The 54,417-nt window shown below is 60.3% G+C and carries 58 protein-coding genes, 2 tRNA genes and 2 pseudogenes (2 of these 62 running past the window's edge); 37 read left to right on the forward strand and 25 right to left on the reverse strand.

Annotated elements, in window-relative coordinates:
- A protein-coding gene (locus ABVK50_RS11475) for a hypothetical protein (RefSeq protein ID WP_353641444.1) crosses the window boundary here: on the reverse strand, nt 1–142 show its 5' portion. It extends 74 nt beyond the left edge of the window; the window shows 142 of its 216 coding nt (coding positions 1–142); the start codon lies at nt 140–142; its stop codon lies beyond the left edge, outside the window.
- Nucleotides 143–208: 66 nt separating this feature from the next.
- Between ABVK50_RS11475 and soxR the strand changes: the two genes are divergently transcribed.
- Complete coding sequence (soxR, locus tag ABVK50_RS11480) at nt 209–640, forward strand: redox-sensitive transcriptional activator SoxR (RefSeq protein WP_353641443.1); 432 nt, start codon at nt 209–211, stop codon at nt 638–640.
- A 358-nt stretch (nt 641–998) separates the two neighbouring features.
- Here soxR and ABVK50_RS11485 read toward each other — a convergent pair.
- Nucleotides 999–2,023: pseudogene (locus tag ABVK50_RS11485) on the reverse strand (IS110 family transposase).
- A gap of 285 nt (nt 2,024–2,308) precedes the next feature.
- Here ABVK50_RS11485 and ABVK50_RS11490 point away from each other — a divergent pair.
- Nucleotides 2,309–2,557 carry a ParB N-terminal domain-containing protein gene (locus ABVK50_RS11490; protein WP_353641442.1) on the forward strand — a complete coding sequence of 83 codons (249 nt, stop codon included), beginning with the start codon at nt 2,309–2,311 and terminating at the stop codon, nt 2,555–2,557.
- 218 nt (nt 2,558–2,775) lie between these two features.
- Complete coding sequence (locus tag ABVK50_RS11495; RefSeq protein ID WP_353641441.1) at nt 2,776–2,952, forward strand: hypothetical protein; 177 nt, start codon at nt 2,776–2,778, stop codon at nt 2,950–2,952.
- Nucleotides 2,953–3,042: 90 nt separating this feature from the next.
- Here ABVK50_RS11495 and ABVK50_RS11500 read toward each other — a convergent pair whose 3' ends face one another.
- The 3 genes from ABVK50_RS11500 to ABVK50_RS11510 form a co-directional block, all read right to left on the reverse strand.
- Entirely contained in the window at nt 3,043–3,477 is a 435-nt protein-coding gene (locus ABVK50_RS11500) for a hypothetical protein (protein WP_353641440.1), read from the reverse strand.
- Nucleotides 3,478–3,597: 120 nt separating this feature from the next.
- The gene (locus tag ABVK50_RS11505) at nt 3,598–5,130 is read right to left on the reverse strand and encodes an acyl-CoA carboxylase subunit beta (protein ID WP_353641439.1); all 1,533 of its coding nucleotides are present in this window, start codon (nt 5,128–5,130) and stop codon (nt 3,598–3,600) included.
- A gap of 81 nt (nt 5,131–5,211) precedes the next feature.
- Entirely contained in the window at nt 5,212–5,652 is a 441-nt protein-coding gene (locus ABVK50_RS11510) for a VOC family protein (protein ID WP_353641438.1), read from the reverse strand.
- Between the two features lie 246 nt (nt 5,653–5,898).
- Between ABVK50_RS11510 and ABVK50_RS11515 the strand changes: the two genes are divergently transcribed.
- From ABVK50_RS11515 to ABVK50_RS11525, 3 genes are all read left to right on the forward strand, one after another.
- Nucleotides 5,899–6,474: a cold-shock protein gene (locus tag ABVK50_RS11515; protein WP_353641437.1), complete on the forward strand. Its 576-nt coding sequence runs from the start codon at nt 5,899–5,901 to the stop codon at nt 6,472–6,474.
- Between the two features lie 21 nt (nt 6,475–6,495).
- The gene (locus ABVK50_RS11520; protein WP_353641436.1) at nt 6,496–6,999 is read left to right on the forward strand and encodes a DUF192 domain-containing protein; all 504 of its coding nucleotides are present in this window, start codon (nt 6,496–6,498) and stop codon (nt 6,997–6,999) included.
- A gap of 106 nt (nt 7,000–7,105) precedes the next feature.
- On the forward strand, nt 7,106–7,873 hold the full coding sequence (locus tag ABVK50_RS11525) for an alpha/beta hydrolase (protein WP_353645957.1): 768 nt from the start codon (nt 7,106–7,108) through the stop codon (nt 7,871–7,873).
- A 153-nt stretch (nt 7,874–8,026) separates the two neighbouring features.
- Here the strand turns inward: ABVK50_RS11525 and ABVK50_RS11530 are convergent, their stop codons facing one another.
- Nucleotides 8,027–8,398: a hypothetical protein gene (locus ABVK50_RS11530; protein WP_353641435.1), complete on the reverse strand. Its 372-nt coding sequence runs from the start codon at nt 8,396–8,398 to the stop codon at nt 8,027–8,029.
- A 338-nt stretch (nt 8,399–8,736) separates the two neighbouring features.
- On the opposite strand from ABVK50_RS11530, the gene cysE reads away from it, so the two are divergent.
- Complete coding sequence (gene cysE / locus ABVK50_RS11535; RefSeq protein WP_353641434.1) at nt 8,737–9,582, forward strand: serine O-acetyltransferase; 846 nt, start codon at nt 8,737–8,739, stop codon at nt 9,580–9,582.
- 154 nt (nt 9,583–9,736) lie between these two features.
- The gene (locus ABVK50_RS11540; protein ID WP_008838023.1) at nt 9,737–9,940 is read left to right on the forward strand and encodes a DUF3126 family protein; all 204 of its coding nucleotides are present in this window, start codon (nt 9,737–9,739) and stop codon (nt 9,938–9,940) included.
- Between the two features lie 12 nt (nt 9,941–9,952).
- Here the strand turns inward: ABVK50_RS11540 and ABVK50_RS11545 are convergent, their stop codons facing one another.
- A complete protein-coding gene (locus tag ABVK50_RS11545) occupies nt 9,953–10,675 on the reverse strand; it encodes a hypothetical protein (protein WP_353641433.1) in 723 nt (240 codons plus the stop codon).
- 134 nt (nt 10,676–10,809) lie between these two features.
- Between ABVK50_RS11545 and ABVK50_RS11550 the strand changes: the two genes are divergently transcribed.
- The gene (locus tag ABVK50_RS11550) at nt 10,810–11,337 is read left to right on the forward strand and encodes a gamma carbonic anhydrase family protein (protein ID WP_353641432.1); all 528 of its coding nucleotides are present in this window, start codon (nt 10,810–10,812) and stop codon (nt 11,335–11,337) included.
- A gap of 95 nt (nt 11,338–11,432) precedes the next feature.
- On the opposite strand, the gene ABVK50_RS11555 is transcribed toward ABVK50_RS11550, so the two are convergent.
- The 3 genes from ABVK50_RS11555 to ABVK50_RS11565 all read right to left on the reverse strand — a co-directional run bounded on the left by ABVK50_RS11555 (nt 11,433) and on the right by ABVK50_RS11565 (nt 13,762).
- A complete protein-coding gene (locus tag ABVK50_RS11555; RefSeq protein WP_353641431.1) occupies nt 11,433–12,038 on the reverse strand; it encodes a transglutaminase-like cysteine peptidase in 606 nt (201 codons plus the stop codon).
- A gap of 347 nt (nt 12,039–12,385) precedes the next feature.
- The gene (locus tag ABVK50_RS11560; protein WP_353641430.1) at nt 12,386–13,006 is read right to left on the reverse strand and encodes a PilZ domain-containing protein; all 621 of its coding nucleotides are present in this window, start codon (nt 13,004–13,006) and stop codon (nt 12,386–12,388) included.
- 117 nt (nt 13,007–13,123) lie between these two features.
- On the reverse strand, nt 13,124–13,762 hold the full coding sequence (locus ABVK50_RS11565; RefSeq protein WP_353641429.1) for a PAS domain-containing protein: 639 nt from the start codon (nt 13,760–13,762) through the stop codon (nt 13,124–13,126).
- Between the two features lie 357 nt (nt 13,763–14,119).
- Between ABVK50_RS11565 and ABVK50_RS11570 the strand changes: the two genes are divergently transcribed.
- Complete coding sequence (locus ABVK50_RS11570) at nt 14,120–14,848, forward strand: rhomboid family intramembrane serine protease (RefSeq protein ID WP_353641428.1); 729 nt, start codon at nt 14,120–14,122, stop codon at nt 14,846–14,848.
- A gap of 114 nt (nt 14,849–14,962) precedes the next feature.
- Nucleotides 14,963–15,394, forward strand: a complete 432-nt coding sequence (locus ABVK50_RS11575) for a CBS domain-containing protein (RefSeq protein ID WP_353641427.1) — start codon at nt 14,963–14,965, stop codon at nt 15,392–15,394.
- A 45-nt stretch (nt 15,395–15,439) separates the two neighbouring features.
- Here the strand turns inward: ABVK50_RS11575 and ABVK50_RS11580 are convergent, their stop codons facing one another.
- Nucleotides 15,440–15,697, reverse strand: a complete 258-nt coding sequence (locus ABVK50_RS11580; RefSeq protein ID WP_353641426.1) for a YjhX family toxin — start codon at nt 15,695–15,697, stop codon at nt 15,440–15,442.
- 282 nt (nt 15,698–15,979) lie between these two features.
- On the opposite strand from ABVK50_RS11580, the gene gatB reads away from it, so the two are divergent.
- From gatB to ABVK50_RS11605, 5 genes are all read left to right on the forward strand, one after another.
- A complete protein-coding gene (gene gatB / locus ABVK50_RS11585; protein WP_353641425.1) occupies nt 15,980–17,482 on the forward strand; it encodes an Asp-tRNA(Asn)/Glu-tRNA(Gln) amidotransferase subunit GatB in 1,503 nt (500 codons plus the stop codon).
- 2 nt (nt 17,483–17,484) lie between these two features.
- Nucleotides 17,485–17,976, forward strand: coding sequence for a GNAT family N-acetyltransferase (locus ABVK50_RS11590; protein ID WP_353641424.1), 492 nt, complete (start codon nt 17,485–17,487; stop codon nt 17,974–17,976).
- A gap of 96 nt (nt 17,977–18,072) precedes the next feature.
- Nucleotides 18,073–18,471: an NADH:ubiquinone oxidoreductase subunit NDUFA12 gene (locus tag ABVK50_RS11595; protein ID WP_353641423.1), complete on the forward strand. Its 399-nt coding sequence runs from the start codon at nt 18,073–18,075 to the stop codon at nt 18,469–18,471.
- A 109-nt stretch (nt 18,472–18,580) separates the two neighbouring features.
- On the forward strand, nt 18,581–19,024 hold the full coding sequence (locus tag ABVK50_RS11600; protein ID WP_353641422.1) for a DUF2155 domain-containing protein: 444 nt from the start codon (nt 18,581–18,583) through the stop codon (nt 19,022–19,024).
- A 72-nt stretch (nt 19,025–19,096) separates the two neighbouring features.
- Nucleotides 19,097–19,453, forward strand: coding sequence for a hypothetical protein (locus tag ABVK50_RS11605; protein WP_353641421.1), 357 nt, complete (start codon nt 19,097–19,099; stop codon nt 19,451–19,453).
- 28 nt (nt 19,454–19,481) lie between these two features.
- On the opposite strand, the gene aat is transcribed toward ABVK50_RS11605, so the two are convergent.
- The 6 genes from aat to ABVK50_RS11635 form a co-directional block, all read right to left on the reverse strand.
- Nucleotides 19,482–20,099, reverse strand: a complete 618-nt coding sequence (gene aat / locus ABVK50_RS11610; protein WP_353641420.1) for a leucyl/phenylalanyl-tRNA--protein transferase — start codon at nt 20,097–20,099, stop codon at nt 19,482–19,484.
- Between the two features lie 9 nt (nt 20,100–20,108).
- Nucleotides 20,109–21,452 carry an acetyl-CoA carboxylase biotin carboxylase subunit gene (gene accC, locus ABVK50_RS11615; RefSeq protein WP_353641419.1) on the reverse strand — a complete coding sequence of 448 codons (1,344 nt, stop codon included), beginning with the start codon at nt 21,450–21,452 and terminating at the stop codon, nt 20,109–20,111.
- Nucleotides 21,453–21,470: 18 nt separating this feature from the next.
- Nucleotides 21,471–21,938, reverse strand: coding sequence for an acetyl-CoA carboxylase biotin carboxyl carrier protein (gene accB / locus ABVK50_RS11620; RefSeq protein WP_353641418.1), 468 nt, complete (start codon nt 21,936–21,938; stop codon nt 21,471–21,473).
- 26 nt (nt 21,939–21,964) lie between these two features.
- A complete protein-coding gene (aroQ, locus tag ABVK50_RS11625; protein WP_353641417.1) occupies nt 21,965–22,399 on the reverse strand; it encodes a type II 3-dehydroquinate dehydratase in 435 nt (144 codons plus the stop codon).
- Between the two features lie 130 nt (nt 22,400–22,529).
- Entirely contained in the window at nt 22,530–23,351 is an 822-nt protein-coding gene (locus ABVK50_RS11630; protein WP_353641416.1) for a DsbA family protein, read from the reverse strand.
- A 50-nt stretch (nt 23,352–23,401) separates the two neighbouring features.
- Complete coding sequence (locus tag ABVK50_RS11635; RefSeq protein WP_353641415.1) at nt 23,402–24,805, reverse strand: M48 family metalloprotease; 1,404 nt, start codon at nt 24,803–24,805, stop codon at nt 23,402–23,404.
- A 136-nt stretch (nt 24,806–24,941) separates the two neighbouring features.
- On the opposite strand from ABVK50_RS11635, the gene ABVK50_RS11640 reads away from it, so the two are divergent.
- Nucleotides 24,942–26,102, forward strand: coding sequence for an aminotransferase class I/II-fold pyridoxal phosphate-dependent enzyme (locus ABVK50_RS11640; RefSeq protein ID WP_353641414.1), 1,161 nt, complete (start codon nt 24,942–24,944; stop codon nt 26,100–26,102).
- 122 nt (nt 26,103–26,224) lie between these two features.
- On the opposite strand, the gene ABVK50_RS11645 is transcribed toward ABVK50_RS11640, so the two are convergent.
- Complete coding sequence (locus ABVK50_RS11645) at nt 26,225–29,068, reverse strand: ribonuclease E/G (protein ID WP_353641413.1); 2,844 nt, start codon at nt 29,066–29,068, stop codon at nt 26,225–26,227.
- A 647-nt stretch (nt 29,069–29,715) separates the two neighbouring features.
- Between ABVK50_RS11645 and ABVK50_RS11650 the strand changes: the two genes are divergently transcribed.
- From ABVK50_RS11650 to ABVK50_RS11675, 6 genes are all read left to right on the forward strand, one after another.
- Complete coding sequence (locus tag ABVK50_RS11650; protein WP_353641412.1) at nt 29,716–30,969, forward strand: N-acetylmuramoyl-L-alanine amidase; 1,254 nt, start codon at nt 29,716–29,718, stop codon at nt 30,967–30,969.
- Nucleotides 30,970–31,186: 217 nt separating this feature from the next.
- A complete protein-coding gene (locus ABVK50_RS11655) occupies nt 31,187–33,628 on the forward strand; it encodes a penicillin-binding protein 1A (protein ID WP_353641411.1) in 2,442 nt (813 codons plus the stop codon).
- A 123-nt stretch (nt 33,629–33,751) separates the two neighbouring features.
- Nucleotides 33,752–34,883, forward strand: a protein-coding gene (gene prfB, locus ABVK50_RS11660) for a peptide chain release factor 2 (protein WP_353641410.1) whose coding sequence is annotated in 2 segments (ribosomal slippage) — nt 33,752–33,817 and nt 33,819–34,883 — 1,131 coding nt in all. Because the reading frame shifts where the segments join, the coding sequence is not laid out codon by codon here.
- Nucleotides 34,884–35,144: 261 nt separating this feature from the next.
- Complete coding sequence (locus tag ABVK50_RS11665) at nt 35,145–35,498, forward strand: hypothetical protein (RefSeq protein ID WP_353641409.1); 354 nt, start codon at nt 35,145–35,147, stop codon at nt 35,496–35,498.
- Between the two features lie 98 nt (nt 35,499–35,596).
- On the forward strand, nt 35,597–35,965 hold the full coding sequence (locus ABVK50_RS11670; RefSeq protein WP_353641408.1) for a GFA family protein: 369 nt from the start codon (nt 35,597–35,599) through the stop codon (nt 35,963–35,965).
- A gap of 129 nt (nt 35,966–36,094) precedes the next feature.
- The gene (locus ABVK50_RS11675; protein ID WP_353641407.1) at nt 36,095–36,751 is read left to right on the forward strand and encodes an OmpA family protein; all 657 of its coding nucleotides are present in this window, start codon (nt 36,095–36,097) and stop codon (nt 36,749–36,751) included.
- Between the two features lie 75 nt (nt 36,752–36,826).
- On the opposite strand, the gene ABVK50_RS11680 is transcribed toward ABVK50_RS11675, so the two are convergent.
- Both ABVK50_RS11680 and ABVK50_RS11685 read right to left on the reverse strand, forming a co-directional pair.
- Nucleotides 36,827–38,401, reverse strand: coding sequence for a DEAD/DEAH box helicase (locus tag ABVK50_RS11680; RefSeq protein WP_353641406.1), 1,575 nt, complete (start codon nt 38,399–38,401; stop codon nt 36,827–36,829).
- A gap of 243 nt (nt 38,402–38,644) precedes the next feature.
- Complete coding sequence (locus ABVK50_RS11685) at nt 38,645–39,418, reverse strand: NAD kinase (protein WP_353641405.1); 774 nt, start codon at nt 39,416–39,418, stop codon at nt 38,645–38,647.
- Between the two features lie 133 nt (nt 39,419–39,551).
- Here ABVK50_RS11685 and ABVK50_RS11690 point away from each other — a divergent pair, with 133 nt between their 5' ends.
- Nucleotides 39,552–39,959, forward strand: a complete 408-nt coding sequence (locus ABVK50_RS11690; protein WP_353641404.1) for a GFA family protein — start codon at nt 39,552–39,554, stop codon at nt 39,957–39,959.
- 86 nt (nt 39,960–40,045) lie between these two features.
- On the opposite strand, the gene ABVK50_RS11695 is transcribed toward ABVK50_RS11690, so the two are convergent.
- A tRNA-OTHER gene (locus ABVK50_RS11695) sits at nt 40,046–40,104 on the reverse strand.
- A 150-nt stretch (nt 40,105–40,254) separates the two neighbouring features.
- Between ABVK50_RS11695 and ABVK50_RS11700 the strand changes: the two genes are divergently transcribed.
- The 3 genes from ABVK50_RS11700 (at nt 40,255) to ABVK50_RS11710 (ending at nt 43,390) form a co-directional block, all read left to right on the forward strand.
- Nucleotides 40,255–41,541, forward strand: coding sequence for a tyrosine-type recombinase/integrase (locus ABVK50_RS11700; RefSeq protein WP_353641403.1), 1,287 nt, complete (start codon nt 40,255–40,257; stop codon nt 41,539–41,541).
- A gap of 207 nt (nt 41,542–41,748) precedes the next feature.
- On the forward strand, nt 41,749–41,979 hold the full coding sequence (locus ABVK50_RS11705) for a hypothetical protein (RefSeq protein ID WP_353641402.1): 231 nt from the start codon (nt 41,749–41,751) through the stop codon (nt 41,977–41,979).
- Nucleotides 41,980–42,142: 163 nt separating this feature from the next.
- A complete protein-coding gene (locus ABVK50_RS11710; RefSeq protein WP_353641401.1) occupies nt 42,143–43,390 on the forward strand; it encodes an AAA family ATPase in 1,248 nt (415 codons plus the stop codon).
- A gap of 358 nt (nt 43,391–43,748) precedes the next feature.
- Here the strand turns inward: ABVK50_RS11710 and ABVK50_RS11715 are convergent, their stop codons facing one another.
- Nucleotides 43,749–43,997 (reverse strand): hypothetical protein, encoded by a 249-nt coding sequence (locus ABVK50_RS11715; RefSeq protein WP_353641400.1) that lies wholly within the window; start codon nt 43,995–43,997, stop codon nt 43,749–43,751.
- Between the two features lie 183 nt (nt 43,998–44,180).
- Here ABVK50_RS11715 and ABVK50_RS11720 point away from each other — a divergent pair, with 183 nt between their 5' ends.
- The 6 genes from ABVK50_RS11720 to ABVK50_RS11745 all read left to right on the forward strand — a co-directional run bounded on the left by ABVK50_RS11720 (nt 44,181) and on the right by ABVK50_RS11745 (nt 49,405).
- Nucleotides 44,181–45,122 (forward strand): hypothetical protein, encoded by a 942-nt coding sequence (locus ABVK50_RS11720; RefSeq protein ID WP_353641399.1) that lies wholly within the window; start codon nt 44,181–44,183, stop codon nt 45,120–45,122.
- Between the two features lie 226 nt (nt 45,123–45,348).
- Nucleotides 45,349–45,774 (forward strand): hypothetical protein, encoded by a 426-nt coding sequence (locus ABVK50_RS11725; protein WP_353641398.1) that lies wholly within the window; start codon nt 45,349–45,351, stop codon nt 45,772–45,774.
- Nucleotides 45,758–46,048, forward strand: a complete 291-nt coding sequence (locus ABVK50_RS11730) for a hypothetical protein (protein WP_353641397.1) — start codon at nt 45,758–45,760, stop codon at nt 46,046–46,048. The genes ABVK50_RS11725 and ABVK50_RS11730 overlap by 17 nt, the downstream gene beginning before the upstream one ends.
- The gene (locus ABVK50_RS11735; protein WP_353641396.1) at nt 46,045–46,269 is read left to right on the forward strand and encodes a hypothetical protein; all 225 of its coding nucleotides are present in this window, start codon (nt 46,045–46,047) and stop codon (nt 46,267–46,269) included. Before ABVK50_RS11730 ends, ABVK50_RS11735 begins: the two co-directional genes overlap by 4 nt.
- A gap of 11 nt (nt 46,270–46,280) precedes the next feature.
- Nucleotides 46,281–46,766, forward strand: coding sequence for a hypothetical protein (locus ABVK50_RS11740; protein ID WP_353641395.1), 486 nt, complete (start codon nt 46,281–46,283; stop codon nt 46,764–46,766).
- A gap of 863 nt (nt 46,767–47,629) precedes the next feature.
- Nucleotides 47,630–49,405 (forward strand): AAA family ATPase, encoded by a 1,776-nt coding sequence (locus ABVK50_RS11745; protein ID WP_353641394.1) that lies wholly within the window; start codon nt 47,630–47,632, stop codon nt 49,403–49,405.
- 83 nt (nt 49,406–49,488) lie between these two features.
- On the opposite strand, the gene ABVK50_RS11750 is transcribed toward ABVK50_RS11745, so the two are convergent.
- A complete protein-coding gene (locus ABVK50_RS11750) occupies nt 49,489–51,135 on the reverse strand; it encodes a hypothetical protein (protein ID WP_353641393.1) in 1,647 nt (548 codons plus the stop codon).
- Between the two features lie 26 nt (nt 51,136–51,161).
- Nucleotides 51,162–51,237, reverse strand: a tRNA-Thr gene (locus ABVK50_RS11755).
- Between the two features lie 290 nt (nt 51,238–51,527).
- On the opposite strand from ABVK50_RS11755, the gene ABVK50_RS11760 reads away from it, so the two are divergent.
- The 3 genes and pseudogenes from ABVK50_RS11760 to ABVK50_RS11770 form a co-directional block, all read left to right on the forward strand.
- A complete protein-coding gene (locus tag ABVK50_RS11760) occupies nt 51,528–51,689 on the forward strand; it encodes a hypothetical protein (RefSeq protein WP_353641392.1) in 162 nt (53 codons plus the stop codon).
- A 173-nt stretch (nt 51,690–51,862) separates the two neighbouring features.
- Complete coding sequence (locus ABVK50_RS11765; RefSeq protein WP_353641391.1) at nt 51,863–52,081, forward strand: hypothetical protein; 219 nt, start codon at nt 51,863–51,865, stop codon at nt 52,079–52,081.
- Between the two features lie 18 nt (nt 52,082–52,099).
- Nucleotides 52,100–52,183: pseudogene (locus ABVK50_RS11770) on the forward strand (BA14K family protein); the annotation flags it as partial.
- Nucleotides 52,184–52,247: 64 nt separating this feature from the next.
- Here ABVK50_RS11770 and bhcR read toward each other — a convergent pair.
- A complete protein-coding gene (gene bhcR / locus ABVK50_RS11775) occupies nt 52,248–53,078 on the reverse strand; it encodes an HTH-type transcriptional regulator BhcR (protein WP_353641390.1) in 831 nt (276 codons plus the stop codon).
- A gap of 184 nt (nt 53,079–53,262) precedes the next feature.
- Between bhcR and gcl the strand changes: the two genes are divergently transcribed.
- Nucleotides 53,263–54,417, forward strand: partial view of a glyoxylate carboligase gene (gene gcl / locus ABVK50_RS11780; RefSeq protein WP_353641389.1) — the 5' portion only. The gene runs 627 nt beyond the window's last position; 1,155 of the gene's 1,782 nt are visible here — the first part of the coding sequence; the start codon lies at nt 53,263–53,265; its stop codon lies off the right edge, out of view.

A 54,417-nucleotide genomic window follows, 5' to 3' on the forward strand; every position in this document is an offset into this window, starting at 1 on the left:
CGACGATCAGGCTGTCGGCCGCGTGCAGCCAGACGGCTAGGCAAACCAGGGCCAACGATGCCGCATAGGGGCTTCCGAGAAACTCCCTCCATGACACGAATGTCTCCGTGTCCTTCCCTGCCTCGGCACCCATGTCCGCCATGCCCGTCTCCTCTTGACGGACATGCTGCTACCGCCTCAACATTGGTTGAGGTCAAGGAGATTCCGAATGGCGAAGAAGGAATTGTTCGTTGGCGAGCTCTCGCGCCGCAGCGGGTTGCCCGTTTCCACGCTTCATTTCTATGAGCGCAGGGGGCTGATCGCATCCGAAAGGACTTCGGCCAATCATCGGGTCTATCGGCGTGAAATCCTGAGGCGCGTGACGGTCATCAAGATAGCACAGAGCGCGGGCATCCCGCTCGCGCAGATTTCCGCAGCACTCTCTCAATTGCCACGCGACGCGCCGCCCGATACACAGGATTGGGAGGGTATCGCCGAAAACTGGCATGACGATCTGACGCGGAGGATCGAGCTTCTCACGGCGCTTCGCGACAAGATGGCGATATGCATTGGATTCGGATGTCTAAGCGTGAAACGTTGCCCTCTGGTCAACGCGGACGATCATCTGGCGAAAGACGGCGCCGATGCCCGACTGCTTTAAGAATGTGTGGACGGCCACCGTCAAGGTCTGCTTTCAGTAGCCGTCAAATCCTACCACGAACGTCCACAATGGGGTCGACTCTGGCCGTAGAGGAACGGCATCTGTGGACGCCCCTTCGAACGCAAGCGTTTTTTGGCGGTAGGCACGAGGTCGGGTGCTGCCATCTGTCCGGCCTCCTGATGCAGCCATTTGCTGCGGGCCCGTATGGGAGTTCGCGGACTGGATCCACATCAGCTTTGCGCGCTTGGGTAGCGCTCTGCCGTTCCCTGGTTCTCCCAGCCCCGTCTCGCCGACTGTTGTGCCATACCCTCCTTCGACCGACCTCGCGTCCCCGACAGCCTCTGACGCCGATCCCGGCTTACGCCGCGACCGCCGCCGAAGCTCGGTAAGTTCCGCCCTTCGCTAGAAGGGCCCAGACAATGCGCGCCATTTTGTTGGCGAGCGCCACAGTCACCAGCATGCGCGGCTTGCGCGCCAGCATTCGTTCCAGCCACGATCCCTTGGGAGCTCCGCGAGGCGACGCCTGTTTGACGACGGCGCTGGCGCCGATAATCAGCAGGCGACGCAGCGTTCGCTCGCCCATCTTCGACGTTGCGCCGAGCTTCTGTTTGCCTCCGGTCGCTGCAACGGTGTCAGACCCAGCCAGGCGGCGAAGTCGCGACCCTTGGCAAAGGTCTCGGCAGCGGGAGCAAGCGCGGTCAACGCCGTCGCGGTGATCGGTCCGATGCCGGGAATGGTCATCAGCCGGCGCCGTCTCGTCCTCGCGGGCACGGCGAGCGATCTCCCGGTCCAGATACGCGACCCGCTCGTCCAACTCGGCCAGGAGATCCAGCATGACGCGGAACATCGCGACCGCCGCCGCCGGTAAGGAGGCGGCCATCTCCTCCTCGAGCATATCGCCGAGCATCGAGACGTAGGACACTCCCTTCGGCGCCACCCAACCGTACTCGGTGAGGTGTCCGCGGATGGCGTTGACGAGCTGGGTTCGCTGACGCACCAGGAGATCGCGGGTTCGGAACACGAGGGCGGACGCCTGTTGCTCCTCGCTCTTCATGGCCACGAAGCGCATGGTTGGGCGCTGCGCTGCCTCGCAGATCGCTTCGGCATCCACCGCATCGTTCTTCTGCCGCTTCACGAACGGCTTGACGTAGGCGGGTGGGATCAGCCGCACGTCATAGCCCAGCACCATCAGTTCACGGCCCCAATGATGCGCACCGCCGCAGGCTTCCATAGCCACGTGCAGGGCGGTTGCGCGGCGAAGAAGTCGAGCACCTTCGCCCGGCTCAGCCGCTTCGAGAAAACGCCTCGACCGCGTGAATCCGAACCATGCGCATGGAACACATTCTTCGCGATATCCAGACCGATCGTGGTAACCTCAGGCACGGACGCCTTCCTTGAATGGTTGGAACACTCCATTCTGGCACAGCGATGCCGTCGGGGGCGTCCACCCCATCAGCTATAGAGAAGCGGCGGTAATGACGGGTTCTGGCGCGTGCGAGGCGGCCGGATCCAATTTGACGGAGTCCGGGTCCGGATGGGGCATACGGCTCGATCAAGTTGTGAGCCGAAATTCAGAACCGACGCATTATCCAGCGCACCCGCCCATGGACATCCAGGCGGTGGCCACCCATCATATGACAAGCGAATACGGGTGCTAGCGGATCGGTCATGCTGAGAGTCCAGAAATTCAAGATCGACGAAATCTACGTGCCGACGGCGCGAAGGAAGACGCTTCATCCCGAAACGGTGCGGCTCTTGGCCGAGGATATCCTGGAGCACGGCCAGAAGACGCCGATACAGGTGCGCTTCGACGGCAAGCGCCACATTCTGGTCGAAGGATTGCACCGGCTCGAGGCGAGCAAATGGCTGGGCGAAACTTTTATCGACGGTTACCTGGTTCAGGCCAGGAGGCATTAGAGCGCCGCACGTCTTTCAGCCGACCCTCCGGTTGCGCATATTACGCGTATTGCGTGCTATCCTGTCTGGACCTAAGGTGAGTCCGGTGGGTTCCAGGGCGTAAATCAAAGCTTCTGCGGAGTTATTTCAGCCGGCATGGCAAGGCCGGCGCAAGCAACGACAATCATCTTGTGGGCGAGTTTGTTCGTTGAGTTTGACATTCGGGCGAGGGGAAACCGATGTTGCATGCCATTGACGACTGCGCCAAACGGCGGCTGACCGAGCGTGTGGATATTCTGACCGCGATCAACATACTGAAATCGCGGGGCTATGACGAAGAGCAGCTCGTGTCGGAGATCACGAAGATATTCTATGTCGATCTCGACGAATACAACGAGATCATACGCCGCTCTTGAGCGTCGGCGGAGGCCGCCAGAAGATCGACAACAAGATCTGCGACCCGCCCCTGCGGCGGGCCGTCTGTAAAAAAAGTCCCCGCGGCCGCGCTAGCCGACGATCAGGTCGCGCAGCCTTGCGAATATCCCCGTCCGCGGTCTTATGGCGGCCCGGACGTGCCGGGCAGCGGTAGCCGCAGTTACGGTTTCCCCGAAATGGCAATAGCAGACGATTCCGTGCAACTGCCAATCCGACAGTTCAAAGAACCGCTTGGCCTCGCCATAGCTGTCGTCTTCCAGGCCTTCGGCGCGAAGGACTGGATCGTCAAACGCCACCGACAGCGGCGAGCCGGAACCGCGCATCGTCGCGCGGGCCCCGCCGGCTTGGTATTCCGTGCCGTGGAGTGTTGCAAGCCGCCGCTCGGGCCTCTGTTCGAGAAGTCCGGCCCAGCGTTCGAGGCGTTCCCTCCTCGTCAACACGGGGCGAGCGAGGTCCGGGTGGATCTCGGCGACGGCTTTGAGGTTTTCTAAAGTCTGGTGCTTCATGACGGCCTCCTTGTTCAAGGATCGCGGCCCCCTCCTGCGCCATCTACAGCTTGACTCCACTCCGGCTTCGAGTCCAGTCACGTTCTACGAATTTGTAAAGCTTCACGAATCGTGGCCGCTTCACAGCGGAATGTTGTCGTGCTTTTTCCAGGGGTTCTCCAGATCCTTGTTCCTGAGCATGCGCAACGCCCGCGCCACCCGGCGCCGGGTAGAGTGCGGCATGATCACCTCGTCGACATAGCCGCGTTCGGCCGCGACGAAGGGTGACAGGAAGCGGTCCTCATAGGCTTTCGTGTGGGCGGCGATCTTTTCCGGGTCGGCGATGTCCTTGCGGTAGATGATCTCGACCGCACCCTTGGCGCCCATCACCGCGATCTGCGCCGTCGGCCAGGCATAGTTCATGTCGCCGCGCAGGTGTTTTGAAGCCATGACGTCATAGGCGCCGCCATAAGCCTTGCGCGTGATCACCGTGATTTTTGGAACCGTCGCTTCGGCATAGGCAAACAGCAGCTTTGCCCCATGCTTGATCAGACCGCCATATTCCTGAGCGGTGCCTGGCAGGAAGCCAGGCACATCGACGAAGGTGACGATCGGGATGTTGAAGCAGTCGCAGAAGCGGACGAAGCGCGCAGCCTTGCGGCTGGCGTCCGAGTCGAGCACACCGGCCAGCACCATGGGCTGGTTCGCGACGAAGCCGACCGTGCGGCCTTCCATGCGGCCGAAGCCGGTGACGATGTTCTTGGCGAAGCTCGGCTGAATCTCGAAGAAATCGCCTTCGTCCGCGGTCTTCAGGATCAGTTCCTTGATGTCGTAAGGCTTGTTGGCGTTATCGGGGACCAGCCGGTCCAGAGACAGGTCGTGATCGGTCACCGACTGGTGGCATTCGATCTCCGGGATTTCGGCGGTGTTGGAGGCCGGCAGGAAGTCTATCAGCCGCCGCATCTGCAAAAGCGTCTCGACATCGTTGTCGTAGGCGCCGTCGGCGATGGAGGACTTTGTCGTGTGGATCGATGCGCCGCCGAGGCTTTCGGCGGTCACCGTTTCATTGGTCACCGTCTTCACCACGTCGGGACCGGTCACGAACATGTAGGAGGTGTCGCGGACCATGAAGATGAAATCGGTCATGGCCGGCGAATAGACGTCACCGCCGGCGCAGGGGCCCATGATGACGGAGATCTGCGGGATGACCCCGGAGGCCAGAACGTTGCGTTGAAAGATCTCGGCATAGCCGCCGAGCGCGGCGACGCCCTCCTGGATGCGTGCGCCGCCGGCGTCGTAGAGCCCGATGATCGGCGCGCGGTTGCGCAGCGCCATATCCTGGACCTTCATCACCTTCTCGGCATGGGCCTCCGAAAGCGAGCCGCCGAATACGGTGAAATCCTTGGCGAACAGGAAGACCGGCCGGCCGTTGACGGTGCCCCAGCCGGTGACCACGCCATCGCCGGCGATCTTCTGCCGTTCCATGCCGAAATCGGTCGAACGGTGCTCGACGAACATGTCGAATTCCTCGAACGAGCCCTCGTCCAAAAATATGTCGATGCGCTCACGAGCCGTCAGCTTGCCGCGTTTGTGCTGGGCGTCGATGCGGGCCTGGCCGCCGCCGGCCCGCGCGATCTCGCGCCGGCGTTCGAGTTCAACCAGTACGTCTTTCATGGAAGACCCCCGCGGCTTCAGGCTTTCCAGCCTGTTACCACGTGGGTTTCCAAGCGCAAGCTTGAGAGTACTTGGCGAGGCTTACCAGGTTCCGGTATTGCCCATCGAAGCCCATGGCTCGGCCTTTTCCAGCGCCGGCCCTTTTTGCAGGAGCTCGATCGAAATGCCGTCGGGCGATTTGATGAAGGCCATGTTGCCGTCGCGCGGCGGGCGGTTGATCGTCACACCCATATCCATCAGGCGCTGGCAGGCGGCGTAGATATCATCGACTTCGTAGGCGAGGTGGCCGAAATTGCGTCCGCCCTTGTACTCCTCGGGATCCCAATTGTAGGTCAGTTCGATCAGCGGAGCCTTTACTGTGATGCCGGCATGCTCGTCTTCGGGAGCGGCCAGGAAGATCAGCGTGAAGCGGCCCTGCTTGTTTTCGAAGCGACGCACTTCGACCAGGCCGAGCTTGTTGCAGTAGAAGTCGAGTGATGCATCCACGTCGGAGACGCGGACCATTGTGTGGAGATAGCGCATGTGTTTGCTCCGGCTGCAGCCCTGATTTGCGCCGGAACATAGGGCGGCGCACCGGGATGCGGCAACCCGGAAATGACCCGCCGCAACCAAACCGCGGGCCGCGAGCGCCATTCTCCGGGTGAAACAGGTGAAAAAAGGCACGTCAGGTCTTGCGCAGTTGGGAAGTCGCAATGCTATTCTCGGTAGCAGAATCAGTGGCTGCGTTTCTGGAAAGGGTGCGTTCGGATGGGGGAGAGGGCCTCTTTCATGGGGCGAGACTTGGAAGCGGATGGCGCCTTGGACCGTGACGACGGCGGCGACGCGGCTGGTCTGGTCGAGATTTCCGGGGCGATCAAGTGGTTTGACGTGGCCAAGGGCTACGGCTTCATCCTGCCCGATGACGGCGTCTCCGGCGACATTCTCCTTCACGTGACCTGCCTCCGGCGCGACGGCTTCCACACCGCTCTCGAAGGCGCGCGCGTCGTCTGTCTCGTTAAGCGCGGCGAGCGCGGCATGCAGGCGTTCCGCGTCATCTCCATGGACAGCTCGACCGCCGTGCATCCCGCCGAGATGCAGGAGCAGCGCACCCATGTTGCGGTCACCGCCGAGAGCGGCCTGGAGCGGGCGCTGGTCAAATGGTTCAACCGCACCAAGGGATTCGGCTTTCTCACGCGCGGCGAGGGCACCGAGGACATCTTCGTCCACATGGAGACGCTGCGCCGCTACGGCCTGACCGAGCTCCGTCCGGGACAGGTCGTGCTCGTTCGCTTCGGGCGCGGCGAAAAGGGCCTTATGGCTGCCGAAATTCACCCCGATATCGGGACCTTGCCGGTCTCGCATTGAGACTGGACAGGATTCTTTTCGATGGTGTCTTCCCGCATTGCGTCATGGAAGCGCAGTCTTGCCGCCGCGCTTGTCATTTGCCTTTCGCTGCAGCCGCTCGTCGCCGCGCAAGAGCAGGCGATGGAATTGCCGGTCCATCCGGAACCGCTGGTCGCCGAAACCGACGAAGGCGAGCGCTCCTTTACCATCGAAATCGCGGACGATCCGGGCGAACGCTCCCGCGGCCTGATGTTCCGGCAGGATATGGACGATGACCATGGCATGCTGTTCGTGTTCGAGCAGAGCCAACCGGTCGGATTCTGGATGAAGAACACGCCGCTGCCGCTCGATCTGGTGTTTATCGGTGAGGACGGCAAAGTGCGTGCGATCGAGAGGGGCGAGCCGTTTTCGGAGGCTCCGATCGCGCCAGGCGAGCCGGTGCAGTTCGTGCTCGAACTCAACGCCGGAGCCGCAGCCGAGGCAGGGATCGAGAATGGCGACCTGATCCGCCATCCGGCCATCAGCCAGGCCGCCGGCGCCAACTAGCGCATCATAAGATGCGTAGGGTTCAACGTGTTCGAGCGTTCTTTGCGCGTCCAAGAGGACGGGCGGCGCTCTAATGGTCTCAATTCTGAAAGGGATCGCAGGCGCCATGCAGTCCTTCTCCCATGACGGTTTCGAACTTGCCTTCATCGATCGCTTGCCCGAGAGCGGCGGTGGCGATCCCGTCTTGCTGATCCACGGCTTCGCCTCTAGCGCGCAGGTAAACTGGGTTTCGCCGGGCTGGATGAAGACGCTGGGCGATGCCGGGTATCGTGCGATTGCGTTCGACAATCGCGGCCATGGCGCTTCCTCGAAAAGCTATGAGCCTGCCGATTATACGCCTCAGAAGATGGCCGGAGACGCGGCGGCGCTGCTTGGCCATCTCGGCATCCCCCGCGCCCATGTGATGGGCTACTCGATGGGCGCGCGCATCGCCGCCTTCCTGGCGCTCGCCGAACCCGCAATGGTTGCGACGCTGGTCTTCGGCGGGTTGGGAATAGGCATGGTTGAAGGCGTAGGCGACTGGGACCCCATCGCCGATGCGCTTCTGGCGTCCGATCCGTCGAAGATAGAGAACCGGCGCGGACAGACATTCCGCGCCTTCGCCGATCAGACCAAGAGCGACCGGCGCGCGCTCGCTGCCTGTATCTCGACCTCGCGAACCCTGCTGTCCGAGGAAGAGGTCAGCCGTATCGCCGTTCCGACCCTGATCGCCGTCGGAACCACCGACGATATTGGCGGCTCGGCTTCGGAACTTGCCGGCCTGATGCCGAACGCCCAAAGCTTCGACATAGAGGGCCGCGACCACATGCTCTCGGTCGGCGACCGCACCTTCAAGAAGCGGGTGCTGGAGTTCCTCGCAGCCAACCCGCTTTAGGGTTTTTGATATTCAGGTCAGGACGAGCCGGATCGAAGAGTGCGCGAAGCGACCAAAATGGCGGCTTTCTGCGCTTCCGGTACTCACGTACTTATCTCAGCATCGTGCGCCGGTCGGGTGCGTTCCGCCGGCGCACGAGGCTTACAGTCTCAGCTAAGATTCGAGGCTGCGGTTGCGGTCCTGCCACAGTTCGAGGATCGCGAGAGCGGCCACAGCCGCGCCGAGCGCGATGTGCCAGTTGCGCAATGTTCCGGCATATTCCAGCACGAACGGCGACGAGATCATCCAGACGCCGCCAAGCAGCAGCAGGAATTCTTCCCATCGCCGCAGGAATATCTGCTCCAGACCGCCCAGAATTACGATCGCGGCGCCCACGATGGCGGTGGCCGCGACCATTGTGGTGTTGCCGGTCGTTTCGCCGAACATCGGCGATACGAGGATCGCGGCGCCGAGGATCATCGTGACGATGTCCTCCCAACGCCGATGCTCGACCAACCCCCATCCCGTTCTGTTGAGTGTTGCCATGACGATACTCCTCTCAGGCTACTTTGAGCGTAGCTCAACGCCCGCGAGGACTTTGTGCGTCGTTTGTCGAACTCCTCGGACGGGCGTTCGAATGCCCATTATCGCAAAAAACCTCAACAAGATCAACGATATCCTCCGGCGGTGCTGCGAGCCAGGTCCTGATCGACACGCCGCTACCTGTAGCCTGCCGATCAAGGGATTGTTTTCCACGATCGCTTGATTCCGGCTGAACCAAAACCATTTGAACAAGCACTAAGGAAAATTGAGTTCATTCGTGGCAGGCTCTGGAGTATATGTCCGCCTGACCCGAATGAGACGACCGGCAACGGAGACCGTCGATGACGAACATCAATGCAGCGCGCCCGAGCCTCAAGCCGGTCGATCCGATCTGGAGTTCCATTCGCGAGGAAGCCGCCGAGGCGATATCGCGCGATCCGCTACTGTCGGCGTTCCTCTATTCGACGATCCTCAACCAGGAGAGCCTCGAAGATGCGGTCATCCACCGCCTCGCCGAGCGCCTCGATCACCGGGACGTCGGCGCCGATCTGATCCGGCAGACCTTCAAGACGATGACGCGTGACAACCCGGATTGGTCGACCACCGTCCGCGTCGATATCCAGGCCTATTACGACCGCGATCCCGCCTGCGACCGGTTCTTCATGCCGGTGCTTCATTTCAAGGGGTTCCACGCGATTCAGACGCACCGCCTTGCGCACTGGCTCTGGAATCAGGGGCGCAAGGATTTCGCGCTCTACTTGCAAAGCCGCTCCTCTTCGGTTTTCCAAACCGACATCCACCCTGCTTCGAAGATGGGTATGGGCGTGTTCATCGACCACGCGACGGGGCTGGTGGTTGGCGAAACGGCGGTCATCGAGGACGACGTTTCGATCCTTCACGGCGTCACGCTTGGCGGTACCGGCAAGGCCGGCGGCGACCGTCATCCGAAAATCCGCTATGGCGTGCTGATCGGCGCCGGCGCCAAGATCCTCGGCAATATCGAGGTCGGCCACTGCTCCAAGATAGCGGCTGGTTCGGTCGTGCTGGCGGCGGTTCCGCACAACAAGACGGTTGCGGGTGTGCCAGCCCGTGTCGTCGGCGAAACCGGTTGCGACCATCCCTCCCGCCAGATGGATCAGTTCTTGCCTTCGCAAGCCATGGACAGCACCGTCAGCTTCGACATCTGACGGCTGACGCCGCGCCGTAGCTGGACTCCCTGGTCTTCAGCGCTAGTTGGACGCCTGTAGCGGGCGATGTTCGGCGCTCGCCTTTACATCGCCATCCCTGACGTGCCAGAAGCGCGTTCCAAATCGAACGCACCCGCCACCGGGAGAAACAGCCTTGAAGCCGGATGAAATCAGAAAACTCGACGCCTTCTTCAAACGGACATTCCAGAATCCGCAAATGCAGGTGAAGGCGCGCCCGCGCAAGGAAGACTCGGCCGAAGTCTATGTCGGCGAGGAATTTCTCGGCATCGTCTTCAAGGACGAGGAAGACGGCGACTACAATTTTTCGATGGCGATTCTCGACATCGATCTCGCCTGAGTTCCGGGCGGCTCAGCGCCCGGTTTTCAGTATGCGGGATGTTTCGGCCAGCACGGCGGCGTCCAGCGCCCGCCAGTCGGCCAGCAGTTCCTTCGGAAAGCGGTAGGAAAGGCTGAGATTCTCGCCGACCTGGACATCGCGCTCGCAGGGCGCGAGTGATTCTTCCGCACTCGGCCCGCTGAGGCAACGCGCCACGAACGGGTGATCGCCCGGGCGCTCCGCAACCGCTAGCACTTCGTTCAAATAGCCGGATTTTTCGGTAAAGCCGTAGAGCATCACGCCGTTCGGGCCGGGCGCGCCCGGCTTCACGATCAGCGAACTGTATATGGGCGCGAAACGGCCGCTCATGTCGCGCGACATCATGCGTTCCTCGAACGACAGGAAGATGATGCGCCTCGACCCGCCGGCATGGTTGAAGTCATCGCGAGCGACAGTGCTGTAGCCGCTCATTTCGGGCCAGCGCAAATAGAGATCGAGCCGCGAGGCGATGCCATCGCGCCGCGACCGTTCGAAGCGGATGGCGTTCGCCGGAACGGCGATGACATCATTGCCGATGACGATCTCGTGCAGCGTCTTGTCGTCGCTATGGCCGGCCATTGCGATCGAGCGGCCAAACCATTTGCCGCCGAAGCTGATCGCGGTCGACAGCAAAGCGAGCAGCGCAAAAGCGCAGAAGACCTTGAACATCAGTGACGAATCGACCGTTCTGATTTCGGCTGCTACGGGCTGGTTCATCAAGAATGTTCCGCAGATTCCATGCAGGCAGACCATGCGGCTTTCATGGTAAACGAGCGGTAAAAGGCTGCCGATTGCCTTGCGCCAGATGCGGTACTCCATCTAAATTTCAACGATATCGCCAAGGAGAGACGATGCCGCTTTATGCAATCGACGGGGCTGGTCCGCAATTCGAGGACGAGAGCAGTAACTGGATCGCACCGGACGCGACCTTGATCGGCAATGTCCAGCTGGGCCGCGATGTCGGCATCTGGTTCGGGGCAGTCATTCGCGGCGACAATGAAGCAATTGTCATCGGCGCCCGGTCGAATGTGCAGGAGCACGCAGTCATGCACACCGATCCGGGCTTTCCGCTGGCGATCGGCGAGGGCTGCACAATCGGCCACCGCGCGATCCTGCATGGCTGCACGATCGGCGACAACAGCCTCATAGGCATGGGCGCGATCGTGCTGAACGGCGCGCGCATCGGTAAAAATTGCTTGGTCGGAGCCGGAGCGTTGGTTACCGAGGGCAAGGAATTCCCGGACAATTCGCTGATTGTCGGTTCGCCGGCCAAGGCGGTCAGGGCGCTCGACCAGGAGGCAGCCGGACGGTTGCGCGTCTCGGCCGAACACTATGTCGGCAATGGCCGGCGGTTCAAGGCGGGCCTCTCGAAGCTCTAAAAAAGGTGGAGCCGGCCCGGGGACTGGGCCGGCTCCTAAACCCGGTCGTGGGGACGGGGAGGGTGGGGACTCGACCGGGTTTTCGCTGACCTACCTTAGCGCACGCTGGCGACCGCGTCGGCGCGGCCGTCATTGATCTGGACCCAGACGCCGGAGTTCCGCTCCGACTGGCGCTTCAGGAAGGTGTATTCGGTATCGGTCCACACCAGCACGCGCGGCTCGAGATTGTCGAGCACGAACTCCCCGCGGCTGGTGCGCATGGTGAGTACGGCATGGCCGGCGCCGCTCGGCTGGCGCACGACGGTCAGGAGAAGGTCGCCGGCGGGCACGCCGAGCGCCATTAACTGGCGGCGCTTTTCCAACGCATAGTCCTCGCAATCGCCAATGCCGTCGGGATAGGACCAGACTTCTTCGCGGCCCCACATCTCCATGTCGGTGCGCGGCGTGACCATGGTGTTGACGGCATTGTTGATTTCGACCATCGCGGCCCAGAGTCCGCGCGTCAGTTCCACCGGCGCTCCGCCCGATGACTTCAACCGGCATTCATCCGGTTGGCGCTGGCAGAATTCGTAGTGGCCGACCGGCTGCGTGGTGCGACCGCCCGTAGGCATGAAAGGCTGCGCCGCATTGGCCGCCCCGACCATAGCGGCGAGCCCTGCAATCGCCGCCAGCAGCAACGATGTCCCCGTCGTTCTTGTCATGGTGGTATGTCCCCGTTTGAGGAGACAGTGCCACGGGCCGATTTATTTGACGCAAAAGCGCGAAGTAGATGTTGAGTAAAAACAAAATGTAATTTAGAGAAAAGTGCAATAAAATTGAATTTAAATTAGAACAAAATTTGAAGCGATTTTGATTAAAATTTGAAGCATTCGAGCCGGAGCGCTTGCGACGAACAGCCTCCGACTGCTCCAAGTAGCCGCTCCCGGTTGCGAGGATCGCACCGCGGGGCATGCTCTGGTCTCTCATTTGGTTAGGCTGAACCCGGTCCCGAAAACACAAAAAGCCGGCCACGAAGGCCGGCTTGCTACTTTGCCATTTGCGTCGGCGGTCAGGCGCCGCGAGGCGCGTTGAATTCGGAATCCAGCGTCTCGGGTCTCTGGATGACTGCAAATTCGATCGCGATGCCATCGTCGAAGTGCCGCACCACCTGGCCACGCATCGTGCCGAGGATGACCTGAATGCCGAGGGCCGGCTTCACCTCAATCTCGATCGCGGCGCCGGACAGCGACAGGTCGATGATCCGGCACGGATATTGGCGGCCGTCCGTCAGGTGCAATGAACTCAGCGGATTGCGCGGCGCCACACGCTCGTGGCGGCGGTCCTCGGGCAGGTCGAGCTCGTGCTTGTTGGCGAGCCAGGTCAACTGCGCGGCGAGCTTGTCCTTCTTGCGGTCGGACGCAATCACCGTCATGGCGAAGCCGTCCTGCAGCGTCCGCGTCAAAACCCCTTCGACGCGACCGATATGATCGATGTAGGCAATGATCTTCTCGCCGGGCCTGCCCGGACGTTCGCAGCGAAGGGATACATTGCCGGGCGACATGTCCAGAACCTGGCACGGGTGTTCGGTGCGGTCCTCAAGCATGTAACGGCCATAGATTTTGACGCGGACGCGCTGAAAATTGCGCCTCTCCGCCCTGGATGGCGGGTAGTCGACGGCCGCTAACCTCATCACTGCCTCAAATCCCGCTCGAATTTTCATTCGCGCTTATCAGGAAATATGGCCGCAAAATACAACAAAACAGGTTAATAACGGGTAAGCCGAACCCCGCGTGGAGGCGAAATTCCGCTACTCCTCACGCCCGCCAGGGAGCACCAGGAGGTGCCGGATGCGCCGCGCCGAACCGAGCGAGGGTTCCGCATCAGACAGCGCGCTGTAGCTCGGCTCGAGCGACGGTACGGTGACTGCCGGCCGGTTCTTGAGATACATCGGCTCGAGGTCGGGATCGACCACCCGCACCGATTCGAGCACTGCGTCGACGACCGGATCCGCGCCCAGCCAGAACGGCCTGCCGGCCGCCGAAATGACGCCGAGCGAACGTGGGCTTTCCACACCGCCGTCGAGCGGCAGAAGCAGCAGTTCGAATGCGGTCGAGCGTCCGTTGCGGCTATGCCCCTCGAAAGCCATCACAACGACGGATTTGGCCTGGAACACGCCTTGCGCCAGCTTTGCGATGAGCCGCTGGTCCGACGCCCGCCACAGCGACGGAAACGAAAAACCTTTCAGTTCGCGGCCATAGATTGCGCACAAACGGGTGCCGGCCAGCCGGAAGACCGCTTCGCCGCGCGTATCCTTTTCCAGAATGAAGGTGTCGGCCAGCAGCGACTTGATGTCGGCCGGTTCGATCTCGGTTCGCTTCGGCGCCGGGCGTCCGTTGCGCAATCGGTTCCAGTATTGGAACAGGTTGATCGATCCGTTCTGTTTCATGCTTCTCCGCTCCGCGCGATCTGCTGTCCGGTGTCCCATCGGCGAACAGAAGGGCGTTGTTCGATGGTCTACATGCGGGGTGGAGCAGGTTGCGTGCCAGTACGGTTATCGGTTGTTAACCGGTCGGGGCCGTTAAGGTTAACCAATGGTTTAGATTGCCGGTCCGGCCGGGCCGTGGCACGCTGAAAACACTCCAGAAGCGGTCGTTTCACGACGACCGGCAGCACTTCGGTCAAAAGCATTGGGGAGAGCAGGGGGCTCGACCAGCCGTCCAGGGGCAACCCTGGGCGGCTTTTCTTTTTGTGATTCGGCCTCTCCTGTCCTAAGTGAGCGTTTTAAATCCCCCGGAAACGCAGCATGAGCCAATCGCCGCCCGAGCCCAGCGAAGACGAACAGAATGGTGCGCCTGAGCGCCGCGAGCCGGCGTTCAATCTCCCCGGCATAGTGCTTGCGGCTATTGCGATCTGCGCGATCGTCCATCTGGTGCGGGTATACGCACTGGATTTCGAACAGGACCTGGAGCTGTTGATACGGACAGCCTTCATCCCTGTCCGCTATTCCGGCCAGTTCGATATCGACATCTATGCGTTCTCCAGCCCCTTCACCTATGCCTTCCTGCATGGCGACTTCGCGCACCTCGCCATCAATATGATATGGCTCGCGGCGTTCGGTTCGCCGCTGGCAAACCGGCTTGGTGCGGCCCGCTTCGCCGCGTTCTGGGCCGTCACCGGACTTGCGGCGGCGGGGTTGCACTATCTGCTTCATCCGCTCGACACATCGCCGCTTGTGGGAGCATCCGGCGCCATATCGGGCATGATGGGGGCCGCCGCGCGGTTCGGCTTCCGCATAGACCGCGCGTCGGGCAAAGCGGCCTTTGCCGGCGAGCTGCTGCCCGTATCGCTCGTGCTGCGGATGCGCGGCGTGCTGACATTCCTCGCCGTCTGGATGGCAATCAACCTGGCCATCGGCCTTGTCGGCTTTGCGCCGGGCGTCGAAGACCGCATCGCATGGGAGGCGCATGTCGGCGGTTTCCTGGCGGGTTTTTTCGGCACCCGCCTGTTCGACCGGAAAAGCCAGCCCGTATGACGCCAACGCTTCTCACTTGAAAAGGAAAAGGCGGAGAGGCACGATGTACGGGCGGAGCTAAGGCACTGCGACGACACAGCGCCCATGCGCCGCCAACGCCAAGGAGGACGCGCCGTGACAGTGAAGGCTATTCTCGAACAGAAGGGCCATGATGTATTCACGTTTGGCCCCAACGAGAAATTGGCGGAAGCCATCCGAATTCTCGCCGAACACCGGATCGGCGCGCTGGTAATCACCAATGGCGACCGCAAGATCGTCGGCATCCTTTCCGAGCGCGATGTCGTCCGCTGCCTGGCCAAGGAGGGCGCCGCCGCGCTCGACCAGCCGGTGCGGATGGTCATGACTCCTAAAGTGAAGATCTGCAATGAGCACCATACGGTCAACGAGGTCATGGAGATCATGACCAAGGGCCGCTTCCGCCATCTGCCGGTCGAGAAGGACGGAATGCTGGACGGCATCGTTTCCATCGGCGACGTGGTCAAGCGCCGCATCGAGGATGTCGAGCGCGAGGCGGCAGAGATACGAGCCTATATCGCCACCGCCTGAGCGAAGCGCCGGCGGCTCTCGGCCAAGAGCCGCCGGCGCTGGCTTTTACCTGTTGTCGAGTTCGGCGCGGACGAGCTGCAGGCCGCGTCGCGTGATGCGATACGGTCCGCCCTCGGAAGAGGCGATGGCCTTCTTCCGTTTCAGTTTCCTGAACATGTCGAGATCGACTCCAGGATATTGCCAGCCGTCTCGGGTCAGGCACTGGATCGCCTCGATGCGTTTCCTGTCGTCTTTTTCGATTTCGATGCGTCCGCCCTGCGCAAGCAGGTGAAGAATGCGCTGTTCGCTGCGCGATATGTCCATGATGTGGAAGTCCGGAAAACCTGGCCGAAAAGGCCAACACAAAAAGCCGCAGCCGCATAAGCGGCACGGCGGTTTCGGTTTTCATGCCCTGGCTTCTGGAAGCTCAGGGCTTCAACGGGACTCAGCGAAGGTAGACATCCACACTCCATGAGGATGTTTTCGCATATATCGAACCACGCCCGGAAACGCCAGCCCGCGCCCAGACGCTTGCCTCTCCCGGCCATTTGCACTAGCGAATGCCGACGCTGAATATACATTCCCGACCCACCGACGCAGGCTTGCATGACAATCATCGACACGCGCACTCCCGACCCGAAACGCTTCATTTCCGGCGCCACCGGCGACTGGGAGATCATTGTCGGGCTGGAGGTTCATGCGCAGGTGACGTCGGAGGCGAAGTTGTTTTCCGGCGCATCGACTTCGTTCGGGGCGGCGCCCAACGCCAATGTCAGCCTTGTCGACGCCGCGATGCCGGGCATGCTGCCGGTCATCAACGAGGAATGCGTAAAGCAGGCGATCCGCACCGGCCTCGGGCTGAAGGCGCAGATCAATCACCGCTCGGTCTTCGACCGGAAGAACTACTTTTACCCGGACCTGCCGCAGGGCTATCAGATTTCGCAGTACAAGCAGCCGATCGTCGGCGAAGGCACGGTGGTTGTTTCCGTAGGACCCGATCGCGAGGGCAATTTCGAAGATATCGAAGTGGGCATCGAGCGGCTGCATCTCGAACAGGATGCCGGCAAGTCGATGCACGACCAGCACCCGACCATGTCGTATGTCGACCTCAACCGCTCCGGCGTCGCGCTGATGGAGATCGTGTCGAAGCCCGATATGCGCTCCGCCGACGAGGCAAAGGCTTATCTGACCAAGCTGCGCATGATCGTGCGCTATCTCGGGACTTGCGACGGCAATATGGACGAGGGCTCGATGCGCGCCGACGTCAACGTCTCGGTACGCCGGCCGGGCGGAGAATTCGGCACGCGTTGCGAGATCAAGAACGTGAACTCGATCCGCTTCGTCGGCCAGGCGATCGAATCCGAAGCGCGCCGTCAGATCGCGATTCTCGAAGACGGCGGCAAGATCATCCAGGAGACGCGGCTGTTCGATCCTGGCAGGGGCGAGACGCGATCGATGCGCTCCAAGGAAGAAGCGCATGATTACCGCTATTTCCCCGATCCCGACCTTCTGCCGCTGGAATTCGATCAGGCCTATGTCGACGCACTGGCGGCGGAACTTCCTGAACTGCCTGACGACAAGCGGGCGCGGCTCGTGTCCAGCCTCGGGCTCTCGGTCTACGACGCGTCCATCCTGATTTCCGAGAAAGCTATTGCCGACTATTTCGAGAAGGTGGCGGCCGGGCGCGACGGCAAGCTCGCCGCCAACTGGGTCATCAACGATCTGCTCGGCCAGTTGAACAAGGCCGGCAAAGGCATTGAAGACGCGCCGGTTTCTCCCGATCAGCTCGGAGCCGTCATCGACCTCATCAAGGAAGGCACGATTTCGGGGAAGATCGCCAAGGATCTGTTCGAGATCGTCTGGAAGGAGGGCGGCGATCCGCGCCAACTGGTCGAGAGCCGCGGCATGAAGCAGGTCACGGACACCGGTGCGATCGAAAAGGCGGTGGACGAGGTGATCGCCGCCAACCCGGACAAGGTCGAGCAGGCCCGCGTCAAGCCGAGCATGGCCGGCTGGTTCGTCGGCCAAGTGATGAAGGCGACAGGCGGCAAGGCCAACCCGCAGGCGGTGAACAGTCTGGTCAAGGCCAAGCTCGGGATCGAGGAATAAGAATGTTCGTCCGCACTGCCAGCGAGCGCGATCTCGCCGCGGTGCGAGCGCTTCTGGTCGAGACCTGGCATGCAACCTATGACGCGATCTACGGCGTCGAGCGGGTCACGGAAATCACCGATGACTGGCACTCGATAGCCTCGCTGAAGGCGCGAATGGGACGGCCGAATTCCGAGTTCCTCGTCGCTGACGACGGCAAGACGATCGGCGGTATGGCCTATGCGGCGGCGACGACCGATCCCAAACTGGTCATGCTGCACCAGCTTTACGTGCATCCGGATTTCCAGGGGAAGGGTATCGGAAAGATGCTCCTGGATGAGATTGAAGACAGTTTTCCCGATGCGCGAATGCTGCGTCTTGAAGTGGAGGCAGCAAACACGGCCGCACTGGCGTTCTATCGGACCAACGGCTTCGTTCAGGCGGGTGCGATAGCCAATTGTGGAGGCCCGCAATCCGGCATACCGGCCATGGTGCTGGAAAAGGCGCTCGATTGAAGCTTCTGGGCCTCGTGCGACGGCGGAACACTTGCCATCATCGCTGGCGAAAGCCATAAGCGGGGCGTGCACGAAGCGCGGCGACAGGGTAGTTCGATGAAGAAATTCCTCCTGCAGTTTTTTACCTGGTGGAACGGCCAGACGCTGGGAACGCGCTTCCACACCTGGCGGCACGGCACCGAGGTCGGCCGCGACGAGTTCGGCAACATCTATTATCAGGGCGGCACCGATTCGGAGGGCCGCACGCGTCGCTGGGTGATTTACGCCGACGAGGCCGAAGCGTCGGTGATTCCGCCCGGTTGGCACGGCTGGATCCACCATCGGGTCGACGTCGCGCCTTCGCAGGAGAACTATGCCGCCCGCGAATGGCAGAAGCCGCATTTGCCCAACCTGACGGGCAGCGCAGCCGCGTATCGGCCGAAGGGTTCGCTTCTGTCCGGCGGGCACCGCCCGCAGGTTACCGGCGACTACGACGCCTGGACCCCCGGCGGTTGAGGCTGGGCCGAGGCGCGGTGTTTTCTCGCCACAATTGGCGGCTAATCGCTTGTCGGTCACGGGCCTCGGCGCGCGACAGAATCAAGGCCGCAAATTCCGGTATTTCCAAATGACGAAATCCAGCCTGATCCCGCTTGGAAAACGCGCTGCATACTCGCTTGCCGCGTCTGCGGTAATGGCCATTGCCTGGCTTTCGCCGGCGGCAGCCGAGCGCATCGACAACCCGGTCGCCGAGTTCACCGGCGTCGACAAGATTACCGGCCGCATCATCACATTCGATGTCTATATCAACGAGACCGTTCAGTTCGGAGCACTGCAGGTGACGCCGCGGGTCTGCTATTCGCGGCCCGATACCGAAGAACCCAAGACTGATTCCTTTGTCGAGGTCGACGAAATCACGCTGGATCGCAAGATCAGGCGGATATTCACCGGCTGGATGTTCGCGGAAAGCCCGGGCCTCAACGCGGTCGAGCACGCCGTCTATGACGTCTGGCTGAAGGCCTGCAAGCAGAAGTCGGATGTGCCCGCGCCGGAAGCGGCCAAGACGAACTAGACCCCGTTCCAGCCCGGAACATTTCACTTGAGGCAGCCGTTTCCCTGTATCGAACGACGGGAGCGATGCGCCATGACCGCAGTCGAAAAAGACCTGCTTGCGCTTGAAAGGCAATTCTGGACCGGCGGCTCGAAATTTTTCGAAGAGAACGTCGACCAATCCTGCCTGATCGCGTTCAACCGCAGCATGGCGGGCGTGATGAGCAACAAGGATATCGCGGCAACCGTCAAGGACGGCAATCGCTGGAAAGACCTTGAAATCGAGTTGAAGGGACTGGTCACACCCTCGGAAGACACCGCCATCCTGAGCTATGAGGCGCGCGCCACACGCGAAAGCGGCGAGCGTTATGCCGCATTGGTCAGCACCGGTTATGCGAAGCGCGACGGCCGCTGGAAGATGGTATTCCACCAGCAGACGCCGCAGATTTGACCCGCCGCGACGGCGGCGTCTCGGGCACCTACGGGAAAAAGACCGCGTCGCCTTCCAGCGCTTCCTCCAGCATCCTCTCGTATTTGCCGCGCGGCACGTCGATAGCTCCGAATCGCATCAAATGCGCTGTCGTGAACTGTGTGTCGAGAAGCACGAAGCCGCGTTCGCGCAGACGCTCGACCAGACGAACGAGACAAGCCTTGGAAGCGTCGGGTTCCCTGGAGAACATGCTTTCGCCGAAGAAGACGCGGCCAAGCGTCACTCCGTAAAGCCCGCCGACCAGTTGTCCATCACGCCAGGCCTCCACCGAATGGCAGTGGCCGCGCTCGAACAGACCGATATAGGCCTCGCGGATCGGCTGGTTGATCCAGGTCGTCTTGCGCTCTTCCCGCGCTTCGGCGCAGGCATCGATCACGCCGGCGAAGTTGCTGTCGAAGCGGATCTCGAAGCGTCCCTGGCGCATCGTCTTGCGCAGGCTGCGAGGCACATGGAACGTGTCCAGCGGAATGATGCCGCGCGTTTCGGGCCTGACCCAGAAGACTTCCGGGTCGCTCGCGCTCTCGGCCATCGGAAACACGCCCGACGCATAAGCCTTCAGGAGCAGGTCGGTCGGTATGCGGTAGCCGGGCGCGTATGGTCGGGTCATAGACCGCGATTATACCGTCTCCGCCAGGTGCTTTTCCAGCCAGTGGATGTCGTAGTCGCCATTCGCGATATCGGGATTGCCGACCAGGTCGCGGAACAGCGGCAACGTCGTCTTGATGCCGTCGACGACGAATTCGTCCAGCGCACGACGCAGCCGCATCATGCATTCGACCCGGTTGCGGCCGTGCACGATCAGCTTGCCGATCAGGCTGTCATAGTAGGGCGGAATGCGGTAGCCGGAATAGACGCCGGAATCGACGCGGATGCCGAGGCCGCCCGGCGTATGGAAATGCGTGATCGTACCCGGCGACGGCGTGAACGTGCGCGGGTCCTCCGCGTTGATGCGGCACTCGATCGCGTGGCCCTGGAACCGTACTTCATCCTGGCGGACCGATAGTCCGCCGCCGGACGCAACCCGGATCTGCTCGTGCACCAGATCGATGCCGGTGATCGCCTCGGTCACCGGGTGCTCGACCTGCAGTCTGGTATTCATCTCGATGAAGTAGAACTCGCCATCCTCGTAGAGGAATTCAATGGTGCCGGCGCCTGAATAGCCGAGGTCGGCGATCGCCCTGGCGCAGGTCTCGCCAATACGGGTGCGCTGCTCCTCGTTGAGGGCTGGCGAATTCGCCTCTTCCCAAACCTTCTGGTGGCGGCGCTGCAGCGAACAGTCGCGCTCGCCGAGATGGATGCCCTTGCCGGCGCCGTCGCCGAAAACCTGGATCTCGATGTGACGCGGTTTTTCGAGGAACTTCTCGATATAGACTTCGCTGTTGCCGAAAGCCGCGCCGGCCTCGCTGCTGGCGGTCTGCAGTGCCTGGACCAGATCCTGTTCCGTGCGCGCGACCTTCATGCCTCGGCCACCGCCGCCGGCCGAGGCCTTGATGATCACGGGATAGCCGATTTCGCCGGCGATGCGCTTGGCCTCGCCTTCATCGGAGACTGCGCCGTCGGAGCCCGGAACGACGGGAATACCGAGGCGCTTGGCGGTCCGCTTGGCCTCGATCTTGTCGCCCATGACGCGGATATGATCGCCCGACGGACCGATGAAGGTGATGTTGTGCGCGGCCAGTATGTCGGCGAATTTGGCGTTTTCGGACAGAAAGCCATAGCCCGGATGCACGGCATCGGCGCCGGTGATCTCGCAGGCGGCCACGATCTGATGGATGTTGAGATAGCTATCGCGCGACGGCGGCGGGCCGATGCAAACGCTCTCGTCCGCCAGGCGCACGTGCATGGCGTCGGCATCGGCGGTCGAGTGGACAACGACCGTCTTGATGCCGAGCTCCTTCGCCGCGCGCAGGACCCGAAGGGCGATCTCACCGCGATTGGCGATCAGGATTTTCTGGAACATGAGGAGCGGCTTCCCGGTCTACTCGATGACGACGAGCGGCATGCCGAATTCCACCGGCTGGCCGTCTTCGACGAGAATCGCGGTCACCGTTCCGGAGTGCGGCGAGGGGATCTGGTTCATCGTCTTCATCGCCTCGATGATCAGCAGCGTCTGGCCTTCCTTAACCTGCTGTCCCACATCGATGAACGGCTTTGCGTCGGGCGAGGGACCCAGGTAGGCCGTGCCCACCATAGGCGAGGGCACCGCATTCTTCGACAGATCGGCGGCAGGGGGCGGAGCCTGCACAGGCGCCGACGGCGCAGGCGCCGGTGCGTGATGCACGATCGGCGCGGGCGCATGGACGCTGTGAACGGCCTGTGCATGGCGCGAAACGCGAACCTTCAGATCATCCAGCTCGACCTCGATCTCGGTGAGATTGGTGTCGTTCAGGATACCGGCGAGATCGCGGATCAGCTGCTGGTCAACACCGGTCTTCTTTGTCGACATGTCGGAACCTTTTCCTGTTCTGTCTGTCACAGCCGCGCCGCCAGCGCCTGCAATGCCAGAGTATAGCCAAGCGGGCCGAAGCCGCAGATCATGCCGGTCGAGACTGGCGCGATCATCGATGTGTGCCGAAACGCCTCGCGGGCGTGAATGTTCGAAAGATGCACCTCGGCGACCGGCAACGGCGAGACCGAGCGGATCGCGTCGTGTATGGCGATGGAGGTATGGGTATAGGCGCCGGCATTGATGACTATGCCGGCCGCCTTCTCGCCGGCCTCCTGGATCCAGTCGACCAGATCGCCTTCATGATTGGACTGGCGAAAAACAATCTCCAGCCCCAATGCCGAGCCGGCCTTCCTGCAGTCGTCCTCAATATCGGCCAGCGTCGTTCCGCCATAGATGCCGGGTTCCCGCTTGCCGAGCGCGTCGAGGTTGGGACCATTCAGGATGAAAATCGTTTTCAATATATGCACCTTTCGCCGCGCCGGAAGGCATCTGGCGCGCCGGGACTTCTATAATGGGCATAGAGCGCCGCGAAAAGAGCGCAAGCAGCTTCTTTCTCTGTCCACAGCGGCGGGCTTCGAAAAGGCCCGATCAGCAGGTAGCGGCCTCGATGCAGGTCTTGGCGGCCGCGATTTTCTCGGTCAGGACCTCCTTGCCGAGCGCGCCGAATACGACCTCGTTGCCGACGACATAGGATGGTGTCCCCGTGATCGCAAGCCGGTTGGCGAGTTCATAGGTTTGGGAGAACGCCTTGGTGATTTCGGGGCTTTTCATTTGCTCGCGCAGCTTGGCCTCATCCACTCCCAGCGACACTGCGAGCTTGATCGCGCTGTCTTCGGTGGCGCGGCCGGCTCCGCTCAGCAGCGCGTTGTGGAACTCGCCATACTTCTCAGGCGCAAGCGCGCGGAAGGCCATGGAAACGACATGGGCCTTCTGCGAATCCGGGCCGAGGATCGGGAATTCCTTGAGCACGAAGCGTAGCTCCGGGTCCGCCGCGGTCAGCGCCTGCATGTCTTCCTGGGCGCGTTTGCAGTAGCCGCAATTGTAATCATAGAACTCGACGATCGTGACCTTGCCGTTCGGATTGCCGACGACGCCATCATAGGCGGCATTGAAGATCTCGGCCTTGGCGTCCTTGATCACCTGGAGGTGGGCAACGCGCTGCTCTTCCTGCTGCTTGGTCTCGAGCGCCTGCTGCACCTCGAGCATCAGTTCGGGATTGGACAGCAAATATTCGCGCACGATCGTCTCGACCTGCTTCCGGTCGAGCTGGGTTTCGGCCGCGGCGACCGTCAGCACCTGAGGTGCGTCTTCGGCTTTGGCGGTTTGCGGCTTGCCGGCAACGAAGCCCGCCGCCAGCAACCCGAAAGCCACGGCGACGCCGGCTGTGCCCAACAAAAGTGCCTTGTTCATGTTCATTTCCTCTGGAGTTTCCGTTCAGTCGTCCGACCGGCGCGGAAGGTTCATTTCTTTTTGCTTGGCATCTTGTAGTTGATGATGTCCTGGGCGCGGACCCAGCCTGGCGCGCCGCGCTTGAATCGTTGCTGGGCGCGGGCCGCGAAGATTTTCGCGTCCTTATAGGCGCCGCGGTAGAAGTGGCCCTCGGCGGTCGCGAGCTCGGCTTCCGGAATATCACCGAGTTGGCCATAGGCCTGTGCTAGATAGCGATAGCCTGAGCTGTTCTCGCGATCCCGCTGAAGGCCCTTCTTGATCTCGGCAACCGCCTTCTTCAGTGAAGCCGGATCGCCGACCGCGATCAGCGCCTGGCCAAGCGAAATCGGCAGGATGCCGGATTTAACGGGATCCAGCTGTACGGCGGCGGTGTAAGCGCCGACCGCATCAGCCGGGCGGTTGGCCTTCATCAGTATGTCGCCGCGCAATTCGTGGAAATACGGGTTGTTGGGCTGCGCCTTGACCAGCGCGTCCGCCTTGCCGAGCGCCGAGCGCGGATTGCCGTACATGTAGGTGGCCATCGCATCGCCATACTGCGCCGGCAGGCCCTGCGGATCCTTGCGGAACAGTCGCGCCGCCGCCGACTGGCCTTGCGTATAGACTGCGATCTTGGCGCGCATCATGTCATGGCGCTGCTGCAGCGTAGGCGAATCCGTGCGGTCGTAATTGGGGCTGTTCTTCGCCAGTTGCTCGAGATTGGCTATGCGCTCGCGCGGCATAGGGTGGCTGACCTGGTAGGGATCGACGCGCGAACCGGAAAGCGACAGTGCATTCTGGAAACGTTGGAACGTCTTCAGCATGCCCTTGGCCGACTGCCCCGTCGCCTCGAGATAGGTGATCGCCGAGCGATCGGCTGTCGTTTCCTCCGAGCGCTGGTAGCCAAGCAGCCCGCGCCGCGCAAACTCGCCGCCGCCGGCGGCCAGTCCACCGCCGGCCTGTGCCATCTCCTTGGAATTTGCGGCCGCGCCGGCAACCACCGCGCCGATGCCGAGCAGCCCGGCCACGACCGCCATGGTCTGGGCGCGCGCCAGTTGTTCGCGCAGGCGCTCCTGGTGGCCGCCGGCTATATGGCCGGCTTCATGGGCTATGACGCCGATGATCTCGTTGGGGGTCTCCGATTGCAGCAGGGCGCCGGTATTGATGAACATGCGCCGCCCGGCCACGAAGGCATTGAAGCGGGTATCGTTGACCAGAATGATGTCGATGCCGGATTTCGACAGGCCGGAAGCCTTGAGGATCGGCCGCGCATAGTCGCGGACCAGCGCTTCGATCTCGGCATCGCGCACGATCGGCAGATTCGCCTGAGCCGAGGCGCTGCCAGGAGCCGCAACGCTCACGGCGACGGCCAGCGACACTGCCGTCAGCGCTCGCGCAGTTTTGGCCAGTTTTGCAAAGATCGGAAATCGTGCGTGCATAGCGGGAACCACTGGTAAACGAGCCATGGTGGGTTGAAAAGTCGAAGCGCCGCATTTCATGAACTTGTGATCCCCACATCATTCGGGCATTTGTGCGGCGCAGTGCCTGGGCGCACATGAAGGACTGGTGCGGAATATGGCGGTTTCCCTTTCCCGGCGTGGCGATGTCGAGCCATTCCATGCGATGGACGTCCTGGCTGAGGCCAATCGGCTGAAGGCGCTGGGCAAGCCGGTGATCTCCCTGGCCGTCGGGCAGCCTTCGGATCCGGCTCCGGCTCTGGTTCGGGAAGCCGCCGCAAAGGCGCTGGCCGACGGGCGCATCGGCTACACCGACGCGCTGGGCACGGCCGAATTGCGCAATGCGATAGCAGCCCATTACCAGGAGCACTACGGGGTCGATGTACCGGCGGCGCGGATCGCGGTGACGACCGGATCCTCCGCCGCATTCAATCTGGCGTTTCTGGCGATGTTCGATACCGGCGACCGCGTCGCAATCGCCGCGCCCGGCTATCCAGCCTATCGCAACATCATGAAAGCGCTCGGCCTCGATGTCGTCGAGATCGAGTTGGAAGGCGCTGCCTATCTTCATGCCGAACATCTCCGGGAAGCGCATGCCGAAAAGCCGCTCAAAGGCGCGCTTTTCGCCAGCCCCGCCAATCCGACAGGAGCGGTGATTCCGACGGGTGATCTCGAGGCGCTCGTCCGCACGGCCGAGGAATTGGGGATCGCGCTGATTTCCGATGAGATCTATCACCGTCTGGCCTATTCGGCGCCCGATACCACGGCGCTCGCCTTCAGCCCCGACGTAACCGTCATCAACTCCTTCTCGAAATACTATTGCATGACCGGCTGGCGGATCGGCTGGATGGTTCTGCCGGAAAAGCTCGTCCGGCCGGTCGAGCGCATCCAGCAGAGCCTCTACATCTCCGCGCCAGAGCTGTCGCAGATCGCCGCGGCGCAGGCGTTCCGGGCGACCGACGAGCTGGAGGCGGTCAAGGCGCGCTATGCCTGGAACCGCGATCTCCTGATGCAAAGGCTTCCGGAACTCGGCTTTTCGCTCGCCGCGCCAATGGACGGGGCGTTCTATGCCTATTGCGACGTTTCCCGGCTGACCAATGACAGCATGGAATTTGCCCGCACGATGCTGGCGGAAGCGCATGTCGCGGCAACGCCCGGCCACGATTTCGATCCGCTCGCCGGGCAGCGCTTCATGCGCTTTTCCTATGCCGGAAGCCATGACGACATGGCCAAGGCGCTGGATCGCATTGAGCGCTGGCTTGGGCGACGGACCGGATGATGCCGAAATCGATGGTCGCATCCCGCGACCGGCAACCGCCTTGAGCAGGCAGCGCGGCCAAAGAAAGGCCCGCATCGCGATCAGCGGCGCGGGCCTCTTTAGCTAATCAACATAAGTGACTGTCAGAAAAAGCTCTTTCGCTGCCACCAGCCGGCCTTTTTCGGCTTCTCGTCGGTGGTTTCCATCTCTTCTTCACCAGTCGACGACACGAGCTTGACGACAGGCTCCGCCGGCTTTTCCTCGGGCGTTTCGGGCGTTTCGGGCGTTTCCGCCGGAGCGGCAGCCGCCTCGACCGGTTCAGCAGCCTTGCGTCGCGAGGCGCGGGGCTTTTTGGGCTTTTCTTCGGCCTGCACGGCAATCGCTTCAGGCTCGGCTATCGCCGGTTCCGCGGAAACCGCCGCTTCCGCAGCCTCTTCCGTTTTCACCTTTTTCGGCCTGGCAGCGCGCCGGGGCTTCTTCGGCTGTTCGGCGACTTCCTCGGCCGGGGCAGCAACGACGGCTGCGTCTTCCGTCACCTGCTCCGACAAAGCCTCGACGGCTGCGGGCTCCGCCGAGACCATCTCGTCCTGCTGCTCCGCTCCGTCCTCGTCGCGCCGATTGCGTTTGCCGCCGCGCTTGCCGCGACGGCGCTTCTTGCGGTCGATGTCCTCGCCGCCTTCGCCGGCAGCCTCGGCAGGCTCGGCAGCAACCGGTTCGAGCGTCTCAGCGGCCTCGGCCCGAGGTTCTTCCGCGGCGGCCGCAACGTCCTGCGTCGCCGCACCTTCCAACACATCGCGGTCGCGATCCTTGCCGCCGCGCCGTCTGCGGCGTTTGCGGCGCTTGCGGTCGCGCTGCTCGCCGGCTTCGGCCCTCGGCGCTGCTTGCGCGGGGCGCTCGTCGGCCGCGGCCTCGACGACTTCTTCCTCCTCCTCGAGGATTTCGTCCTCCGGCTCGTCATAGACAGGAGCGGGCAATGGCACGAAACCGCCGACGGGCTTCTCGGCGACTGCGCCACGGAAGATGGCGTAATGCTGCGCGCCGACCGAATCGTCCATTTCGATCGTGATCGTGAGGCCGAACCTCGCCTCAAGTTCGGCAAGGGTGCTGCGCTTGTGGTTGAGAACGTAGAGCGCCGTCGAGGTCGGAGTGCGAACCGTGATGTGGTTGCGCGAATCCTTGATCAAAAACTCCTCGATGGCCCGGACCACAAGCAGCGCGACCGACGATTCCGAACGCACATGCCCGGTTCCGCCGCAATGCGGGCAGGGCTTCATCGTCGATTCGAGCACGCTGGCCCGGATGCGCTGGCGCGACATTTCCATCAGGCCGAAATGCGAGATGCGGCCGACCTGGATGCGCGCGCGATCGTTCTTGAGGCAATCCTTCAGGCGCTTCTCGACCGCGCGATTGTTGCGGTTCTCCTCCATGTCGATGAAGTCGATGACGATCAGGCCCGCGAGATCGCGCAGCCGGAGCTGCCGTGCGACTTCGTCCGCGGCTTCGAGATTGGTATGGAGAGCCGTTTCCTCGATCGAATGCTCTTTGGTGGAGCGCCCGGAGTTCACGTCGATCGCAACCAGCGCCTCGGTCTGGTTGATGATGATGTAGCCGCCCGACTTCAGCGTGACCTGTGGCTGCAGCATGCGGTCGAGTTGCGCCTCGATGCCATTGCGCACGAAAATCGGCGTGGTGTCGCGATAGGGCTGGACCACCTTGGCGTGGCTCGGCATCAGCATGCGCATGAAGTCCTTGGCTTCGCGGTAGCCGTCCTCGCCCGAGACCAGGACTTCGTCGATGTCCTTGTTGTAGAGATCGCGCACCGAGCGCTTGATCAGGCTACCTTCCTCGTAAACGAGGGCAGGGGCGGTCGACTGGAGCGTCAGCGTTCTGACCGTCTCCCACAGCCGCATCAGATATTCGTAATCGCGCTTGATCTCGGCCTTGGTGCGGCTCTCGCCTGCCGTGCGCAGGATGACGCCCATGCCCTGAGGCACGTCGAGATCCTGAACCACTTCCTTCAGGCGCTTGCGGTCCTGGGCATTGGTGATCTTGCGCGAAATGCCGCCGCCGCGAGCGGTATTCGGCATCAGCACCGAATAGCGTCCGGCGAGCGAAAGATACGTGGTCAGGGCCGCGCCCTTGTTGCCGCGCTCTTCCTTGACCACCTGCACCAGCAGAATCTGCCGGCGCTTGATGACTTCCTGGATCTTGTAGTGGCGGCGCACCGGCTTGCGACGGTTGCGGACTTCCTCGAGCGCGTCTTCGGCGCCAACCGATTCGATCTCATGCTCGTCGCCGTTGGCCGCTGCCACGTCTTCGAACGCGCCGCCGCGATCGTTTTCCGTCAGGCTCGATTTGGAAATTTCCTCGGAAACGACGTGGGCGTCCGCCGTGGCGGCCATCGCAATGTTGGTTGCGTCGTCGAGAACGGCGTCCGGCGAAATATCGACAGCTTCCGCGCCGGCTGCGGCGCCGTCATCCCCGGCGACCGGCTCGGCCAGGCCGGCATCGTCCTCCGCGGCAACATTTTCATCGTTCTCGTCGTCACCCGCGGCTTCGCCGTCGTCATCGGCGCTCTCGGCGGCCGCCCGGGCTTCTCCGCCACGGTCCCGGTTCTTGCCGCCGCGCCTACGTCGGCGTCCGCGATTTCGGTCTTGGCGATCCTCGCCTTCGCCGTCCTCGTCGTTCTCTTCCTCGGCAGCCTCGGCTTCCGCGCGCAACAGCGCCTGACGGTCTGCGACCGGGATCTGGTAGTAATCGGGGTGAATTTCGCTGAAGGCGAGGAAGCCGTGCCGGTTTCCGCCATATTCGACAAAGGCTGCCTGAAGGGAGGGTTCTACCCGCGTGACGCGGGCGAGATAGATGTTTCCTTTGAGCTGCTTCTTATCCTGAGATTCAAAATCGAATTCTTCGATACGGTTACCGTGAACAACGACGACCCGTGTTTCCTCCGGGTGGGAGGCGTCTATTAGCATCTTGTTGGGCATTATTTCTTTTCCCGCCGGACGCAGCCAGCGAGCCCGGAGGCGGCGAAATGTGCCTCTCCAAACCCGTCAATCGCTGCATGCCGGACATATTAGCGTCCGCGGGCCGCTGCCTGGACGCCATGGCGGTGCCGCCCGCTGCCGAACCGGCGCGGTAACCTGCGGACCTTTCCATGATTGCGCCTGAAGCCATTGCGTAACCTTGCGGAACCATTTGAACCAAAGCCCGGAAAAACCGGACCAGCTGTTTGCTCGTACAGAGCCGGCGCGGAGTTGTCGTTCCGGCCGTTTTCCTCGACGTCGGGGGTTCACGTTGCCGCAAACACCGCGACGAAATCCGTCGCGATCACCTTCGGCCTTATCGCAGGTTGCGATTGAAGCCGTTTCGTCGCCTTGGCTGGTTGTGGAAAGCGGAGGCGACGGGCCTCGGGGCATTGCAGTGATCCAATGTCGCTTTTATGATTTGATGGCGTTTATAGCAACCCCGTTTTCGGACGCCGGCAAAAGCCGTGCCGCCGCGGAAACGCCGGACAAAAAGGCTTGGTTAACCTTATCTGGATACCAATCGTTAAGCGAGATCGAGCCTAAACCGGACGCACAGCCGGAGGTGGTCGCTGGACCGGCGGCAAATCGGGAGCAGGGTGGCTGGAATGCATTTTGGAAGCACGAGCGTTAGGCAGGTTACGCGCAATGTCCCGTTGCGCGGCGCTGTCTGCGGCTTGATGCTCGTCCTGTTTATGGCGCTCCAGGCGATGTTATCCTTCGCCGAATCCGCGCCGCTCGAAGCGCGTGACTTCAAGATGGCCGGTGACGCCACGCGCATGCGCGTGGTCCTGAATTTCGATGGCGAACCCAACCCCGAATGGCTTCTGTTGCGTGCGCCGCATCGTCTCGTTCTGGATCTCCCGGAAACGAAGCTCCTTTTACATCCCGACGGCTTGAAGGCGATCGGCCTGGTCACCGATGTGCGCTACGGGCATCTCCAAGAGGGCAAGTCGCGGCTGATTCTGACCTCGAAGGGACCGTTCACCGTCGAGAGGCTCGACGTTCTGGAAAATGAAGGCGAGTCCGGATATCGGCTGGTGGTGGACCTCGTCGCCGCGTCTGACAGGCAATTCGAGGAGGCGCTCGCGCTGCAGTCGCAGACCACCGGCGCGACCGTCGCCACGCCGAAAGGCGACCGTCTCGGCAAGGCTCCCGCCGATGACGTGACGCGACCCTTCACCATTGTGATCGATCCCGGACATGGCGGCATCGACGGCGGAGCCAAAGGCACCAGCGGGACGGAGGAGAAGACAATCACGCTTGCCTTTGCGCTGGAGTTGAAGGCGAAGCTCGCTTCCAGCGGCAAGTATGACGTGTACCTGACTCGCGAGAAGGACGAGTTCCTGCGCCTCGACGATCGGGTGCGAATCGCACGGCAGCACGAAGCGGATCTTTTCATATCCATTCATGCCGATACGATCCGCCTGAAGGGCATTCGCGGTGCGACCGTCTACACCGTTTCAGACAAGGCGTCCGATGAGGAGGCCGAGGCGCTCGCGATACGCGAAAACCTGTCGGATCAACTCGCTGGGATGGAGATCGAGGGCGAGAAACAGGAGGTCGCCGACATTCTCGTCGATCTGATCCGCCGCGAAACGCACAGTTTTTCGATCCGCTTCGCCCGTTCGTTGGTCAGCGAGTTGTCGAACACTGTCGGATTGATCAACAATCCCCATCGTTTCGCCGGCTTCAAGGTGCTCAAGGCGCCGGACGTACCTTCTGTCCTGGTCGAGCTTGGCTACATGTCGAATCCCAAGGATGAGGCGCAATTGCGCGACCCCGACTGGCGCGGCAAGGCGGCTGCCAGCATTTCGAACGCCATTGCGGCTTTTGCCGCGTCACGATCGGCGGGCGGGTGATGCCCGGGCTTCCCGTTACGGCCTGTTGCGCCGGACGTTGCGTCCACGCCACACCACGTGATTTAATCGCGAAGATTTCCAAGACCCTCGTCAGGCCGCCGCATTTTATCCACATCGGCGCGACAAGGCTGAACGCGATCGGATCGGGCAGGCTTCCGCGACTTGCGGTTGTCTCTGTTTTTGCGGAGAGAAATCCCGATCTCGGACTGGAGCGGGCATGATTCGGCTTTTAGGTTATTTCTTCGGCATCGGCACGATGCTGGCGCTTTTGGTGGCTGCCGGGGTCGCAGTCTATATTGGCAATCTGACCAAGGGATTGCCAGATTACGAGGTGCTCGCCAGCTACGAGCCGCCGGTGACGACGCGGGTCCACGCGTCAGACGGCTCACTTATGGGCGAGTTCGCACGCGAGCGTCGTCTCTATTTGCCGATCCAGGCCGTGCCGGACCGGGTCAAGGCTGCTTTCCTTTCAGCGGAAGACAAGAACTTCTATTCGCATCCGGGCGTCGATTTTGAAGGTGTCGTCCGGGCCGCGGTCGTCTATTTGCGAGGCGGTCCGATGCAGGGCGGCTCAACGATCACACAGCAGGTCGCAAAGAACTTCCTCCTGACCAACGAGCGTTCGCTGGAGCGCAAGGTCAAGGAGGCGATCCTGTCTTTCCGCATAGAGCAGGCCTATTCCAAGGATCGGATTCTCGAACTCTACCTCAATGAAATTTTCTTCGGCCTGGGTTCCTACGGCATTGCCGGCGCCGCGCTCACCTATTTCGACAAATCAGTCAACGAGCTGACAGTTGCGGAAGCCGCCTATATGGCGGCTCTTCCCAAGGGGCCGTCGAACTACCATCCGTTCAAATATACCGACCGCGCGATTGAGCGACGCAATTGGGTGATCGACCAGATGGTCGCCAATGGCTATATCTCGCGCGAGGAGGGCGAGAAGTCCAAAGCCGAACCGCTCGGCGTTACGCCCCGGAGGGGCGGAACCTACCTCTTCGCCGGAGAGTATTTCACCGAGGAAGTGCGCCGCGAAATCATCGCCCGCTATGGCGAGGACGCGCTCTACGAGGGCGGATTGTCGGTTCGCACAACACTCGATCCCAAGATGCAGCTTGTCGCGCGCAAGGCCATGCAGAACGGCCTGTTGAAGTACGACATGCTGCGCGGCTATCGCGGGCCGGTGACGACGATAGATATTTCCGGCGATTGGGCCGTGCCGCTCGGCGAGGTCAAGCGCCTCGACGATGTGCCGGAATGGCGACTTGCCGTCGTGCTGGAAAGCTCCAAGGCAGGCCTGACGGTTGGCCTTCAGCCCAAGCGCAAGGCATCCGGCGCGCTCGCGGATGAGCGCGAGCAGGCGACCGTCTCGAAGGAAGACATGAGCTTTGCCATGCGCCATGTGGTGGACGGCAAGCGTGTCAAAGCGGATTCTCCTGCCGACGTGCTGAAGCCCGGAGACGTGGTCTTCGTCGAGAAGAAGGAAGGCGAGGCGGGCTACATGCTGCGTCAGCCGCCGGAAGTGTCGGGCGGCATGGTTGCGATGGATCCGCATACCGGCCGCGTGCTCGCAATGGTCGGCGGCTTCTCCTACGCGCAGTCCGAGTTCAACCGGGCAACGCAGGCAATGCGCCAGCCGGGCTCGTCATTCAAGCCGTTCGTCTATGCCGCCGCGCTCGACAATGGCTACACGCCGGCGTCGGTCATCATGGACGGGCCGATCACCATCAGAATCGGAAACGAGGTCTGGTCGCCGAAGAATTATGACGGCAAGCCGGCCGGTCCGTCGACGCTGCGCGCCGGCATCGAGCGTTCGCGAAACCTCATGACGGTGCGACTCGCCAACGACATGGGCATGAAGCTGGTGGCCGAGTATGCCGAGCGTTTCGGCGTCTACGACAAGATGCCGCCTCATATCGCCATGTCGCTCGGTTCGGGCGAAACCACCGTCATGCGCATGGTCTCGGCCTATTCGGTGATGGCCAATGGCGGCCGGCAGATCAAACCGTCATTGATCGACAGGATTCAGGATCGCTATGGCAAGACCGTTTTCAAGCATGACGAGCGCGGCTGCCAAGGCTGCGTGGCGGAGGAGTGGGCCGAGCAGGCCGAGCCGGAACTGATCGATAATGCCGAGCAGGTGCTCGATCCGATGACGGCCTACCAGATCACGTCCATGATGGAGGGCGTCGTCACACGCGGAACCGCCGTTACGGTATCGGAGCTCGGCCGTCCGATCGCCGGCAAGACCGGTACGACCAACGACGAGAAGGACACCTGGTTCATGGGCTACACGCCCAATCTGGTGGTCGGTCTCTATTTGGGATTCGATCAGCCGAAAACCTTGGGCAAAGGCTCGACCGGCGGCGGACTTGCGGCGCCGATCTTCAAGGAGTTCATGGCCGAAGTGCTCAAAGGCGTTCCGCCGACCAAATTCCAGGTTCCCGAGGGTATGAAACTCATCGCCATCAATCGCAAGACTGGCATGCAGGCCCGCGAGGGCGAGCCCGGAACCATCATGGAAGCTTTCAAGCCCGGCACCGGTCCCGCAGACAGTTATTGGGTCATAGGCATGGGTGAGGATGGCGGCTCGATCACCGGCGAAGCGCTGTCGCCGCAGGCCAGCAAGGCCATCCAGACCGGCGGCGGCGGGCTCTACTGATCGTACCCGAATCGGTAAATGGGCCGGCTCGCGCCGGCCCATTTTGCTTTACAGCCCGCGGACGCCTCCCTATGTTCCGCGCCAACCCGAACCGGCATCACAATTTCAGGATAAGCACCTGCCATGCGCGCAGAAACGGAAAAGCTCGTCGACGAAATCAAGCAGGCCATAAGCCTGCTGAGGAGGCATCTTTGACTGGGACGAGGCCCTGAAACGTCTCGAATACCTGAACATGCGCGCGGAGGATTCGAGCCTCTGGAACGACCCGCAGGAAGCGCAGAAACTGATGCGCGAACGCCAGAGCCTCGATGACGGGATCACTTCCGTCAAAAGGCTGTCGCAGGCGCTTGCCGACAATGTCGACCTCATTGAAATGGGCGAGGAGGAGGGCGACGCCGATATTGTCGCCGAGGCGGAAACCGCCATCCGCTCGCTTTCCGGGGAGATCAAGGCCCGCCAGATCGAGACCCTGCTTTCGGGCGAAGCCGACGCCAACGATACCTATCTCGAAGTTCACGCCGGCGCCGGCGGCACGGAAAGCCAGGACTGGGCGTCGATGCTGTTGCGCATGTACACGCGCTGGGCTGAACGGCGGCGCTTCAAGGTAGAGGTGCTGGAAGTCCACGACGGTGAAGAAGCCGGCATCAAGTCCGCCACCGTGCTGATCAAAGGCCACAACGCCTATGGCTGGTTGAAGACCGAATCCGGCGTCCACCGGCTGGTGCGCATTTCGCCCTATGATTCGAACGCCCGCCGCCACACGTCGTTCGCAAGTGTTTGGGTCTATCCGGTTGTCGACGATTCCATTGACATCGACGTCAGCGAATCCGATGTGCGCATCGACACCTATCGCGCGTCGGGCTCGGGTGGCCAGCACGTCAACACCACCGACTCCGCCGTGCGCATCACGCATCTCGCGACCGGAATCGCGGTCGCCTGCCAAGCCGAGCGCTCGCAGCACAAGAACAAGGCAAAGGCCTGGGAGATGCTGCGCTCGAGGCTATACGAGGAAGAGCTGAAGAAGCGCGAGGCCGCCGCCAGCGCGACCGAGGCGGCAAAGACCGACATCGGCTGGGGACACCAGATCCGCTCCTATGTGCTGCAGCCCTACCAGCTGGTGAAGGATCTGCGCACAGGTGTGGAAAGCACCAGCCCTTCCGATGTGCTTGACGGCGACCTCGACGATTTCATGGAAGCGTCGCTGTCGCATCGCATCGAAGGTTCGGCCGGGCAGCCCCTCGCCGATATAGATTGACCCTTCCGCCAACCCCGGCGGAGGAGAAGCACCGGCGAATTTCAGCCACGGACGCACCTTGCTCAAGCCTTCTCCATGGGGAGGGAGCGGGGTTGCTCAGTTTTGACCGGGATTGTCGGATAAGAACATGCCGCGCCGCCATCCGGGGTCCAGGGAACCGGAGGCAGGCAATCACGTTAAGATGCTGGTAACCACATGGGCGCAAGCTCGGGTGACCACTTAGGTGCAGCTTCTGGGAGGAGGCAACTGTGGAAAACAACCATGTTTTGCTCGACACTCCCCTCCTTGCCCGCCGGTCTGGCCGGTGTGGCCGCATCTCTCATCCTGTCCTTTTCAGTTCCCGCATTCGCCCATGACGCCATACCGACCGCCGCGCAACCGAACGGCTGGAAATATCCATTCTCCTGCTGTTCGGGTTACGATTGCCGCGAAGTACCCGGCAAGGCGATCAGTGAGCGCCCGGAAGGCTATGTCATAGAAGGCACGGGCGAAGTCGTCGCATATTCCGATGCGCGCCTGAAGAATTCGCCGGACGGCCAGTTCCACTGGTGTTCGGTGGCCGGCGCCAGCGACGGCAGGACCATCTGCCTGTTCGTTCCGCCGCGCTCGTATTGAGCACCTCGCCATCCTGACCGATGCTGTTGGGATGGACCGGTGATGGTCGACTGGGTTAGCCTGAAGCGTGAACCCGCCCATCATCGGAAGGACGTGACATGGCGATTGTCGGAAGCTGCCACTGCAAGGCGACAGTATTCGAAGTCAGCGAGCCCCCGCAGACGGTAACCTCCTGCACCTGCTCGTTCTGCTCCAAGCGCGGCTCGTTGTGGGCCTATTATGTGCCCAGCCAGTTCAAGCTTCTGACGCCAGAGGAAAACGTCTCCTTCTATCAATGGGGATCGCGGACGGTGAAGCATGGCTTTTGCGCCATTTGCGGCTGCGGCACCTTCACCGAGACGCCTGACTTCAGCACGGGCGAACCTGATTTCGAGAATCCAAGGATCAGCGTCAATTCGCGGCTGTTCGACGATTTCGATCTTGGCGCGGTCGAGGTGGTCGTGATCGACGGCAAGAATCTCTGGTAGCGGGCCAGCTCACATTGCGAATTGGCCGGGTCGGGTTCGACCGTTTTTCGCCGCAATTCATGTTACAAGCAATCTGAAGGGCAGCGCGACTCGCGCGCCTTCGGGGACAGTCAGGAGAGGGACCACCGAATGAGCAGAAAATGGATTGCCGCGCTGGTCGCGACGGCATTTGTCGGCGCGTGCACGACAGATCCCTACACGGGCGAGCAGAAGGTTTCCAACACCGCAGGCGGTGCAGCCTTGGGCGCGGGACTCGGCGCGCTGGCCGGCATGGCGGTTGGCGGCAGCTCCAATGCGCAACGCAACGCGGTTCTGATCGGGGCGGGCGTCGGCGCGCTCGCTGGCGGCGCGATCGGCGCCACGATGGACCGCAACGAGGCCGAACTCAGGGCGCAACTGCGGGGCACAGGCGTCAGCGTCACGCGCGCCGGCGACCAGATCATCCTCAACATGCCGTCCGACATTACTTTCGGCGTCGACCAGGATTCGATCAAGCCGGGATTCTACCAGACCCTGAACTCGGTCGCCCTGGTGCTCAACAGGTATCAGCAGACGATCGTCGACGTGTTCGGCCATACCGATTCGACAGGCAGCGCCGAGCATAATTTCGACTTGTCGCAGCGCCGCGCTTTGTCGGTCGCCAATTATCTGAGCGCCCAGGGTGTCGATTCGCGCCGCTTCGCCGTCACCGGTTTCGGCAAGACCAGGCCGATCGCCTCCAACGCCACGGCCGAGGGAAGGGCGCAGAACCGTCGCGTGGAAATCCAGCTTTCGCCGCTGACCTGATTTCAGGCTCTACCCACCGGAACAGAAAGGCCCGCAGCGATGCGGGCCTTTTCATTTTCGCAGAGACTGTGAGTATCAGACCTTGCCGGCCACCCGCATGAAAGCGGGCATATCGTCGCCGAACCCGATTGTTCCGTCATTGTCTTCCTGACGCTGGCGGGCATTGCGGTCCTCGCGACGCGGGCGTTCCTGGCGGTCGCCGCGCGGCTGATCCGCGCGTTCCGGCCGCGCCTTGCGCTCGGCGTTTTCCGCCTTGATCGCTTCCCGGCGGGCCGGCCGTTCGTCATTGTCGGCGATCACCGGCTCGGAGCGGAGTTCCGGCTGGTGCTGCGCCTTTTCCTCGGCTGGTTTTGCTTCAGCAGAGCGCGGGCGACGTTCGCCGCGTGGCTTGCGCTCGCCATCGCCCTTGCGGCCACTGCGGCGGGGCGCACCGGCTCCACGGCCGCGGCGTGGCGCTTCGTCTTCGGATTCGGACGCAACCACCGTCGAAAGATCGCCGTCATGCCACTCGATCTTGAGCCCAGTCAGCCTTTCGATCGCGTCGACATATTTCACGTCGGATTTGGTGACGATGGTGAAAGCCTTGCCCAGCCGGCCGGCGCGGCCGGTTCGGCCGATGCGGTGGACATAATCCTCCGCATGGATCGGCACGTCGTAGTTGAAGACGTGGCTGACTTCAGGAATGTCGAGCCCGCGTGCGGCGACGTCCGAGGCGACGAGCAGCTTCAGCTTGCCGTCGCGGAAATTGGACAGCATCTGCATCCGCGCGCGCTGGTCCATGTCGCCGTGCAGTGCGCCGGCGTCGAATTCGTACTTGACCAGCGAGCGGAACAGTTCGGCGACCTCCACCTTGCGGTTGCAGAAGATGATCGCGTTCTTCAGCCCGTCGGATTCGGCCCGGATCAGGTTACGTAGCGTCTCGCGCTTGTCCCAGGGCTTCGGTCCGGATTTCACCAGCCGCTGCGTTATGTTGGCGCCGGTCGAAGCCGCCTTGGAAACCTCGACGCGCACCGGCGCGTGCAGGAATTTCTCGGTCAGCTTGGTGATTTCCGGCGGCATCGTGGCCGAGAAGAAAAGCGTCTGACGCGTGAACGGGATCATCTCGCAGATGCGCTCGATGTCGGGGATGAAGCCCATGTCGAGCATCCGGTCGGCCTCGTCGATGACGAGGATTTCCACGCCGTTCAGGAGCAGCTTGCCGCGCTCGCGGTGATCGAGCAGGCGGCCCGGAGTCGCGATCAGCACGTCTGCACCGCGCTCCAGCTTCTTTTCCTGCTCGTCGAACGACACGCCGCCGATCAGGAGCGCGATGTTGAGCTTGTGGTTCTTGCCGTAGCGGGTGAAGTTTTCCTCGACCTGCGCGGCGAGTTCGCGCGTCGGCTCCAAGATCAGCGTGCGCGGCATGCGGGCGCGGGCTCGGCCCTTTTCGAGCCGCGTCAGCATCGGCAGCACGAACGAGGCGGTCTTGCCGGTGCCGGTCTGGGCGATGCCGAGCACGTCCTTGCCCTGCAAGGCGTGCGGGATCGCGCCGAGCTGTATCGGCGTCGGCACGGTGTAGCCTGCGTCGGTGACTGCGGAAAGGACTTTCGGCGACAGGCCGAGGTCCGCGAAGGTCAACGCTTCTTGAGCGATCTGGTTGTCTGAGGACAAGTTTCTTGGCTGCTTTGGCTGGTTAGGGGCACGGCGGGATTGTCCGCGGCAGACGAAGGCCGACTGCGATATTGCATCGCGATAGGCTTAAGTCCACGATTTGTCAACCGAACTCGGCTTTGCTGGGGCATTGGCCGCGTTCCTATGCTTTCATCCCTTCGAGCGCTTAATGCGACATGGATGGCATGGTTCCGCAGCGTCACTCCATTTCTTCCGCGTTCCGGTAATTGACGAAGCTGTCGCTCAGTAGCGGAATTGCTCCGCGAGGATGCGCTCGTTCCAGGAGTGGCCGGCGTCAAACAGGAGCGTGGCAGTGGCATTCCGCGACTCCCGCACGGTGACGGTGACTACGGACTTCACCTCAGTATGATCGGCCACGGCATTCACCGGACGCTTTGTGTGCTCCAGCAGGTCGAAGCGCACGACGGAGTCTTTCGACACCAGCGCGCCGCGCCAGCGGCGGGGCCGAAACGGGCTTACCGGGGTGAGAGCGAGCAGCGGCGCATCCAAAGGCAGGATCGGGCCGTGGGCCGAGAGGTTGTAGGCGGTCGAGCCTGCAGGGGTCGCCACCATCACGCCGTCGCAGACAAGTTCCTCGAGCCGGATGTTGCCGTCGATGGTGATGCGAACCTTGGCGGCCTGGTAGGACTGGCGAAACAGCGATACCTCGTTGATGGCGAGCGCGCGCGCGGTCGAGCCATCGGCCCCGATCGTGTCCATTTCCAGCGGCCTGATTGTCTCGGGGGCCGCCGCCGCGATGCGCTCGGGCAGTTCGTCCTCATGATACTCGTTCATCAGGAAGCCGATGGTGCCACGGTTCATGCCGTAGACCTGCTTGCCGGTGCCCATTGTCTCGCGCAGTGTCTGAAGCAAAAAACCATCGCCGCCGAGCGCCACGATCACATCGGCCTGGTGGACCGGAGTGTGCCCGTAGCGTGCGGAGAGCCGCGCGGCAGCCTGTTCGGCGTCGGCGGCGTCCGACGAGGTGAAAGCAAATGTCTTCCTGGCCTTGTTCATCGATCCGGCCTTATGCCCCTCGCTACGCCGCAAGCGGGGTAGCATGCGGCCCGCCATCTGCAAAGGGAGCCTCTTCTTCGAACTGGCATTCGCGGTTAACATCCGAGAGATGCTTCGAGAGGAGATCCCGCGCATGAGGATAGACGGTTCATGTCATTGCGGTCACGTGCGTTACGAGGCGACCGTTGATCCACAAAAGATCGGCATCTGCCACTGCACGGATTGTCAGGTGCTCAGCGGCACGGCGTTTCGCGTCACCGTCCCCGTAGCCGAAAGCGATTTCAGGCTGACGGCCGCGGAGCCGAAAATCTACGTGAAGACGGCCGAGAGTGGCGCCCGACGCGCACAGGCATTTTGCCCCGAATGCGGCTCGCCGATCTATGCGACGTCGGTAGGTGAGGGGCCGAAGGTTTATGGCGTGCGCGTCGGCACGGCCAGGCAACGCGACCAACTCGTGCCGTCGCGCCAGGTCTGGCACAGATCCGCGCTGCACTGGCTGCCCGGCCTGAAGGAGATCGAGGCATTCGAGGGGGGCGGCTAACGCGCTGGGACAGGCTCGGCGGTATTCTGGCCTTCGCCGTTAACGCGCCTGCTACCTGCTTTTCGGATGCTGGAAAATGGTGAAAATGGTGCCCCCGGACGGGATCGAACCGCCGACCTTCGGTTTACAAATTTTGTGCCAACACACCTCGGAGGGTATCGGACGGTAACGTGAATTGCCATGAAATAGCGGAAAATCAGCAGTTTAGCGCTGATTGAGCAGCGGTTTGCATAACGGGTCATAACGTGAAATAACATACCCCAGTTTACCCCTGACGTTACCCGGAGCTTTCCAAATGGCCGTTTCGATCCCGTCGCAGCACAAGCGAGCCGCCGCGTTCATCAAGAATTTGAAGCCCGGCGCGGCCCGTCAGGAAATAGCCGACAGCGCACAGTCCGGGTTGTATCTGGTCATGCAGCCGAGCGGCGGCTTGTCATGGGCGGTACGAACGAAGGTGGACGGCAAGCCCGCGAAGATCACGCTAGGCCGCTACGATGAAGAAGGTGCCGCCGAAGATCGCACCGGGACCGTCATCGATCCCAATCAGGTTTTGAACGTCACGCAAGCGCGAGTGTTGGCCGAACGCGTCATAGCGGACGCGAGGCGCGGTCATGATCCACGACAGCAGAAGACCAGCAATCGCTTTAGCATTGATCACTGGCTTGATGAATTCGTGAAGACGGCTCGCACGGCAGGTTTCAAGGGCAGGGCGGTCAAAGCATCCACTGCGGACGAATACGAACGCATCATAGCGACCAACATCAAGCCGCACTTGAAGCACGTCACCGATATTCGCACGCTTGATTACCGCGACATTGAAAAGCTTATCGCCAAGCTGGAACCCGGAGCGCAACGCAATGCCTTTGCGGTGTTGTCCGCATTCTTCCGCTGGAAAGCCGTTGCTCGCGTGATCGGTCGCAACATCATCGAACTAGCGGAAGCACCGGCCAAACCGCAAAGCCGGGAGCGCGTCCTATCGCATGAAGAAATCAAGACCGTTTGGAACGCAGCGGACAAGTGCGGCTATCAGTTCGGCCCGATGATCCAGCTTTTGCTTTTGACCGGGCAACGCCGCGACGAAATCGCCAACCTCAAATGGTCCGAACTAAACGACGATCTCACCGCGATCACCCTTGAAGGCTCGCGCACTAAGAACGGACGCGCGCATATCGTGCCGCTGCCACCGCTGGCAAAGACGATCATTGAAGGATTGCCGATGATCACCGATGCGGATGGCAACGCATCCGAATACGTGTTCGCGGCCCGCACAGCCAAGACGCCTTACAGCGGTTTCAGCAACGGAAAGATCGCACTCGATAAGCACTGCGGAGAACCGGCTTTGCCGAATTGGCATCTTCATGATCTACGCCGCACTTGTGCGACCGAACTAGCGAAGCTTGGAATTAAGCAGGAAGTGACCGAAGCAATTCTAAATCACAAAACCGGCAAAGTTAGCGGCGTTGCCGGGATTTATAATCGCTACGATTATCAAATTGAAAAACGCGATGCTTTGGAACAATGGGCAATTCGCATCGCAGCTATTACCGCAAACAATGTAACTCTGCTTCCGAAGCGTGCATAACCTAAAAATCCGTTATGATATACTCTTGACCGTGAGCTAACGTTAGCTCACGGTGATGCTCGCCGCCTGATTTGGGGTGGTTTGCCGCCTTGATCGGATGATCGGCGGCGCGAGGGCCGGATAGCCTATGCCACGGTAAAGACGTGGTGCTCTAGCAGCGCGGATGCTCCGCGATCCCCGGCAATCTAGATATTGAAGCCCTTTCCCATGTCCGTGAACCCGAACCCTATTGATACGCTCATTCCTGCCCCTGCCGTGTGCGGCATCTTCGGCGTTACTGCCATGACGTTGCACCGCTGGTTGAAAGGCGATTACGACAAGCGCACCGGCAAGCGCACGCCGCCCGTTGCCGACTTCCCAAAGCCACGCGTCATCAACAATCGCCGCTATTGGTCGCGAGCCGAAATCGAGCGCTTTATGGACGCTCACGCGGCCTGATTTACCCGGCAGAACACCCCAATTGTGAATTTGGACCGCTGCGCGATATCAAGCCATTGTATTGAAGCGATATTTCCAGCGAAGCAGCGGTTCGGTAGTCAGAAGCTCAAAAAATTAGCCCGGCAAGGCGTTGCGAGCCAAACCGGGCCGGAAAGTCAAAACGATGAACCCCAATATATCAGGTGCCCCTATATCGGGCAACCCGGCAGCGTTCGCCGCACCACTGCCCATGCAGCCAGCCGCACCGCCGCTGCCTGTGCCGCCTATGCCGGTCAATCCCATCGCTCCGCAAATGCCACCGCTACCCATGAAGCCCGGTCCGATACCGATGATGCCGATGCAGCTTATGCCATCCATGCCACCGCTGCCGCCACCGGTCGAATGGATCGTAGGGAGTGAATTGCAGGGACCGCCACCGGTCCGCGAATGGCTTGTTGGCGACATGATCCCGATGAACACCGTCACGCTGCTTTACGGCGACGGCGGGACCGGAAAATCGCTACTCGCATTGCAGCTTGCCGCTGCAATGGCGCTGGGCCGGATTTGGTTGAACCGGGTGCCGATGCATGGACGAACGGTCTATGTTTCGGCGGAAGATGATCGCGCGGAATTGCACCGCCGTCTTGCGATCATTGCCGGATCGCACAATGCGACCACGGCAGACCTAGCCGGGATCACCATCGCAGACATGGCAGGCAAGGACGCGCTTCTAGCCCATGTGATCGCAAAGAAGGGCATTCTCAAACGAACGGAATTGCTGAACCAAATCGAAGTCCGTATCGCCATGACCGCGCCGCGATTGGTCGTTGTGGACACGCTGGCCGATGCCTTTCCGGGCAATGAGAATGACCGCGCAATGGTCCGCCAGTTCGTCGGCATGATGCGCGGGCTGGCGATCAAGCATCGTTGCGCCGTTGTGCTGTTGGCGCATCCATCGTTGACCGGGATTAACACCGGGACGGGAGCGAGCGGATCGACCGCATGGAATAATAGCGTGCGATCACGGCTCTATTTCGAGCGGATTAAAGAAGGCGATTACGAACCAAACCCGGACGCGCGCCAATTGAAGGTCATGAAAAGCAACTATGGCCGCGTCGGCATAGAGATAGCCGTCGCATGGAAGGGCGGCATTTTCATCGCAGAACAAGACGGCGGGATCGTGGACGCCAACCCAAAAGCCGAACGCGTATTCCTGAAATTGCTCGCACTGTTTTCAACGCAAGGGCGCGACGTAAATCCAAGCGCCGGACCGAACTACGCGCCAGCCGTTTTCGCAAAACACCACGAAGCGGAAGGATGTTCTAAGCGAACCCTGAAAGATGCAATGGAGCGGCTGCTTTCGGCTGGCAAAATTGTAGTCTCAATTAAGAAGGAAAATGGTCACGAGAAACGCTATTTGGACGTTAATTAGCGGCAATTTGGACGCTGGCCGTTAATTAACGGGACCGTATCTCCCCCGCGTCTCCCCCGTATCTCCCCTCAATCTCCCCCGCGCGAGATATCCCCATACCCCTAGAGAGTGTGCGCGCGGGGCGCACCGCACACTCTCATAATAAAACCGTCCGAGCCGTTAAATTTTTACAATTAATGCGCGTCCAAATGCGATCATTGCCGCAACGGCGTCCAACCGTCCGCATTACCCGTCCAAACACCCCGTCAGTGTTTCGCGCATCAATCGTTCACATAACACGTTGAATTCATTGTGCATTGATCGCACCAACCATCAAATATGTGATTTGCTGCTCTGTCGTGGCGTTCATTTGCGTTGGTTATCGTCGCGGCACATACGACCAGTTTCCGTTGGAGTTTTTAATGTGCGTGCGAGACACGCGGCCGTTCGTCTCGATGACGACCGTTTCAGCATCGGGAACCTCGCGTGAAAAGAATTTTCCAACATCGGAGAGCGAAGGGATTTCGTCCCGATCCATTCGTATCTTTATGTGCAACCTCGGGTCAGTTTCGCTTCCTTCGATCACTTTACAGTCGAATTGATCCTCGAAGCTATCCTTCCAATCCATACGGTTTCTCCCTTTATTTAAGCCTTGGCGGAAGCCACGTCCGCTATAGGAAGACCCGTTGCGACCGTCAACACGATGATCGTCGTCGTGAGCCGCCAGCCGTCAAAGCAATGGATGCAAACAATCCGGATTGATTTCGGATAATTGTTAGAGTTATCCATTGTTAATTCTTGATGATCGACGTTGTTACTTGTTGCAATGATTGATGTTGTTTATAAAGATAATCATCTTCGAAATTTCTATTTGACGCCTAGACGGAATTACCCTCTCATGGTGTCAAACAACACCAAACTGATTTTAAAGGAGAAATCCCAAATGCGTGCCCGCCCTATTTTCCCGGTAGCCTTTGCCAACGTCGAATCGGACCTATTCGTTGGAGCCGTCACAGAGCGCGGCGATGTCGTTACCGCCCATAGGGATGGCGCATCGCACTCCATGCTCCTTGCTCGCTTGCCCGACACCGCAGCAGAGCCGTTGCGGCAGAATATGGCCGCACTGAATGCCGGTGTCGCAACGATGGTCGAACAGGCCAATCACGCCCGCTCTGAGGTGCATCCGGCCCGCTTCCCGGCTCACGTGCAGCAGTTGGTCGTTAAATACGTCTCGCCTGCCTTTCAGGGGCTCACACAGGCCGGTGTGGACGAGACGCGGGCCGCTGATGCCGCATGGAAGCGCGCCACCACACCGGAGCCCGGCATCGGGACCATACGGCAGGAGTACCGCCAGCTTTGGCGGTCCCTATCGCTGGCCGAACGTGCCGCCCGCGTCGAGAATGCCGATCTGGACGAGTTGGCGGCCATCAGTGAAGGTTGGGGGTTCTTCCCCGATCTGCCGCAGCCGGTGCGGGATGCTATCGAAGCGCGGCTGGTCCGCCTGGGCACTGCGAAGCTGCATGGGCTCACTGGCGCATTTGTCAAAGAGACCAGCGCGTCCGAACCCCTTGCTGCCGGTCCTGATGCCGCACAGGTTAAAACGGCTGCTGAAAAGCTGATCGACGGCTATAAGCAGCGTCGCGAGCATCTTGCATTGGTCGCGACCACGCTGCGCAGCGTGACCATCGCAATTGCCGCCGCGACGGAATTGCCGATCGAAGTTGCATACAAGCTGCTCATGGGCCGCGAGTAGCAGCAATGGCGTTGCCTTCGACCATCATTCTCCCGGCTGGACCGACGCTCCAATCGTCGCAACTGTGTGCAGCGTTCGGCTTTAGCCGACAGGCGCTGGAGTACTATCGGCGTCGTCATGGGTTCCCGCAACCATCAGCGGGGCCAAATTGGGCAGGACGTTACGACACCCGAAGCGTTACCGCATGGGCCGGTAAATATGGCTGTCGGATCGAGTGGATATGAGCATGACCGACAACGCCGTAGAACTCCGTACATCAACGGTCGTGCAATTACCGAACGGTCGTTGGGCGTCGGGTAATCCGGGCCGAAAGCCGGGATCGAAAAACAAGATCAGCAACGAAGTGCTGCAATCAATTCGCGACATGCGAGGCGATGCAATTCAGAAGCTCTGGGAACTGATCATGGCAGGTGACTTCAAAGCGATCACCTACGTTCTCGACAAAATATTACCGCGCGACCGCACGGTGCAGATGGACGACGCAAGCCCGTCCACAGTCGCCGAAATGCTTATCAGCGGCGAAGCCAGCCCGGATGAAGTCCGCAGCATCGCAACAGCCTTGGCCCGCCTGAATGAAATTGGCGAGCTTGCCGACATTCGCAACAAACTGGACCAATTGGAAAAGCTTCTCAGCGATGACGTTGCGCGATGAACGGCGGCGGCTGGACGAACTGCAACGCGCTGTACGACGCAAAGTGGGTGCATTCGGACGCCTCAGCGACGAACAGCGGGATTGGCTTGCGGCTTTCCGGCAACAGCAACCGCCCTTTGACTACGCGATGATGATCGACGGGGACGACATTGGCGAAGGGCTGCGAAGTGATGTTCACCGCGTCCTATTCGGTAGTGTTCCAGTGATCACCGCAAATGACACCGAAGCAACGGCTAACAAAAAATGGCAACGTTACATGGAAGCATCATCGTGAACACGCAAGAAGCCGTCGCCGTTCCTTTCAGCCCATATGTTGATGAAAGTTTTGCCGCATCTATCTTCTCGTGGGATATGAAGCGCCTCTACTACATGCAGTCTTACAATTCTTTTCCGATCCCGATCCGATGCGCCGAAATGCTTGTCATTCGAACCGACGATTTAGTGCGGTGGGCATTGAACAGACGCTACGGCGTCACACGCTACGAATTTGAATGAGGATCAGAGCAATGACCCCGCAGTTAATTTACGTCGAAACCGCCAATCTTTATGTGCTGCTAGTCGGCAACAAGATCGGCCAAATCCAGACGAACGTTGATCCGGGTATCAATCCTCATGCTGTCCGGGTTGAAAGCTTGGACGCTACGACCGACCGCACCAACGTCCACATTGCCGACCGCAACGTTTATTTGGACAAGTCCAAACTCTATCTGGACGCCGCTGACATCACCACGTTTGCAGCATGGCTGTACGGTCAGATGCCCGACGCATCTACCAACGCCTTTGGCAAGGCGATGTTTGGTTACTTCGCCGGATCAATGAACTTTACCGACGTGATGGTCGCAGCTGGTCGAGCCGCAGGCGTGCCGGGCATGAGGCAGGCGCAAGGCGAAGAATTGTATTTCATGGGCCGCGCCCGCGAGTCCGATCCCGAAGGTTTTACCGAGATGGCCGCAGCCTATGCAGCGTCGGCGACGCCGAAAGCGGTCGAATGACCAAAGCAGCGGTTATCCAAACAGACGCTAGGTCAACGATCCGACGGCAAATTCGCAACGAACTCAATGATTAACGATGCCATCACGGCGACGAGCGCGAGCAAGGGTATTAGCAGGGGTTAAAACTTCAACGATCACAAGAGCGACCACACGGCAATTGCTCGCGGAACACCGCAAAGGCTTCAAGGACATTGCGGTGTATTTAGAGCGCCCGGAGGTTGTGGAATCTGATCGAAAGCCCGTTCAACCGCAAGTGATCATGATTGGGCGCACGGGTGACCGCAAATTCTCTAAGTGCTATAAATCGGTTCGGGTATTTGGGGGATGACTATGTCATGGGAAATTGCCAACCGGTTTGGGGTAGTGACGACAATTGCCTGCGGAGCACTGGCCGTTGGCCTTTACATTTTCAGTCTTGAGTGGCGCTTATCTGTACTGACCGCTCAAACGCAGGCCGCTCTAACCGCTCCGACTGGCAGAAGCACTAAGACTTTGGGTGGCGCTACGAGCCTAGATGCGACCTGCGGAGAGTTGGCAATGCGCGTAGCGACATTAGAAACGGACACGTCACTGGTGGCATCCAAGGCAGTTCAAGACCTGATGACTCGGCTAGGTTGCTTTAAATCGCCAGCCGCGACGACACCAGGGCAATAAAATGCCTAGCTGCGCGTTGACATCGTAGCCGGCTACGTCGTCCAGATGGTCGATATCGCAACCGGCGCACCGAGTCCTTGGTGCGGTGATCCTCTCGATCGGAGTTCGCCAGAACGAGCATGGATGCGCATTCGACCATCACCGAGTCATGCAGATTTCACGCACGGCGGGTTCTAACGTAAATAGCCACAGCGATTCCGGGCCTCGAAATGCAGCAAAAATTCACCAAAGTCGAATTCCACCGGTTCAAAGCGTTTAAAAATTTTCGAATCGACCTTCGGCACTTCAACATCTTGGTAGGGCCCAACAACGCAGGCAAGTCGACGGTGCTATCCGCATTCCGGATTCTTGCAGCGGCTTTACGTCGAGCATCCGCCAAAGGTGCAGTGTTGGTTCGAGGCCCAGCAGGTATGGTTTACGGACATGAAGTAGACCTTAGAACGATCTCCGTCGCTGAAGAAAACATTTTCTTCGACTACGACGACGAAGAACCTGCCTTCGTTAAGTTTACGATTACAAATGCGAACACGCTTACGTTATACTTCCCAGAACAAGGTGTTTGTTATTTGATTCCGGATGCTCAAGGTAAAAATTATTACAGTCCATCGGCATTTAAAAAACATTTCAACTCAAAAATTGGTTTCGTACCAATTCTTGGACCAGTTGATCACCACGAACAACTATACCAAGAGGAAGCCGCGAGGTTGGCACTCTTTAGCTATCGCGCCGCGAGAAATTTCCGAAATATTTGGTACCATTTTCCTGATCGTTTTGATGATTTTCGGGCAGCACTTCAACAAACGTGGCCCGGTATGGATATCGAGCCACCAGAAGTCGACAATTCGCATGAAAAGCCACTACTGCATATGTATTGCCCAGAAGATCGGCGGCCACGAGAAATATTTTGGTCAGGCTTCGGTTTTCAAGTCTGGTGCCAGATGCTAACTCACGTGATTCAATCGAAAGATGCATCGTTGTTCCTAATTGATGAACCGGACATCTACCTACATTCTGAACTACAGCGGCAACTTCTATCGATTCTGAGAAATCTTGGCCCCGATATCCTTCTAGCCACACACTCTACCGAAATGATTGTGGAGGCCGAGACTAACGATATTGTCCTGATAAACAAACGCCGCTCATCTGGGAAGCGAATCAAGGACCCTTCTCAACTCGCGACGGTATTTAGTGACCTTGGGTCGAACCTGAACCCAATTTTGACCCAACTGGCTAAAACTCGTCGGGTCCTTTTCGTAGAGGGTAAGGATTTTCAAATTCTCGGAAAGTTCGCTCGGAAACTTGGTGCCGACGGCGTAGGAAGCCGACGAGATTTCGCGGTCATACCGGTTGAAGGCTTTAACCCGGAGCGCAACCTAAAGAAGGGCATGGAGTCGACCTTAGGGACCTCGGTGCTCGCAGCTGCTTTGCTGGATCGAGACTATCGGTCCGATGGCGAGTGCGACCACATAGCAGAAAAGTGCCGAGAATTTTGCGACGAGGTGAGGATCTACCGCCGCAAGGAAGTCGAGAACTTTTTGCTGGTTCCGATTGCCATCAACCGCGCGGCGCTGCAACGACTGGCGGAGCAGGCTAGGCGTTCTGGACAAGCAACCCCAGAAGCTCCCGATATCGCCCCCGCGCTAGATGAGTATTGCACCTCAACGAAAAGTTACGCGATGGCCCAAACTGCCGAAACCCGCCGCCAGTTCGAGAGGAGTCGCGGTAGCGGGGAGCATAGTGCAACTTTAACACAGAAGACGTTGGAAGATTTTGAAGAGAAATGGGGGGACCCAGAAGCAAGGCTTAACATCGTCTCTGGCAAAGAAGCCCTGTCAGAGGTCAACAGGTTCAGCCAGAAGACGTTCAGTGTGACTGTAACGCCAATGGCAATCATCGACGCAATGCGAAACGACGAGGTGCCAACCGAGATGATGGAAATAGTCGAAATGCTGAAATCGTTTTCTGCGCGATCGGCAAGCAATTAGATTGCCTCGTCGACGCGCAAGCCATGACCACATCAACCGATCTTTTCGATTTCTGACACTGGCACATTGGACAAGAAGAAAATTTACTTTCTGTGGCGGAAAAACATCCCCATAGGAGACTTTCTCAATTCGTTATGAGCGTTTTTCAATGTTCGGTAACGTTCAGGTATGTCGCGAAGTTTTGGCGCGTCAACGAGTTGGTTAACCGCGAAGCTGGCGGCACCGAACGTGGGCGTCCCCGCAATGATCGACGTAATGTCGATTCCCCCAGCAATTAACATCGATCCGACATCGTAGCCTGCGAACTTAATCTTCTTCTTTCGAAGGTTGCTTACCTCTTTCATATGGTCAGCGAAGGCGTTTCGTATATTGTCGACGATTTTGTCGCTTGTTCGGAAGAAGCCTGTTGGATTCGCGATCGCTAGCTCTTCGACTCCACTTCCCAATACATTTCGGATTTCTTCAAAGGCTCCTTCTTTGCGCATCTCGATAAGCGCTTCCGGCGGAATTTTCCCCAGCCATTGCTCGTCAGACTGCGCTACGTGCTGAAGGCCCTTCACCATGTGAAGATGAGCTTGGTGTTCGGGAGTGAGAGCAGAATTGTATTCAAGCTTCCAGTTGAAATACTGCCAAGAAGTGGGAGCGTCGATAAGTGGCACGCCTGAGAGATATCTGCTTTTCAGCAAGAGGTCTGTCGCTTGCCCCATCCGGCCGAAACACTGGCCCGCTATCATTCGCCCGGCATGCGGATCGTTGGTAAGCTCGCCCCATTCGCCATTTAGCGCTCGCCGGATTTGCGCCTGGAGCGGCTCAGTCCACTCGGTGTCGAACAGCAATCTAGATGGATCGACCAAGGTCGACATAACTTTTTCGGGCGTATCTAATAGCGCGCTAAACTCCTTGAGTTCTTCGATTGTTTTAAACTGTCTACCGTAGAGGGCCGAAGCATGCTTTAGCCCGTCCTCTGTCGCAATTCTTTGCAGAAAGGACTTTTCATCGTCATCAATTGACGAGCGAAACGGTGAAAATACCACTATAGGTTTTGGAAAATCTTCTGTAGCAAGATCGCGATATTGCAATACATTGATTGCATGCTTGGCTAGATAAAACGCTTTTTGCTTCGCCGACCCGTGATCGAAAACATGCTTCGAGTTCCAGAATGGGTCTCCCAGAATTATGGTGTCGATGTAAAGCCCGACAGAACTAGCTATGTTTTGCGTATAACTAGGAAAAAGATCGCCCCCAAAAATGGCCTTGGAAGCCATCAAGTCTTGCAAGTGATAATGCGACGAATCGGCGACTGAATCCCAAAATTCGCCGAGTGCCTCTAAGAATTTTGATGCATTCGTCGACAATTCATCCACCGCTGCGGGAATGCTGATGATAGCCGATGCAAATTCCGCTGCGTCGAGGCTATTCTCGCTTGCCTGCTTGGCAAGAAAACCAAGGTTCTTCTCGACGAATTCGAAGTACATGCGGGAAATGTCAATTAGCGATATCGCCGCCTTGGCTTTATCACGTTGGTGCATGAACGCCGTCACAAGCGACATTGACCGAACGCGGCTATCGACCGTCGCTAAGTCAATTCTACCATCGAGACTGTACCTCACGGCGCCCAGACTTTTTTTCAGATCATCAACGAGATGGTCCGCGATGTAGATTTTGCCGGACTCTAGCTGTGCTTTTAGCACCTCAAGCCGCCAGCGAAGTTCCTCGTCGTTTTCATGCATGAGAAACCTGCAAAATGAGCGGGAAATGGTGCCGCGTGAAGGACTTGAACCCTCGACCTACCGCTTACAAGGCGGTTGCTCTACCAACTGAGCTAACGCGGCACTTTTACCCCTGACTTTACCCCTGAAACTCGGTTTTGGAAAATGTTGTAGTTTTCCAAGCACGTTAGCTGATTGATCCAGCGAATTACAAAACCGCTGCTCTACCAGCTGAGCTACAAGGGCGCGGGGCTCCGGTTATCATATCTGATGCGCCAGTAAAGACTAAAGTCGCGACTGGAATGCGGTGCGGACTGCCGCTTGGCCGTTGAAAGCGGCCGTGCCCGACTAGAAATCCGCCGGATCGCCACCATATCAAATGCCAGTGAACACCGGTTCCGTGGAGCCAGCCAATGCTGAGATTGGTCGTCATCGCCCTGTTCGTGGTCGTGATCTGGGTTCTGATCTTGAAGCTTCTCGACAGGAAGCGCCCTCTGGACTGGAACGGCATCGCCTTCGCCATCGGCTTCATCGCGCTCGCCTTCTATCTGCGCCACGTCACGGGCATGGGATAGTGGCGGATCGAAATTCAGACCTTACGGACCTGACCTGAATCTCAACACGGCGGGCAGTACAGAACTGCGCTCCTGGAAAAAAATAGAAGGAGTGCTGAACCTTTTCCCCGGTCGACGCGACTGACTGGCATGAGGCGGATCGACGCCTCGGCCATCGGATCAAGGAGACCGTCATGTCGTTCAAACGCATTCTCGTTTCAGGCGTCGCCGCCGTCATCGCCATCAGCGCCGTTCTCGGCGCCACCCAGCAATCATCGGCCGGAAGCCTTTCGCCCGGCGAAGCCGCGGCGATCGCCGGCATAGGCGGCTTCATCATCGGCGCGACGATCGCCAACTCGCAGCCGGCTTATCACGGGCACTACTCCGGCGGGTATCACCCGGCCAGTTCCTGAGAGGCCCATGTCGCCCGCTGCTACGCCCGCTATCGGAGCTACGACCACCGCACCGACACCTACCGCGGCTTCGATGGCCGCTATCATTATTGTCGACTGTAGAGGAGGACGCGATCGAATCAGATAAGCTGAAGGGCGGCGCCAGCTGCCCTTTTCGGCATTGCAATCAGGATGGATTCGTGAGCGCGAAACCCCCGATCATGCCGGTGATTCCGGCCGCCGCGTCGCGGACCAGCGGACCGACCGCGGCAAGGCGCTCCTGCGTAATACGCACCGTCGGTCCCGATACCGAAATGCCGCCGATCGGCTCGCCGAACTCGTTGAAGATGGCGGCGGCGACGCAGCGCATGCCGGGATGCCGCTCCTCGTCGTCGACCGACCAGCCACGCTCCCTGATTTCGGCAAGATCCCGCGCCAGCGCTGGCGCGCTGGAAAGGGTTTTTTGCGTAAAGCCTTCGAGGCCGGTCTTACGGATAATCGCGGCGACCCGTTCCTGCGGCAGATGCGCAAGGATCGCCTTGCCTATCCCCGAGGCGTGAAACGAGCTGCGCGTGCCCGGTCGGAAGAAGGCGCGGATCGCCTGATGCGTCTCGACCTGGCTGACGAAGACGACGCAGTCATCCTCCGCCACACCGAGATTGGCGGTTTCGCCGGTTTTTTCCATCAGATCCTGCATCACCACCCGGGCGCGATCAACCAGCTTGCGCCGGCGCAGGAAGGCCGAACCCATGCGGTAGGTTTCGACGCCGATCGACCATAGCTGGTCGGTGCGGTCGAACTCGACCATGCCGTGTGCCTCCAGAGTGGTCAGCATGCGATAGGCGGTCGAGGCAGCGAGGCCGGATTTGGCCGCTATCTCGCTCAGAGACAGGCCGCTGCCTTCGGCGACGATGGCCAATATGCGCAATGCGCGGTCGAGGGATTGGACCTGCCCGGTGTCCGGCGAAGGGCTGAAGGCTCGCGGGCGGCCGCGCTGACGTTTTTCGGTAGCATCCATGAGCGAAGTATAAAAAAATATTTCACGTTTTGGAACAGGGGGAAGTTTGAAAAACTGAAAATGCTGAGAAATCAGCGGCAAAGAGCATCATTATGAAAATGAAAAAATATTCTGAAAAAATTGAAAACCAGTCTCGTTGAAGGCATTCTGGGCAGGATCGGATTTCAGTTGAGGAGCCACGACAATGGCCAGGATGCGCGCCGTCGATGCGGCGGTTCTCGTTCTCGAAAAAGAGGGCATCGATTGCGCGTTCGGCGTGCCGGGCGCCGCGATCAACCCGTTCTATTCGGCGCTGAAGGCGCGCGGCACGATCCGCCACATACTGGCGCGTCATGTCGAGGGCGCCTCGCACATGGCCGAAGGCTACACCCGCGCTAAAGCCGGCAATATCGGCCTGTGCGTCGGCACCTCCGGGCCGGCCGGCACCGACATGATCACCGGCCTCTATTCGGCCGCCGCAGATTCCATCCCGATATTGTGCATCACCGGCCAGGCGCCGCGCGCCCGGTTGAACAAAGAGGATTTTCAGGCCGTCGACATCGCGGCAATCGCAGCGCCCGTTTCGAAATGGGCGGTGATGGTGATGGAGCCCTACCTGGTGCCGATGGCGCTGCAAAAGGCGTTTTACCTCATGCGCTCCGGGCGGCCGGGGCCGGTGCTGATCGACCTGCCGGTCGACGTCCAGCTTGCCGAGATCGAATTCGACATTGATGCCTATGAACCGCTGGCCGTCCACAAGCCTGCAATGTCGCGGCTCCAGGCGGAAAAGACGCTCGCGATGCTGAATGCGGCGGAGCGCCCGTTGATCGTGGCCGGCGGCGGCGTCATCAATGCCGATGCGTCGGATCTGCTGATCGAGTTTGCCGAAATCACCGGCGTTCCTGTCATTCCGACCTTGATGGGCTGGGGCGCGATCCCCGACGACCACCGGCTGATGGCCGGCATGTGCGGACTGCAGACCTCGCACCGCTACGGCAACGCCACAATGCTTGCCTCCGATTTCGTGCTCGGCATCGGCAATCGCTGGGCCAACCGCCACACCGGCTCGGTCGAGACCTACACCGCCGGCCGCAAATTCGTCCACGTCGACATCGAGCCGACGCAGATCGGCCGCGTCTTCGCGCCGGATCTCGGCGTCGTCTCCGATGCCGGGGAGGCGCTGAAGATGCTGCTCGACGTCGCAACCGAATGGAAAACGGCGGGCAAACTGCACGACTGGAGCGGCTGGGCCAGGGAGTGCCAGCAGCGCAAGAAAACCATGAATCGCAAGACGCATTTCGACCAGATCCCAATGAAGCCGCAGCGCGTCTATGAGGAGATGAACGAGGCTTTCGGGCGC

The sequence above is a fragment of the Mesorhizobium sp. WSM2240 genome, assembly GCF_040438645.1.
Classification (GTDB): Bacteria; Pseudomonadota; Alphaproteobacteria; order Rhizobiales; family Rhizobiaceae; genus Allomesorhizobium.

What these genes read in the sequence shown, in the direction of transcription:
- soxR (WP_353641443.1), top strand. Translation starts at nt 209, where the DNA reads ATGGCGAAGAAGGAATTGTTCGTTGGCGAGCTCTCGCGCCGCAGCGGG.
- ABVK50_RS11490 (WP_353641442.1), top strand. Translation starts at nt 2,309, where the DNA reads ATGCTGAGAGTCCAGAAATTCAAGATCGACGAAATCTACGTGCCGACG.
- ABVK50_RS11495 (WP_353641441.1), top strand. Translation starts at nt 2,776, where the DNA reads ATGTTGCATGCCATTGACGACTGCGCCAAACGGCGGCTGACCGAGCGT.
- ABVK50_RS11500 (WP_353641440.1), bottom strand. Translation starts at nt 3,477, where the DNA reads ATGAAGCACCAGACTTTAGAAAACCTCAAAGCCGTCGCCGAGATCCAC.
- ABVK50_RS11505 (WP_353641439.1), bottom strand. Translation starts at nt 5,130, where the DNA reads ATGAAAGACGTACTGGTTGAACTCGAACGCCGGCGCGAGATCGCGCGG.
- ABVK50_RS11510 (WP_353641438.1), bottom strand. Translation starts at nt 5,652, where the DNA reads ATGCGCTATCTCCACACAATGGTCCGCGTCTCCGACGTGGATGCATCA.
- ABVK50_RS11515 (WP_353641437.1), top strand. Translation starts at nt 5,899, where the DNA reads ATGGGGCGAGACTTGGAAGCGGATGGCGCCTTGGACCGTGACGACGGC.
- ABVK50_RS11520 (WP_353641436.1), top strand. Translation starts at nt 6,496, where the DNA reads ATGGTGTCTTCCCGCATTGCGTCATGGAAGCGCAGTCTTGCCGCCGCG.
- ABVK50_RS11525 (WP_353645957.1), top strand. Translation starts at nt 7,106, where the DNA reads ATGCAGTCCTTCTCCCATGACGGTTTCGAACTTGCCTTCATCGATCGC.
- ABVK50_RS11530 (WP_353641435.1), bottom strand. Translation starts at nt 8,398, where the DNA reads ATGGCAACACTCAACAGAACGGGATGGGGGTTGGTCGAGCATCGGCGT.
- cysE (WP_353641434.1), top strand. Translation starts at nt 8,737, where the DNA reads ATGACGAACATCAATGCAGCGCGCCCGAGCCTCAAGCCGGTCGATCCG.
- ABVK50_RS11545 (WP_353641433.1), bottom strand. Translation starts at nt 10,675, where the DNA reads ATGAACCAGCCCGTAGCAGCCGAAATCAGAACGGTCGATTCGTCACTG.
- ABVK50_RS11550 (WP_353641432.1), top strand. Translation starts at nt 10,810, where the DNA reads ATGCCGCTTTATGCAATCGACGGGGCTGGTCCGCAATTCGAGGACGAG.
- ABVK50_RS11555 (WP_353641431.1), bottom strand. Translation starts at nt 12,038, where the DNA reads ATGACAAGAACGACGGGGACATCGTTGCTGCTGGCGGCGATTGCAGGG.
- ABVK50_RS11560 (WP_353641430.1), bottom strand. Translation starts at nt 13,006, where the DNA reads ATGAGGTTAGCGGCCGTCGACTACCCGCCATCCAGGGCGGAGAGGCGC.
- ABVK50_RS11565 (WP_353641429.1), bottom strand. Translation starts at nt 13,762, where the DNA reads ATGAAACAGAACGGATCGATCAACCTGTTCCAATACTGGAACCGATTG.
- ABVK50_RS11570 (WP_353641428.1), top strand. Translation starts at nt 14,120, where the DNA reads ATGAGCCAATCGCCGCCCGAGCCCAGCGAAGACGAACAGAATGGTGCG.
- ABVK50_RS11580 (WP_353641426.1), bottom strand. Translation starts at nt 15,697, where the DNA reads ATGGACATATCGCGCAGCGAACAGCGCATTCTTCACCTGCTTGCGCAG.
- gatB (WP_353641425.1), top strand. Translation starts at nt 15,980, where the DNA reads ATGACAATCATCGACACGCGCACTCCCGACCCGAAACGCTTCATTTCC.
- ABVK50_RS11590 (WP_353641424.1), top strand. Translation starts at nt 17,485, where the DNA reads ATGTTCGTCCGCACTGCCAGCGAGCGCGATCTCGCCGCGGTGCGAGCG.
- ABVK50_RS11595 (WP_353641423.1), top strand. Translation starts at nt 18,073, where the DNA reads ATGAAGAAATTCCTCCTGCAGTTTTTTACCTGGTGGAACGGCCAGACG.
- ABVK50_RS11600 (WP_353641422.1), top strand. Translation starts at nt 18,581, where the DNA reads ATGACGAAATCCAGCCTGATCCCGCTTGGAAAACGCGCTGCATACTCG.
- ABVK50_RS11605 (WP_353641421.1), top strand. Translation starts at nt 19,097, where the DNA reads ATGACCGCAGTCGAAAAAGACCTGCTTGCGCTTGAAAGGCAATTCTGG.
- aat (WP_353641420.1), bottom strand. Translation starts at nt 20,099, where the DNA reads ATGACCCGACCATACGCGCCCGGCTACCGCATACCGACCGACCTGCTC.
- accC (WP_353641419.1), bottom strand. Translation starts at nt 21,452, where the DNA reads ATGTTCCAGAAAATCCTGATCGCCAATCGCGGTGAGATCGCCCTTCGG.
- accB (WP_353641418.1), bottom strand. Translation starts at nt 21,938, where the DNA reads ATGTCGACAAAGAAGACCGGTGTTGACCAGCAGCTGATCCGCGATCTC.
- ABVK50_RS11630 (WP_353641416.1), bottom strand. Translation starts at nt 23,351, where the DNA reads ATGAACAAGGCACTTTTGTTGGGCACAGCCGGCGTCGCCGTGGCTTTC.
- ABVK50_RS11635 (WP_353641415.1), bottom strand. Translation starts at nt 24,805, where the DNA reads ATGCACGCACGATTTCCGATCTTTGCAAAACTGGCCAAAACTGCGCGA.
- ABVK50_RS11640 (WP_353641414.1), top strand. Translation starts at nt 24,942, where the DNA reads ATGGCGGTTTCCCTTTCCCGGCGTGGCGATGTCGAGCCATTCCATGCG.
- ABVK50_RS11645 (WP_353641413.1), bottom strand. Translation starts at nt 29,068, where the DNA reads ATGCCCAACAAGATGCTAATAGACGCCTCCCACCCGGAGGAAACACGG.
- ABVK50_RS11650 (WP_353641412.1), top strand. Translation starts at nt 29,716, where the DNA reads ATGCATTTTGGAAGCACGAGCGTTAGGCAGGTTACGCGCAATGTCCCG.
- ABVK50_RS11655 (WP_353641411.1), top strand. Translation starts at nt 31,187, where the DNA reads ATGATTCGGCTTTTAGGTTATTTCTTCGGCATCGGCACGATGCTGGCG.
- ABVK50_RS11665 (WP_353641409.1), top strand. Translation starts at nt 35,145, where the DNA reads ATGTTTTGCTCGACACTCCCCTCCTTGCCCGCCGGTCTGGCCGGTGTG.
- ABVK50_RS11670 (WP_353641408.1), top strand. Translation starts at nt 35,597, where the DNA reads ATGGCGATTGTCGGAAGCTGCCACTGCAAGGCGACAGTATTCGAAGTC.
- ABVK50_RS11675 (WP_353641407.1), top strand. Translation starts at nt 36,095, where the DNA reads ATGAGCAGAAAATGGATTGCCGCGCTGGTCGCGACGGCATTTGTCGGC.
- ABVK50_RS11685 (WP_353641405.1), bottom strand. Translation starts at nt 39,418, where the DNA reads ATGAACAAGGCCAGGAAGACATTTGCTTTCACCTCGTCGGACGCCGCC.
- ABVK50_RS11690 (WP_353641404.1), top strand. Translation starts at nt 39,552, where the DNA reads ATGAGGATAGACGGTTCATGTCATTGCGGTCACGTGCGTTACGAGGCG.
- ABVK50_RS11700 (WP_353641403.1), top strand. Translation starts at nt 40,255, where the DNA reads ATGGCCGTTTCGATCCCGTCGCAGCACAAGCGAGCCGCCGCGTTCATC.
- ABVK50_RS11705 (WP_353641402.1), top strand. Translation starts at nt 41,749, where the DNA reads ATGTCCGTGAACCCGAACCCTATTGATACGCTCATTCCTGCCCCTGCC.
- ABVK50_RS11710 (WP_353641401.1), top strand. Translation starts at nt 42,143, where the DNA reads ATGAACCCCAATATATCAGGTGCCCCTATATCGGGCAACCCGGCAGCG.
- ABVK50_RS11715 (WP_353641400.1), bottom strand. Translation starts at nt 43,997, where the DNA reads ATGGATTGGAAGGATAGCTTCGAGGATCAATTCGACTGTAAAGTGATC.
- ABVK50_RS11725 (WP_353641398.1), top strand. Translation starts at nt 45,349, where the DNA reads ATGACCGACAACGCCGTAGAACTCCGTACATCAACGGTCGTGCAATTA.
- ABVK50_RS11730 (WP_353641397.1), top strand. Translation starts at nt 45,758, where the DNA reads ATGACGTTGCGCGATGAACGGCGGCGGCTGGACGAACTGCAACGCGCT.
- ABVK50_RS11740 (WP_353641395.1), top strand. Translation starts at nt 46,281, where the DNA reads ATGACCCCGCAGTTAATTTACGTCGAAACCGCCAATCTTTATGTGCTG.
- ABVK50_RS11745 (WP_353641394.1), top strand. Translation starts at nt 47,630, where the DNA reads ATGCAGCAAAAATTCACCAAAGTCGAATTCCACCGGTTCAAAGCGTTT.
- ABVK50_RS11750 (WP_353641393.1), bottom strand. Translation starts at nt 51,135, where the DNA reads ATGCATGAAAACGACGAGGAACTTCGCTGGCGGCTTGAGGTGCTAAAA.
- ABVK50_RS11760 (WP_353641392.1), top strand. Translation starts at nt 51,528, where the DNA reads ATGCTGAGATTGGTCGTCATCGCCCTGTTCGTGGTCGTGATCTGGGTT.
- ABVK50_RS11765 (WP_353641391.1), top strand. Translation starts at nt 51,863, where the DNA reads ATGTCGTTCAAACGCATTCTCGTTTCAGGCGTCGCCGCCGTCATCGCC.
- bhcR (WP_353641390.1), bottom strand. Translation starts at nt 53,078, where the DNA reads ATGGATGCTACCGAAAAACGTCAGCGCGGCCGCCCGCGAGCCTTCAGC.